At 65.0% G+C, this 56,742-nt stretch carries 57 protein-coding genes (2 of these 57 only partly in view); 29 read left to right on the top strand and 28 right to left on the bottom strand.

Features of this window, described 5'->3' with window-relative positions:
• Positions 1-618, top strand: the 3' portion of a protein-coding gene (locus tag U0025_RS14190) for an FtsX-like permease family protein (protein WP_004208065.1). Its footprint begins 1,887 nt before the window's first position; 618 of the gene's 2,505 nt are visible here — the last part of the coding sequence; its start codon lies off the left edge, out of view; the stop codon is at positions 616-618.
• A gap of 63 nt (positions 619-681) precedes the next feature.
• On the opposite strand, the gene U0025_RS14195 is transcribed toward U0025_RS14190, so the two are convergent.
• The gene (locus U0025_RS14195) at positions 682-1,125 is read right to left on the bottom strand and encodes a pseudoazurin (protein WP_004208066.1); all 444 of its coding nucleotides are present in this window, start codon (positions 1,123-1,125) and stop codon (positions 682-684) included.
• 88 nt (positions 1,126-1,213) lie between these two features.
• Positions 1,214-1,756, bottom strand: coding sequence for a rhodanese-like domain-containing protein (locus U0025_RS14200; protein ID WP_004208067.1), 543 nt, complete (start codon positions 1,754-1,756; stop codon positions 1,214-1,216).
• Positions 1,757-1,840: 84 nt separating this feature from the next.
• Here U0025_RS14200 and U0025_RS14205 point away from each other — a divergent pair, with 84 nt between their 5' ends.
• The gene (locus tag U0025_RS14205; protein ID WP_004208068.1) at positions 1,841-2,677 is read left to right on the top strand and encodes a quinoprotein dehydrogenase-associated SoxYZ-like carrier; all 837 of its coding nucleotides are present in this window, start codon (positions 1,841-1,843) and stop codon (positions 2,675-2,677) included.
• Positions 2,674-3,627 carry a quinoprotein relay system zinc metallohydrolase 1 gene (locus U0025_RS14210; RefSeq protein ID WP_004208069.1) on the top strand — a complete coding sequence of 318 codons (954 nt, stop codon included), beginning with the start codon at positions 2,674-2,676 and terminating at the stop codon, positions 3,625-3,627. Before U0025_RS14205 ends, U0025_RS14210 begins: the two co-directional genes overlap by 4 nt.
• Before the next feature lie 16 nt (positions 3,628-3,643).
• On the opposite strand, the gene U0025_RS14215 is transcribed toward U0025_RS14210, so the two are convergent.
• On the bottom strand, positions 3,644-4,579 hold the full coding sequence (locus U0025_RS14215) for a lactate/malate family dehydrogenase (protein ID WP_004208070.1): 936 nt from the start codon (positions 4,577-4,579) through the stop codon (positions 3,644-3,646).
• Positions 4,580-4,595: 16 nt separating this feature from the next.
• Complete coding sequence (locus tag U0025_RS14220) at positions 4,596-5,411, bottom strand: HpcH/HpaI aldolase/citrate lyase family protein (protein WP_004208071.1); 816 nt, start codon at positions 5,409-5,411, stop codon at positions 4,596-4,598.
• Positions 5,412-5,488: 77 nt separating this feature from the next.
• On the opposite strand from U0025_RS14220, the gene U0025_RS14225 reads away from it, so the two are divergent.
• Both U0025_RS14225 and U0025_RS14230 read left to right on the top strand, forming a co-directional pair.
• Positions 5,489-6,460 carry an SPFH domain-containing protein gene (locus U0025_RS14225; protein ID WP_004208072.1) on the top strand — a complete coding sequence of 324 codons (972 nt, stop codon included), beginning with the start codon at positions 5,489-5,491 and terminating at the stop codon, positions 6,458-6,460.
• Between the two features lie 424 nt (positions 6,461-6,884).
• The gene (locus U0025_RS14230) at positions 6,885-7,331 is read left to right on the top strand and encodes an NfeD family protein (protein ID WP_004208073.1); all 447 of its coding nucleotides are present in this window, start codon (positions 6,885-6,887) and stop codon (positions 7,329-7,331) included.
• Positions 7,332-7,418: 87 nt separating this feature from the next.
• Here U0025_RS14230 and U0025_RS14235 read toward each other — a convergent pair whose 3' ends face one another.
• Entirely contained in the window at positions 7,419-8,969 is a 1,551-nt protein-coding gene (locus tag U0025_RS14235; protein WP_157225190.1) for a hypothetical protein, read from the bottom strand.
• A 318-nt stretch (positions 8,970-9,287) separates the two neighbouring features.
• Here U0025_RS14235 and U0025_RS14240 point away from each other — a divergent pair, with 318 nt between their 5' ends.
• On the top strand, positions 9,288-9,782 hold the full coding sequence (locus U0025_RS14240; protein ID WP_004208075.1) for a hypothetical protein: 495 nt from the start codon (positions 9,288-9,290) through the stop codon (positions 9,780-9,782).
• 139 nt (positions 9,783-9,921) lie between these two features.
• On the top strand, positions 9,922-11,757 hold the full coding sequence (locus U0025_RS14245) for a DUF885 domain-containing protein (protein ID WP_004208076.1): 1,836 nt from the start codon (positions 9,922-9,924) through the stop codon (positions 11,755-11,757).
• Between the two features lie 247 nt (positions 11,758-12,004).
• Here the strand turns inward: U0025_RS14245 and U0025_RS14250 are convergent, their stop codons facing one another.
• The 3 genes from U0025_RS14250 to U0025_RS14260 all read right to left on the bottom strand — a co-directional run bounded on the left by U0025_RS14250 (position 12,005) and on the right by U0025_RS14260 (position 15,034).
• Positions 12,005-12,853, bottom strand: a complete 849-nt coding sequence (locus U0025_RS14250) for a ferredoxin--NADP reductase (RefSeq protein ID WP_004208077.1) — start codon at positions 12,851-12,853, stop codon at positions 12,005-12,007.
• A 136-nt stretch (positions 12,854-12,989) separates the two neighbouring features.
• On the bottom strand, positions 12,990-13,307 hold the full coding sequence (locus tag U0025_RS14255; protein WP_004208078.1) for a hypothetical protein: 318 nt from the start codon (positions 13,305-13,307) through the stop codon (positions 12,990-12,992).
• A gap of 125 nt (positions 13,308-13,432) precedes the next feature.
• A complete protein-coding gene (locus tag U0025_RS14260) occupies positions 13,433-15,034 on the bottom strand; it encodes a phosphoenolpyruvate carboxykinase (RefSeq protein WP_004208079.1) in 1,602 nt (533 codons plus the stop codon).
• A 284-nt stretch (positions 15,035-15,318) separates the two neighbouring features.
• On the opposite strand from U0025_RS14260, the gene U0025_RS14265 reads away from it, so the two are divergent.
• The 9 genes from U0025_RS14265 (at position 15,319) to U0025_RS14305 (ending at position 23,339) form a co-directional block, all read left to right on the top strand.
• Positions 15,319-16,023, top strand: a complete 705-nt coding sequence (locus U0025_RS14265; RefSeq protein WP_004208080.1) for a response regulator transcription factor — start codon at positions 15,319-15,321, stop codon at positions 16,021-16,023.
• On the top strand, positions 15,992-17,587 hold the full coding sequence (locus U0025_RS14270) for a HAMP domain-containing histidine kinase (protein WP_004208081.1): 1,596 nt from the start codon (positions 15,992-15,994) through the stop codon (positions 17,585-17,587). The genes U0025_RS14265 and U0025_RS14270 overlap by 32 nt, the downstream gene beginning before the upstream one ends.
• A gap of 117 nt (positions 17,588-17,704) precedes the next feature.
• Positions 17,705-18,139, top strand: coding sequence for an HPr kinase/phosphorylase (locus U0025_RS14275; protein ID WP_004208082.1), 435 nt, complete (start codon positions 17,705-17,707; stop codon positions 18,137-18,139).
• Positions 18,136-19,074, top strand: a complete 939-nt coding sequence (gene rapZ / locus U0025_RS14280; protein ID WP_004208083.1) for an RNase adapter RapZ — start codon at positions 18,136-18,138, stop codon at positions 19,072-19,074. Before U0025_RS14275 ends, rapZ begins: the two co-directional genes overlap by 4 nt.
• A 22-nt stretch (positions 19,075-19,096) precedes the next feature.
• The gene (locus tag U0025_RS14285) at positions 19,097-19,501 is read left to right on the top strand and encodes a PTS sugar transporter subunit IIA (RefSeq protein ID WP_004208084.1); all 405 of its coding nucleotides are present in this window, start codon (positions 19,097-19,099) and stop codon (positions 19,499-19,501) included.
• Complete coding sequence (locus U0025_RS14290) at positions 19,498-19,770, top strand: HPr family phosphocarrier protein (protein ID WP_004208085.1); 273 nt, start codon at positions 19,498-19,500, stop codon at positions 19,768-19,770. The genes U0025_RS14285 and U0025_RS14290 overlap by 4 nt, the downstream gene beginning before the upstream one ends.
• A gap of 137 nt (positions 19,771-19,907) precedes the next feature.
• The gene (locus tag U0025_RS14295; RefSeq protein WP_004208086.1) at positions 19,908-20,903 is read left to right on the top strand and encodes a sensor domain-containing diguanylate cyclase; all 996 of its coding nucleotides are present in this window, start codon (positions 19,908-19,910) and stop codon (positions 20,901-20,903) included.
• Positions 20,904-20,991: 88 nt separating this feature from the next.
• Positions 20,992-21,789 (top strand): TrmH family RNA methyltransferase, encoded by a 798-nt coding sequence (locus U0025_RS14300; RefSeq protein ID WP_004208087.1) that lies wholly within the window; start codon positions 20,992-20,994, stop codon positions 21,787-21,789.
• Between the two features lie 278 nt (positions 21,790-22,067).
• Complete coding sequence (locus tag U0025_RS14305) at positions 22,068-23,339, top strand: MFS transporter (RefSeq protein ID WP_004208088.1); 1,272 nt, start codon at positions 22,068-22,070, stop codon at positions 23,337-23,339.
• Between the two features lies 1 nt (position 23,340).
• On the opposite strand, the gene U0025_RS14310 is transcribed toward U0025_RS14305, so the two are convergent.
• The 12 genes from U0025_RS14310 to U0025_RS14365 form a co-directional block, all read right to left on the bottom strand.
• On the bottom strand, positions 23,341-23,856 hold the full coding sequence (locus tag U0025_RS14310; protein ID WP_004208089.1) for a GNAT family N-acetyltransferase: 516 nt from the start codon (positions 23,854-23,856) through the stop codon (positions 23,341-23,343).
• Positions 23,857-23,924: 68 nt separating this feature from the next.
• Complete coding sequence (locus U0025_RS14315) at positions 23,925-26,621, bottom strand: TonB-dependent receptor plug domain-containing protein (RefSeq protein WP_004208090.1); 2,697 nt, start codon at positions 26,619-26,621, stop codon at positions 23,925-23,927.
• A 326-nt stretch (positions 26,622-26,947) separates the two neighbouring features.
• Positions 26,948-27,316, bottom strand: a complete 369-nt coding sequence (gene rplS / locus U0025_RS14320) for a 50S ribosomal protein L19 (RefSeq protein ID WP_004208091.1) — start codon at positions 27,314-27,316, stop codon at positions 26,948-26,950.
• Between the two features lie 5 nt (positions 27,317-27,321).
• Complete coding sequence (trmD, locus tag U0025_RS14325; RefSeq protein ID WP_004208092.1) at positions 27,322-28,059, bottom strand: tRNA (guanosine(37)-N1)-methyltransferase TrmD; 738 nt, start codon at positions 28,057-28,059, stop codon at positions 27,322-27,324.
• On the bottom strand, positions 28,056-28,328 hold the full coding sequence (locus U0025_RS14330) for a hypothetical protein (RefSeq protein WP_004208093.1): 273 nt from the start codon (positions 28,326-28,328) through the stop codon (positions 28,056-28,058). Before U0025_RS14330 ends, trmD begins: the two co-directional genes overlap by 4 nt.
• A gap of 54 nt (positions 28,329-28,382) precedes the next feature.
• Positions 28,383-29,894, bottom strand: coding sequence for a serine hydrolase domain-containing protein (locus U0025_RS14335; protein ID WP_004208094.1), 1,512 nt, complete (start codon positions 29,892-29,894; stop codon positions 28,383-28,385).
• The gene (locus U0025_RS14340) at positions 29,891-30,316 is read right to left on the bottom strand and encodes a type II toxin-antitoxin system VapC family toxin (protein WP_004208095.1); all 426 of its coding nucleotides are present in this window, start codon (positions 30,314-30,316) and stop codon (positions 29,891-29,893) included. The genes U0025_RS14335 and U0025_RS14340 overlap by 4 nt, the downstream gene beginning before the upstream one ends.
• Positions 30,286-30,552, bottom strand: coding sequence for an antitoxin (locus tag U0025_RS14345; RefSeq protein ID WP_004208096.1), 267 nt, complete (start codon positions 30,550-30,552; stop codon positions 30,286-30,288). The genes U0025_RS14340 and U0025_RS14345 overlap by 31 nt, the downstream gene beginning before the upstream one ends.
• Before the next feature lie 31 nt (positions 30,553-30,583).
• Complete coding sequence (gene rimM / locus U0025_RS14350; protein ID WP_004208097.1) at positions 30,584-31,078, bottom strand: ribosome maturation factor RimM; 495 nt, start codon at positions 31,076-31,078, stop codon at positions 30,584-30,586.
• 5 nt (positions 31,079-31,083) lie between these two features.
• Entirely contained in the window at positions 31,084-31,524 is a 441-nt protein-coding gene (gene rpsP / locus U0025_RS14355; RefSeq protein ID WP_004208098.1) for a 30S ribosomal protein S16, read from the bottom strand.
• A gap of 41 nt (positions 31,525-31,565) precedes the next feature.
• Entirely contained in the window at positions 31,566-33,056 is a 1,491-nt protein-coding gene (gene ffh, locus U0025_RS14360; protein WP_037490422.1) for a signal recognition particle protein, read from the bottom strand.
• Between the two features lie 193 nt (positions 33,057-33,249).
• Positions 33,250-33,972, bottom strand: a complete 723-nt coding sequence (locus U0025_RS14365; RefSeq protein ID WP_004208101.1) for a hypothetical protein — start codon at positions 33,970-33,972, stop codon at positions 33,250-33,252.
• A gap of 149 nt (positions 33,973-34,121) precedes the next feature.
• Here U0025_RS14365 and U0025_RS14370 point away from each other — a divergent pair, with 149 nt between their 5' ends.
• A complete protein-coding gene (locus U0025_RS14370) occupies positions 34,122-35,519 on the top strand; it encodes an amino acid permease (protein WP_004208103.1) in 1,398 nt (465 codons plus the stop codon).
• A 225-nt stretch (positions 35,520-35,744) separates the two neighbouring features.
• On the opposite strand, the gene U0025_RS14375 is transcribed toward U0025_RS14370, so the two are convergent.
• From U0025_RS14375 to U0025_RS14385, 3 genes are read right to left on the bottom strand one after another with little or no spacing between them, the layout of a single operon-like run.
• Positions 35,745-37,271 carry a DHA2 family efflux MFS transporter permease subunit gene (locus tag U0025_RS14375; protein WP_004208105.1) on the bottom strand — a complete coding sequence of 509 codons (1,527 nt, stop codon included), beginning with the start codon at positions 37,269-37,271 and terminating at the stop codon, positions 35,745-35,747.
• 12 nt (positions 37,272-37,283) lie between these two features.
• On the bottom strand, positions 37,284-38,420 hold the full coding sequence (locus tag U0025_RS14380; RefSeq protein ID WP_004208106.1) for an EmrA/EmrK family multidrug efflux transporter periplasmic adaptor subunit: 1,137 nt from the start codon (positions 38,418-38,420) through the stop codon (positions 37,284-37,286).
• On the bottom strand, positions 38,413-39,927 hold the full coding sequence (locus tag U0025_RS14385; RefSeq protein ID WP_004208107.1) for an efflux transporter outer membrane subunit: 1,515 nt from the start codon (positions 39,925-39,927) through the stop codon (positions 38,413-38,415). The genes U0025_RS14380 and U0025_RS14385 overlap by 8 nt, the downstream gene beginning before the upstream one ends.
• A gap of 90 nt (positions 39,928-40,017) precedes the next feature.
• Between U0025_RS14385 and U0025_RS14390 the strand changes: the two genes are divergently transcribed.
• Both U0025_RS14390 and U0025_RS14395 read left to right on the top strand, forming a co-directional pair.
• Positions 40,018-40,671: a TetR/AcrR family transcriptional regulator gene (locus tag U0025_RS14390; RefSeq protein WP_004208108.1), complete on the top strand. Its 654-nt coding sequence runs from the start codon at positions 40,018-40,020 to the stop codon at positions 40,669-40,671.
• A 52-nt stretch (positions 40,672-40,723) separates the two neighbouring features.
• On the top strand, positions 40,724-41,347 hold the full coding sequence (locus U0025_RS14395; protein ID WP_004208109.1) for a response regulator transcription factor: 624 nt from the start codon (positions 40,724-40,726) through the stop codon (positions 41,345-41,347).
• On the opposite strand, the gene U0025_RS14400 is transcribed toward U0025_RS14395, so the two are convergent.
• The 4 genes from U0025_RS14400 to argH are packed head-to-tail and all read right to left on the bottom strand — an operon-like array spanning position 41,328 to position 45,016.
• Entirely contained in the window at positions 41,328-42,086 is a 759-nt protein-coding gene (locus U0025_RS14400; RefSeq protein WP_004208110.1) for a precorrin-2 dehydrogenase/sirohydrochlorin ferrochelatase family protein, read from the bottom strand. The two genes, U0025_RS14395 and U0025_RS14400, sit on opposite strands and share 20 nt — an antisense overlap.
• Positions 42,086-43,351 (bottom strand): diaminopimelate decarboxylase, encoded by a 1,266-nt coding sequence (gene lysA, locus U0025_RS14405; RefSeq protein WP_037491698.1) that lies wholly within the window; start codon positions 43,349-43,351, stop codon positions 42,086-42,088. The genes U0025_RS14400 and lysA overlap by 1 nt, the downstream gene beginning before the upstream one ends.
• 25 nt (positions 43,352-43,376) lie before the next feature.
• Positions 43,377-43,643, bottom strand: a complete 267-nt coding sequence (locus U0025_RS14410) for a hypothetical protein (RefSeq protein ID WP_004208112.1) — start codon at positions 43,641-43,643, stop codon at positions 43,377-43,379.
• A 5-nt stretch (positions 43,644-43,648) separates the two neighbouring features.
• Positions 43,649-45,016, bottom strand: a complete 1,368-nt coding sequence (gene argH, locus U0025_RS14415) for an argininosuccinate lyase (RefSeq protein WP_004208113.1) — start codon at positions 45,014-45,016, stop codon at positions 43,649-43,651.
• A 43-nt stretch (positions 45,017-45,059) separates the two neighbouring features.
• On the opposite strand from argH, the gene U0025_RS14420 reads away from it, so the two are divergent.
• From U0025_RS14420 to nadB, 9 genes are all read left to right on the top strand, one after another.
• Positions 45,060-45,662, top strand: a complete 603-nt coding sequence (locus U0025_RS14420) for a TlpA family protein disulfide reductase (protein WP_037490426.1) — start codon at positions 45,060-45,062, stop codon at positions 45,660-45,662.
• Positions 45,663-45,913: 251 nt separating this feature from the next.
• Positions 45,914-48,484: a TonB-dependent receptor plug domain-containing protein gene (locus U0025_RS14425; protein WP_004208115.1), complete on the top strand. Its 2,571-nt coding sequence runs from the start codon at positions 45,914-45,916 to the stop codon at positions 48,482-48,484.
• Positions 48,485-48,641: 157 nt separating this feature from the next.
• Positions 48,642-49,778 (top strand): aminotransferase class I/II-fold pyridoxal phosphate-dependent enzyme, encoded by a 1,137-nt coding sequence (locus U0025_RS14430; protein WP_004208116.1) that lies wholly within the window; start codon positions 48,642-48,644, stop codon positions 49,776-49,778.
• Positions 49,775-51,034 (top strand): aminotransferase class V-fold PLP-dependent enzyme, encoded by a 1,260-nt coding sequence (locus tag U0025_RS14435; RefSeq protein WP_004208118.1) that lies wholly within the window; start codon positions 49,775-49,777, stop codon positions 51,032-51,034. Before U0025_RS14430 ends, U0025_RS14435 begins: the two co-directional genes overlap by 4 nt.
• Before the next feature lie 19 nt (positions 51,035-51,053).
• Positions 51,054-51,479 carry a RidA family protein gene (locus tag U0025_RS14440; RefSeq protein WP_004208119.1) on the top strand — a complete coding sequence of 142 codons (426 nt, stop codon included), beginning with the start codon at positions 51,054-51,056 and terminating at the stop codon, positions 51,477-51,479.
• A gap of 84 nt (positions 51,480-51,563) precedes the next feature.
• Positions 51,564-51,851 carry a terminase small subunit gene (locus U0025_RS14445; protein ID WP_004208120.1) on the top strand — a complete coding sequence of 96 codons (288 nt, stop codon included), beginning with the start codon at positions 51,564-51,566 and terminating at the stop codon, positions 51,849-51,851.
• 217 nt (positions 51,852-52,068) lie between these two features.
• Entirely contained in the window at positions 52,069-52,998 is a 930-nt protein-coding gene (locus U0025_RS14450; protein ID WP_004208122.1) for an ABC transporter ATP-binding protein, read from the top strand.
• Between the two features lie 21 nt (positions 52,999-53,019).
• Positions 53,020-53,616 carry a hypothetical protein gene (locus U0025_RS14455; protein ID WP_004208123.1) on the top strand — a complete coding sequence of 199 codons (597 nt, stop codon included), beginning with the start codon at positions 53,020-53,022 and terminating at the stop codon, positions 53,614-53,616.
• Positions 53,616-55,235 carry an L-aspartate oxidase gene (nadB, locus tag U0025_RS14460; protein ID WP_004208124.1) on the top strand — a complete coding sequence of 540 codons (1,620 nt, stop codon included), beginning with the start codon at positions 53,616-53,618 and terminating at the stop codon, positions 55,233-55,235. Before U0025_RS14455 ends, nadB begins: the two co-directional genes overlap by 1 nt.
• A gap of 116 nt (positions 55,236-55,351) precedes the next feature.
• Here the strand turns inward: nadB and U0025_RS14465 are convergent, their stop codons facing one another.
• Positions 55,352-56,194, bottom strand: a complete 843-nt coding sequence (locus U0025_RS14465; protein ID WP_004208125.1) for an alpha/beta fold hydrolase — start codon at positions 56,192-56,194, stop codon at positions 55,352-55,354.
• Positions 56,195-56,349: 155 nt separating this feature from the next.
• On the opposite strand from U0025_RS14465, the gene U0025_RS14470 reads away from it, so the two are divergent.
• A protein-coding gene (locus U0025_RS14470) for a serine hydrolase (protein ID WP_004208126.1) crosses the window boundary here: on the top strand, positions 56,350-56,742 show its start. It continues 756 nt past the right edge of the window; 393 of the gene's 1,149 nt are visible here — the first part of the coding sequence; it begins with the start codon at positions 56,350-56,352; the stop codon falls past the right edge of the window.

Genomic DNA, 56,742 nt, shown 5'->3' on the forward strand with positions numbered 1-56,742 from the left:
ATCATCGGCGTCGTCCAGGATTCGCGCTTCCGCTCGATCCGCGATCCGATGGACCCGATCTTCTTCCTCTTCGATCGCGACAATCATAACGAAATGCTGATCCGCTATCATGGCAATCCGGCGACGATGCTGGCGCGGATCGAAAGCGTGTGGAAGCGGCTCGCTCCCGAAGTGCCCTTCACTGCCCGCTTCAGCGACGACATCGTGCGCGAAGTCTATCATGCCGAGGAAGCACGGGCCCAGGCCTTCGCCGCCTTCGCCCTGCTGGCGGTGATCGTCGGCTGCCTTGGCCTGTTCGGCCTGTCCGCCTTCACCGCGCAGCGCCGGACCAAGGAAATCGGCATCCGCAAGGTGCTGGGCGCCAGCACGGGGAAGATCGTGCAACTGCTGGTCTGGCAGTTCACCCGCCCGGTGCTGATCGCCAACCTCATCGCCTGGCCGATCGCCTGGTGGCTGATGCGCGACTGGCTCAACGGCTTCGACGCCCGGATCGCGCTGACGCCCCTGCCCTTCCTGCTGGCAGGCGGGCTGGCGCTGCTGATCGCGATCCTCACGATTGGCGCGCACAGCTTCCGCGTCGCGCGCACCAACCCGATCCACGCGCTGCGCTACGAATGACAGAAAACAGGCCGGCCATCCTGGCGGATGACCGGCCTGCCTGCTTGCGGGATTGGACCGCGCTTATTTCACCTGGGACAGCGCCGCATTCATCCGCTTGGCGGCGAAGGGCGGCAGCTTGGCCGCCTTGGCCGCCGTCACATCGGCCGCCGTCGGCTTGCCCACCTGCACCAGCGCGACCATGCCCATCGAATAATGGGGCATGCATTTGATGCCATACAGGCCTGGCTTGCTGACGGTCAGCACCGCCTCCTTGTTCATCGCCCCCTTCATCGGGGTCGCGCCGGCCGGCAACATGGTGGAGATGGTCTCGGCATTATGGCTGGGATCGGTCGGCTGGAAATGGATCACGTCGCCCGGCGCCGCCTTCACGAAGGACGGTTCGAACACCATCGCGCCATCGGCGCCCTTGTTCTTCATATGGACGGTGATGTCCTTGGCCGCGGCCGGCATCGCACTGGCCATGGCCAGGCCGCCGATGATCGCCAGCGCCGAACGATGAAGCATTTACTCTCTCCCGAAAATCAATGGTTTGAACTACCCCGTTAGCGTGCAACATGCCCAAAAACGGGGGCCAGACAATTGACCTTTGGTCCTATCGGCGCGCGGGTTGGACGGGCTCCAGGTCGCGGCCCAGATCGCGCCAGCCGTCCGTCCCCTCGGCCAGCCACCAGATATTGCGATAGCCCATCGCCCGCAGCCGTCGCGCCGCATTCCAGCCCATCCAGCAATCCGCGCGGCAGAAGGTGACGATCATCCGGTCGCGCTTCCCCCCGGTCAGCCGCGCAACCCCGCGCGCGAACCAGTCGGCAATATCCGGCATCGGCGCGCCCCGCCCGCTTTCGGGAAACCAGTGGGCGCCGGGGATGCTCTCATGCAGCTGCGCCAGTTGCCAGCGTCCGTCCGCCGCGCGATGGCCGCCCTCGGCCGGCAGCACATCGATCAGGATCATGTCGATATCCGGCCGCAGCCCGGCGATCGCGGCCGGCGCGATCCTGCCCACCCCCTCGGGCGGGCGATGCACCGGCCCACGATAATGGGCAATGCGATAGCCCTCCGCATCGAACAGCCCCGCCTCCTGCGCCAGCGCCACGCCCGGCATCAGCAGCAGCGCCATCAGCCCGATCCTCGCCCGCATCCCCATCCCTCCCAGGCCGCACGACCCAAGGTGCAATGGTAGCCGGTTTTTCCCGGCGCTAGGCATGGACTTTGGGAGAAGAGGATGAACAGGCGCAAGACCCTGACAGCCATGGCCATGTCCTGCCTGCTGGCGATCGGCGGCACAGCGCCTGCCCGCGCGCCCTATCCCGCCGATCCGCTGCACTCGCCCATGTGGACCGCCCATGCGCAGACCATCTTCGGTGACGATCCGGTCCGCTTCGATCCGCGCGTGAAGGTCAGCTATCCCGAAATCGCGGAAAACCAGCGCAGCTTCCCGGTCGCGCTCGACGCCCGCGGCCTCGGTCCGGACCTCGGCCCCGTCAGGCGCATGCTGATCCTCGCCGATCTCAATCCCATCCCGATCGCCATCGACTATCGGCCCGACGGCGCCGAACCTTATGTCGCCACCCGCATCAAGCTCGACCAGCGCACCCCGGTGCGCGGCGCGGTGCAACTGGCCGACGGCCAATGGCTGGTCAGCGGCGGCTGGGTCGATGCGGCGGGCGGCGGCTGCTCGGCCCCGCCGGTCAGCCGAGTGAAGGGCGACTGGGCCCAGCATCTGGGCGAAATGCGGGGCGAAGCCTGGCCGATGGCCGATGGCGCCAGCCGGCTGCGCGTCACCTTCCGCCATCCCATGGACACCGGCTTCGTCGCCAATATCCCGACCTATCATATCGAACAGATGCGCGTGACCGGCCCTGACGGCCAGCTGTTCGGTCAGATGGAGATATGGGCCGCCGTCGCCGAAGACCCCGCCATCACCCTGATGCCCCGCGCCCATCCCGGCGACACGCTCTCCATCGACGCGCGCGACACCAATGGCCGCGCCTATCTCGCCAAGGTGACCGTCGCCCGCCAGTCGCCCCTGCCCACCACCACCGGCGCGACCGGCCGATGATGCTCAACCGCCGACAGGCGCTGGCCGGCATGACCGGCGCCCTCCCGCTGCTGACCGGGGCCGCAACCGATGACTATCACATCGATCCGCAGCCGATCGCCGATGGCCTGTGGATGATCCATGGCGCCGATGAACCGATGCTCTTCGCCAATGGCGGCGCAATCGCCAATATTACGATCATCGCCACCCCGGCCGGCACGCTGCTGGTCGATGCCGGCCCGTCGATCCGCTATGGCCACATGCTCAGGAAAGTGGCGGAAACGCTGACCGGTCAGCCGGTCATACGGGTCTATGTCACCCATCTCCATCCCGACCATGGCATGGGCATCGCCGCCTTCGATCCCGCCATCGTCGCCGCCCTGCCCGGCACCATCGCCGACATGGAGCGGGACGGACGCGGCTTTTCCGATGCGCTCTATCGCCTGCTGGGCGACTGGATGCGCGGCACCGACCTCGCCCTGCCGGGCCGGCGGATCGACCAGCCGGCGGAGGATTTCGGCGGCCGCCGCCTGCAATTGCTGCCGCTCGCCGGCCACAGCAATGCCGATCTCGCCTTGTTGGACGAACGCACCGGCACGCTGATCGCGGGCGACCTGCTCTTCCTCGACCGCGCGCCCAGCACCCCGACCGCAAACCTTGGCCGCTGGCGCGAAAGCCTGGATGCGCTTGCCAAATTGCCGCACAAGGCGGCGATCCCCGGCCATGGCCCGTTCGATCCCGCCGGCACCCGCGCCATCGCCCAGACCCGCGACTGGCTCGACTGGCTCGATGCGACACTGCGAACCGCCGTGCAGTCCGGCCTCGACATGGTGGAGGCCGGCACCCTCCCCATCCCCGACCGCTTCGCCATCATGGCCGCCACCCGCTACGAACTGCAACGCAGCGTCGCTCACCTCTATCCCGCCCTGGAGGCGGAACTTCTGCCCAGGGTGGATCTGCCGGAGGGATGATATCGCCGGCGATTTTTCAATGGGATTCCAGCCCGTCCATGATGCCCTGCAACACCGCTGCCGACGCCTGCAGCGCCGCCCGTTCCTCCGCGTCCAGGTCCGGCGCCAGCACCCGGCTCACCCCCAGCGCCCCGATCACGCAGGGCAGGCTCAGATAGACGCCCGCCACGCCGCATTCGCCATGGGCCAGGGTCGACACCGGCAGCACCACCTGCTCGTCGCGCCGCACCGCCTCGCACAGCCGCACGATCGCCGTCGCCACGCCATAGCTTGTATGGCCCTTGCCATAGTTGATCGCATAGCCCGCCCGCATCGTCGCATGCGCCAGTTCGGCCCGGTCCAGCACCGCGCCACCGCGAAACTGGTCCAGCGTCACCCCGCCGATCCGCACGCCCGAAAAGACCGCCACCTCGCTGTCGCCATGCTCGCCCAGCACCTGCCCCTCGACCGACACCGGCGCCACCCCCAGCCGGTCGGCCAGCCGCCGGCGAAAGCGCGCACTGTTGAGCAGCGTCCCGGTGCCGATCACCTGTCCCACCGGCAGCCCCGACGCGCGCTGCGCCACCTGCGCCATCGCATCGACCGGGTTGGACGCGACGATCATCACCCCGGCAAAGCCTGCTTCCACCACCCGCCGCGCACAGTCCGCCACGATGGCGGCGCTGCGTCCGGCGACCGACAGCCGGCTTTCCTCGCCATGGGTGGTCGCCCCCGCCGTGATGACCACGATCGCCGCGTCGCCCGCATCCCGATAGTCGCCGCGCAGGACATGGGCCGGCCGCGCCAGCGCATTGGCGTCGGCAATGTCCAGCGCCTCGGCCTGCGCGCGCGGCCCGTCCGCGTCGATCAGCAATATCTGCGTGAACAGCCCGCGCAGCATCATCGCATAGGCGGCCGTGGCACCGACATGGCCGGTCCCGATGATCGCAACCTTGTCGAACCGTACCGCCATGCCTTGTCGCCTTTCGCTATTGCCCGACCGCCTCCGCCCGCGCCACCAGCGCCCGCGCCTCCTCGACATGCATCGCCTCGATCATCCGCCCCTCGAAGCGCTCGGCCCCGCCGGTCGCCGCCTCGATCAGCCGGCGCGCATCCGCCACCGCCTGCGCATCCGGGCCGAACGCCTGGTTCGCCACCGGCACCTGTCCGGGGTGGATCAGCGTCTTGCCGTCAAAGCCGAAGCCATGGCCCTCGGCGCATTCCGCCTCCAGCCCCACCTCGTCATCCAGCCGGTTGAACACACCGTCGAACACCGCGATCCCCGCCGCGCGCGCCGCCAGCACCACGCTCTGCAGCACATGGGCCAGCCCCGCCCGCCCGGCCGACGGCGGAATGCTCAGATCCTTGCGCAAATCATTGGTGCCCACGAACAGCGCCGCGCAACCCTCGCCCGCCGCGATTCCCGGCGCCGCCAGCACGCCCTTCGCGCTCTCGATCATCGCGATCACCGGCTTCTGCGCGACGGAATAGACATCCTTCACCTGCTTGGCATTCTCGACCTTGGGCAGCACCACATAGTCGACCGCGGTGCGCTTCAATGCCACCATCTCTGGCCCATGCGACGGCATCCCCTCGACATTGATCCGCACCGCCATCAGCCGCCCGCCAAAGCCCTCGCCCACGGCCTCCACCGCCGCGTCCAGCGCCGCCGCCTTGTCCGCGTCGGGCACCGCATCCTCCAGGTCCAATATCACCATGTCGCACGCCAGCGTGCGCGCCTTGGCCACCGCGCGCGGATTGGACGCGGGCAGGAACAGCAGGGATCGGGCGTGGCGCAACTGCATCTTATGTCTCTCCATCACTTTGCCTTTTCCCGTTAACGAATAGCCGCCATAGTGCGCTCCCACATTGGGGAGGACATATGGTGACGACCTTCGCACTCACGGTCACGTTTCTGGTGCTCTTCTACCTGGCGGTCAGCGTCAAGGTGGTGCGGCAGGGCTATCAATATACCATCGAGCGTTTCGGCCGCTTTACCGAGGTGGCGAAGCCCGGCCTCAATTTCTACCCCGCCTTCTTCTACGCCGTCGGCCGCAAGATCAACATGATGGAGCAGGTCGTCGACATTCCGGGGCAGGAAATCATCACCAAGGACAATGCCATGGTGTCGGTCGACGGCGTGGTCTTCTTCCAGGTGCTCGACGCCGCCAAGGCCGCCTATGAAGTGTCCGAACTCTATGTCGCCATCATGCAGCTCGCCACCACCAATTTGCGCACCGTGATGGGCTCGATGGACCTGGACGAGACCCTGTCGAAGCGCGACGAGATCAACGCCCGCCTCCTCTCCGTGGTCGATCATGCCACCAACGCCTGGGGCATCAAGATCACCCGCGTGGAACTCAAGGACATCCGCCCGCCCGCCGACATCGTCAACGCCATGGGCCGGCAGATGAAGGCCGAGCGCGAGAAGCGCGCCAACATATTGGAGGCCGAGGGCCTGAAAAGCAGCGAGATCCTGCGCGCCGAGGGCCAGAAACAGTCGCAGATCCTGGAAGCCGAAGGCCGCCGCGAAGCCGCCTTCCGCGATGCCGAGGCGCGCGAGCGCGAGGCGGAAGCCGAAGCCAAGGCGACCCAGATGGTGTCGGACGCGATCGCCGCCGGCAATCCGCAGGCGCTCAATTACTTCAGCGCCCAGAAATATACCGACGCGGTGCAGCAATTCGCCACCTCGCCCAATGCCAAGACCATTCTCTTCCCGGTCGAGGCGACCCAGCTGATCGGCACGCTCGGCGGCATCGGCCAGCTCGCCAAGGAAGCGCTGGGCGACACCCCCACCCCACCAGCGCCACCCGCCGCACCACGGCGGGGACCGTTCGGCCAGACCCAGGGCTGAGGCGCGTGGCGATGGCGCATCTGCGCAACCGGTCCGCTCTGTCAGGCCATAGCGACCAAGCCATCGCGGGCTACGCACCCATCCCGCGCGCCCAAACCACCCCCACCGCCCCGAACCGCCCACCGCCTCCGTTCGCTTCGAGCCAAGTCGAGAAGCCCGCAGCGCAACGCCTCCTCCCAAAACCGTTCGCCCTGAGCCTGTCGAAGCCTGTCCAAGGAAAAGGGCTTCGACAAGCTCAGCCCGAACGGATTGTGTTTGGCCCCACCCACCCCCGTCATTCCCGCGAAAGCGGGTCGAAGAGAGGCCCGCGCCTCTCTTCGACATCTCCCGCACTTTCCGCTATCCGCGACGCCAGAGCAATTGCGCCCCGCCGCCACCGAAACGACGCAAAAACACCCCACCCCACCAACCACAGGACCACCCCATGAACGACTGGCTCAGCATGCTCCAGGATCATTGGGCCTGGCTGGTCTTCGCCGCGCTGCTGGCGATTGCGGAGGTGCTGATCCCCGGCGTCTTCCTGATCTGGATCGCGATCGCCGCCGCCATCACCGGCCTCGCCGCGCTGGCGCTGCCGATCGGCATTCCGCTCCAGCTGCTGATCTTCGCCGCGCTCTGCGTCGTCTCGGTCTGGGCCGGGCGGCGCTGGTATGTGGACAATCCGGTGCCCTCGACCGACCCCAATCTCAACGACCGCACCGCCCGCCTGATCGGCGAACTGGTGACAGTCGTGGAGCCGATCCGCGGCGGCGAAGGCCGGGTCAAGGTCGGCGACAGCGTCTGGACCGCCCGCGGCCCGGACAGCGAAGCGGGCGCGCGGGTGCGCGTGACCGGCGCCGAGGGTGCGGTGCTGTGGGTGGAGGGGGTGTAGAGAGAAACGGCAATCCGCCATACCCGACGATCAGTGCCCTCTTGCATCCCCCTTATGGCCGTAAATCAACCTTTCTTAAGATCGTCCTCAACTGGCACCAGTTCGCCGATGTGAGGGCATGTCTGACACGATAATTTGTCCTGTCCGGTCATCGAAAGCGTAATAAATTCGTAGGCATCTTTCAGGCTGTCGCGTATTCCCACCGTTTTTCAAATGCCAATTTGCGGAAATTCTTCTTCCCTGAAAATCGAAGGTATATTCATCGGCGCCACATGGTGCATTTGTTATGCCATCGAACACAGGAATATTAGACAACTCTCCACCACCTTCTAAAAATCTGGTTCTAGCGTCATAAGCGAGCCATCGGATCGCTCTTCCAGCAACGTCAATGTCTTGAAACTCAGATTTCTTAGCTCCGTGCCTAGCGGCCGATGCTAATGTGAGCCGACCCGTAAAGGTGACATCACACCAATCTACAAATTCTTCCCATTTTGAAGGAATGGGTGCCTCGGCCACTTCTTTACCAACTTCAGAGAGCGAGGCCTCCAAAATCGCAATCCGCGCGGCTGAAGAATACAACTGCGTCTCTGCGATATCAGCTCGATCGCTTTCCTCCTCGGATAGCTGTAGGGCCTGATCAACTTGCCCCTGCAAATCGTCAATTTGCGAATTAAGAGCAGCAACCTGCGCCTCGAGGGTAATGACCCGTTCACCGTCATTTACACCTGTTGCAGCTTGCGCGACCTTCTGTTTCTGAACGGCAGCGCTTCGAACTGCAGCAAAAGAAACGATTTCATGCCCAAGCCTACTTCTGCGAAGACTATCGCGCGCAACACTTCGCTGCAATTCAGCCGCTGTTTCAGCAGGTGACCTTCTGACGTGATAACCGAGGATAAGTCGGTGACCTCGAGGATCGGTGTCGAGATCGAAACCTGGTTGGTAAACACGCACCCCCCCATGAAAAACTGTCAGTTCTTTTCCTAGGGTATCGCTCAAATGAAAACTGAGTGCAGCAGGGAGCGAAACGACATGTGCCAAACCACACAACGCCTTCCCAAGCGAATCCACATCAAGCATAGGTCTTGATGGATCACCTTCACGTTCATCACCCGTTGCGACAATAATTGGCAATTTACGCTTTGGACTGTTGAGCCAATCGAACAACATTTCCACATGGTCAATTTCGCTGACGTGATGTGCGGCAGTCCTTATTGGCACCGGTCCGTCGACAAGTCCACAGACATCCGCGATCTGAAGCACAGGCCCAGGAACCGCAGGTTCGATAACCAATTGGCGCTCAGAAGAATTAACAAGCAGGCGAAGACCAAGCGTTACGCTACCGCTCTGGCTAGCCCTACCAAGACTGATCTCGCTGGACCATATCCGACCGGCCACATTTTTATCGGGATCATCAGCTCTGAGTGACCAAATAACTCCGTCACCATTTTCTACGCAACTTGCCATAGTAGCTCGACCCGCCACCGGCAGTTCAAAATGCATTCCATTCCATGCTTCAGCTGGAAGAATGGAACCAGCACGTTTTCGGGCCCATTTTAGAATTTCACTACGAGCAGCATTCATAACATCAAAATTACTGTTATTAGATATTTCTGATACAACTCTGAGAATCTCTCTCACCAACAAATCTTGAATCAGCACCTCTCATATTCGTCATAAAATTTGAATATTGCTCTTCCATTCCAACAATTCTTCCGCGCATTACAACACCCCCTCAAAAGCATCTAAATCTAATCGACCAACCCACGAAAACCGACCCGTTCTCAGACACACATTTCATCTGAAGATTCAGCTATAAAATACATTTCATTCATCAGCAGCAAATATGTATGAAAAGGCTTTCCATTCTATCGACTTACGGAAATTTTTCGCCCGCACTGAAAGGTCGTATTTACCCACCCTGTCCTACACCTCCACCCGCATGATAGCCTCGCCGGCATGACCGACATGCCCCTTCTCCACTTCACCTCCGTCCCGATGCTGCGCCGGCGCGCGTCGGGATGGTCGCCGGCCGCGCAGCGGGCCTTTATCGACATGCTGGCGCGCTGTGGCGTGGTGGCGCAGGCGGCGCGCAGCGTCGGCTGTTCGCCGCGCTCGGCCTATCAGCTGCGGCAGAAACAGGGGGCGGAGAGTTTTGCCGCCGCCTGGGACTGGGCGCTGGAGATGGGGCTGGACGCCGCTCGCGCCCAGGCGATCGCGCTGACCCGCTGCGCGCAGGTCCGCCCCATCGTCCGGCGCGGCGTGGTGGTCGGCCATCGCCGCGCGCCCGACAATCGGGTGATGCTGGCGGCGATGCGCACCATCTGTGCCGAGCGCAGCGGTGCCCGCGCCGCCATGCCCCATCGCCAGCGCATCGCCCTGCGCGATCTGGTCGCGGAACTCTCGATCAGCGCGCCGGAGATCGACCTTGGCAGCATCGCCCGATTATTATGATCTGTCGCAGGTAGGAAATAAGATGTCGAAATGTGCGGGAAATATGCGAAGTTAAGAGAGCGATTTCCAATCCGGCGCCCCGCCGGATGACTCGGAAATCGCGCCAGCCGCGTGAATTCCTACGGAGACCCTTTTCGCCATGACGACCTCCCGCCGCGATTTCCTCGTCGCCGGCTCCTCCGCCCTCGCTCTGTCCGCGCTCCCCGTCCGCGCCCTGGCGCAGGCGACCACCGCAGACGCCCGCGCAGAAGCCCTGCTCGCCGGCATGGCCGAAGCGATGCTGGCCGATGCGCCCGAAACCGCGAGCGGCCTTGGCCTCGACACCGGCGCCCGCGTCCCGCTCAAAGCGCGCCTGGGCGACAAGAGCCCGGCCGGCCAGGCGCGGATCGCCGCCCATGTGAAGGATCGCCTGACCCAGCTGCGCGCCGTCGATCTCGACGCCCTGTCGCCCGCCACCCGCACCGATGTGGAGGTGGTGCGCGCCGCCCATGAACTGGCCGATGCCGGCTTCGCCTTCCCCTTTGGCGACATGGCGATGATGAACAGCAACTGGTCCTATCGCAACGCGCCCTATGCCGTTGCCCAGAATACCGGCGCCTTCATCGAGACGCCCGATTTCCTCGACGCCAATCACGCCATCGCCACCCCGGCCGACGCCGACGCCTATCTCGAACGCCTCAGCCAATATGCCGCCAATCTCGACGGCGAGACCGAGCGGTTCCGCCATGACGCCGGCATCGGCGTCGTCGCCCCCGCCTTCCTGCTCGACAAGACGCTGGGCCAGATGAAGGCGGTGCAGGGCCAGCCGATCGACCAGTGGGTGCCGGTCGCCTCGATCGCGCGCCGCACCAAAGACATGCAGGGCGATTATGCCGCCAAGGCGCAGCAGATCACCCGCACCGCCATCGCCCCCGCGCTCGCCCGCCAGGCCGCCGAACTCACCCGCCAGCGCGCCACCGCGACCATGGATGCGGGCGTGTGGAAACTGCCGCAGGGCGATGCCTATTATGGCTGGGCGCTGCAGGCCGGCACCACCACCACCATGTCGCCCGACGAAGTCCATGCGCTGGGCCAGGAACAGCTCAAAGCCCTCCAGTCGGAAATGGACCAGCTCCTGAAATCCCTCGGCATGACCAAGGGGACCGTGGGTGAACGGATGACGGCGATGGGCAAGGATCCCCGCTATCTCTTCCCCAATGATGACAAGGGTCGCCAGCAGATCCTCTCCTATATCGACGGGCGCCTCGCCGACATCCGCACCCGCCTGCCCCGCGCCTTCGCGACCCTGGTGCCCGCCAAGCTGGTAGTGAAGCGGGTGCCGGTGGAGATCGAGGCCGGGGCGCCGGGCGCCTATGCCGGCGCGGGCACGATCGACGGCAGCGTGCCGGGCAATTATTATATCAACCTGCGCGATACCAGCATCTGGCCGCGCTATTCGCTGCCGACGCTTTGCTATCATGAGGGGATTCCGGGCCATATCTGGCAGGGCGAATATACGTATAAACTCCCCCTGATCCGCTCCATGCTCGCCTTCAACGCCTATTCGGAGGGCTGGGCGCTCTATGCCGAGCAGCTGGGCGACGAGCTGGGCGCCTATGATGGCGATGTCGCCGGGCGGCTGGGCTATCTCCAGTCGATCGCCTATCGCTGCTGCCGCCTGGTGGTCGACACCGGCCTCCATGCCAAGCGCTGGACCCGCGACCAGGCGATCCACTGGTTCGCCACCACCAACGGCTCCACGGTCGAGGATGTGCAGGGCGAGGTCGACCGTTATTGCGCCTGGCCGGGCCAGGCCTGCGGCTACAAGGTCGGCCATGGCGAAATCGTCCGCCTGCGCGGAATGGCGCAACAGGCGCTGGGCGACAAGTTCGACTTCCGCCTGTTCAACGATGCCGTGGTCAAGGGCGGCGGCGTGCCGATGACCGTGCTGGCGAAAAATGTCGACGCCTATGTCGCCCAGAGGAAGGGCGCGTAACGGACACGTCCGTCAGTGGACATGACATCCTCCCCTGCAAGGGGAGGGGGACCGGCGAAGCCGGTGGAGGGGTGTCACGCTATCGATGGCATGACACCCCTCCGTCAGCACTTCGTGCTGCCACCTCCCCTTGCAGGGGAGGATGGAAGAGCAGCCGTCCTGCTGAACATCCACTGCGCCATCACAAAGAAAAAAAGGGCCGGAGGATCGCTCCCCCGGCCCTTCCCTATTCTCGCTGCCGCAGCGCTTAGCCTACGAACGCGCGCTCGATCACGAACTGCCCCGGCGCGGCGTTGGAGCCTTCGGTGAAGCCCTGCTCCTCGAAGAACGCCGCGAACTGCTTGATCATCTCCATGCTGCCGCACATCATGATCCGGTCGGTTTCGGGATCGAACTTGGCCGCGCCCGGAATCCCCTCGAACAGCTTGCCGCTCTCGACCAGCTTGTCGATGCGCTCATTGTTGGGGAATTCTTCCCGCGTCACGGTCGGCACATAATGGAACTGGCCGGCGGCCTGTTCCGACACCAGCGGGTCTTCGGCCCACTTGCCTTCCATCTCTTCGCGGAAGGCGAGGTCGCTGACGCGGCGCACCGAATGCACCACCACGACCTGCTCGTAGAACTCATACACGTCCGGGTCGCGCGGCAGGCTCAGGAACGGCGCCAGGCCGGTGCCGGTCGACAGCATGAACAGCCGCTTGCCCGGCAGCAGCGCGTCGGTCACCAGCGTGCCGGTCGGCTTGCGGCCGAGATAGATCTGGTCGCCCGGCTCGATCTTCTGCAGCTTGCTGGTCAGCGGACCGTCCTGCACCTTGATCGACAGGAATTCGATTTCCTCGTCCCAGGCCGGGCTGGCGATCGAGTAGGCGCGCAGCAGCGGCTTGCCATTGTCGCCCTTCAGGCCGATCATGATGAACTCGCCCGAACGGAAGCGGAAGCTTGCCGGGCGGGTGATGCGGAAGCTGAACAGATGCTCGTTCCAGTGCTTCACCGACAGCACGGTTTCCACGGAAAGCGCGCCGGTGGGTTCCAGAACCGGCTTTTCGATCGTCACGTCGGTCAAGACCTTATCCTTGCATTTCGTCGGCGCCGCCATGATCGGGCGGCGCTAGTTGCGGATCATTCGCAATAATGGTGTAGTCCGCAAATGGCCCCACCGCATCGCGAAGGCAAGGCCAAAAAAACTTGGGGGCAACCAAGGGCCGGCTTTGCCGGCCCGCGCCGCAACCTGTTCAGCCGAACAGCCCCTTGGCCAGGCCGCTCAGTTCATTGAGCGGATTGCCGTCGCCATCGCGGTCCAGGAAGCCGCCCAACTGGCCCAAAATCGCCTCCGGCCCGCCAAACTGGCCCAGCAACTGCTGCAGCGCATCGGCCGACACGCCATGCTCGGCCGCCGTCTCGGCCAGTGCCGACACGCTGGTCTCGCCGCTGCCGATCTTGGCGCCGATCTCGTTCAGCAGGCCCTGCATCTGTTCCGGCTCCAGCCCGACCTTCTGCGCGATCGCTTCCAGCCCGCCCAGATTGCCCATCAGATTGTCGAACATGCCCATGCTAATCTCCGCTGCCATGATAGGCGGACAGCATAGCACCGCCACGCCCGCGCCAAAAGCAAAAGAGCCGGAGCGTTCCCGCCCCGGCCCCTTCCCTACACTGCTGCGTCCGATCAGGCGCCCATTCAGGCCGCCGTCAGCGCCGCGCTGCGCACGCCATCGTCAACATGCTCCTCGAACTGGGCGAAATTGTCGACAAAGGCCTTCACCAGCGTCGCCGCGGTCGCGTCATAGCCGTCCTTGTCCGCCCACATCGCGCGCGGATCGAGGATCTGGCTGTCGACGCCATTGACCGCCACCGGCACCTCGAACCCGAAATTGGGATCGGTGCGGAATTCGGCGCTGTTCAGGCTGCCGTCGAGCGCGGCATTGAGCAGCGCGCGCGTCACCTTGATCGGCATGCGCTTGATCCCCGGCATGGTCGCCTTGCCACCGGCCCAGCCGGTATTAACCAGCCAGCAGGTGACGCCGCCCTTGTTGATCCGCTCTTTCAGCAGATTGCCGTAGACGCTGGGGTGGCGCGGCATGAAGGGGGCGCCGAAGCAGGTCGAGAAGGTGGCGGTCGGCTCGGTCACACCGATCTCGGTGCCCGCGACGCGCGCGGTGTAACCGGACAGGAAGTGATACATCGCCTGCTCCGGGGTCAGCCGCGCGATCGGCGGCAGAACGCCATAGGCGTCGGCGGTCAGGAAGATGATGTTCTTGGGCACCGGCCCCAGATTCTTCTCCGACGTGTTCGGGATGAAGTCGATCGGGTAGGAACCGCGGCTATTTTCCGCCAGCGAGTTGTCGTCCAGGTCGATCTCGCGGCTTTCCTCGTCGATCACGACATTTTCCAGCACCGTGCCGAACCGCTTGGTGGTGGCGAAGATCTCCGGCTCGGCCTCGGCCGACAGGTTGATCATCTTGGCATAGCAGCCGCCCTCGAAATTGAAGACCGCCTGGTCCGACCAGCCATGCTCGTCATCGCCGATCAGGGTGCGGCTGGCATCCGCCGACAGCGTCGTCTTGCCGGTGCCGCTCAGGCCGAAGAAGACCGCGGTGTCGCCGTTCGCGCCGATATTGGCCGAACAGTGCATCGGCATCACGCCCTTGGTCGGCAGCAGGTAGTTGAGGATGCCGAACACCGACTTCTTCATTTCGCCGGCATAGCGGGTGCCGCCGATCAGGATCAGCTTCTCGGTGAAGTTGACCGCGATCACCGTCTCGCTGCGGCAGCCATGGCGGGCCGGATCGGCGACGAAGGTCGGCAGATCGATGATGGTATATTCCGGCGCGAAATCGGCCAGCGCCTGCGCCTCGGGCCGCACCAGCAGCGTGCGGATGAACAGGTTATGCCAGGCGAACTCGTTGATGACGCGCACATTGACCCGATATTCGGGCTGCGACCCGCCATAGAGGTCGGCGACATAGAGCTTGTCCTTCTCGCCCAGCGCCTTGAAGAAATCCTCCTTCAGCGCGGCGAAATGTTCCGGCGTCATCGGCACATTGGTCTTGCCCCACCAGACGGTGTCCTGCGTCTCGGCATCCTGGACGATGAACTTGTCGCTGGCGCTCCGGCCAGTATGCTTGCCGGTCTTGACGACCAGCGGGCCGTCCTTGGCCAAAATGCCCTCGCCATTGGCAAGCGCGGCCTCGACCAGCGGCGCAGTGCCGAGGTTCCAATACTGGGTGGCATGGGTGGAGATGCCCTGGTCGACCAGGGTGATTGAGGATTTGGCCTGCACGCCTTAGCTCCTGATGTAAAAAGTCCCTTAGTCGCTTGTCTTTTTATGCGACCGGCCCGTCCGGGAGCGCCGCGATCCTTGTCGCGCGGACATCCTCCCCTTCAAGCCCTACCGGCATAGGGCTTTGCGCCACGGCCGTCAAATAGGGGCGAACCACAGCCCGTCCCGAAAAACGACGCACGGGTCGCAGCAACAATTGCAACGCCCCTTCCTTGCAGGCCCGGCGGCCATCGTCTAACGCTGGATGCCTTCACCCATTTTATCATGACGTTCCGGGACGCAGCATGACCGCAACCATCGCGCTGGTGGATGATGACAAGAATATCCTGACGTCGGTGTCGATCGCGCTGCAGACCGAAGGGTTCGTCACGCGCATCTACACCGACCCGGAAGCCGCGCTGAAGGCGCTGACCGACAATCCGGCCGATCTGGGCGTGTTCGACATCAAGATGCCGCAGATGGACGGGCTGGAACTGCTGCGCCGTCTGCGCGAAAAGAGCCAGATGCCGGTCATCTTCCTCACCTCCAAGGCGGACGAGCTGGACGAGGCGCTGGGTCTGGCCATGGGCGCGGACGATTATATCTCCAAGCCCTTCTCGCAGCGACTGCTGATCGCGCGCATCCGCGCCATCCTGCGCCGCGCGGAGATCAGCCGCACGCCCGAAGCCGCCGACGAGCCGCCATCCGATCCGATCGTGCGCGGCCGGCTGGAGATGGACCCGCCCCGCCACCGGGTGAAATGGGACGGCAAGGATGTGACGCTGACCGTCACGGAATTCCTGATCCTGGAAACCCTCGCTGCACGGCCCGGCGTGGTGAAGAACCGCAACCAGCTCATGGACGCCGCCTATCAGGACGACGTCTATGTCGACGACCGCACGATCGACAGCCATATCAAGCGGCTGCGTCGCAAATTCCGAGAGGTAGACCCTGACTTCAACGCAATCGACACGCTCTATGGCGCCGGATACCGCTTCTCCGAAGAATGAGGACGCGCCGCTCGCGGTGCGCTGGTCGGGGCGATTGAGCCTCACCCCGCGCATCCTGGCGGTCAATGTCTTCGCGCTCGCCCTGCTGGCGGGCGGCTTCTTCTATCTGGACAGCTATCGCACGCGGATCGTCGACGATCGGCTGGAACAGTCGGCGCGCGAGCTGAAGCTGCTCGCCATTGGCCTGGAAAACGCGCCTGCCGACCGGCAGAATGCGCTGATCGCCGCCTATGCGCGCCAGACCGGCGACCGGGTGCGCCGCTATGACGCGGCCGGCAATCTGATGGCCGACAGCTTCGCCATGGATGCGCCGCGCTATCGGCTGCGCCTGCCCTCGGAAGAGGAATGGCAGCGCCATGTCGCCCGCTTCCTCGACAAGGCGGTCGACCGCGTCGTCTCCGCCGATCGCCCGCCCAATTTCGAGGAACCCGCCGTCGATCGCGCCAGCGCCTGGCCCGAACTGGTGCTGGCCGCCAAGACGCGCCAGCCCCAGGCGATGAACCGCTATGCGCCCGACCGCACCTTCATGATCTCGGCCGCCGTCGCGGTGCGCGACGGCTCGGGCCTGCTCGCGACCGAAAATGCGCGCGATATCACCCGCATCGTCCGCGCCGAACGGCTGCGTCTGGGCATCGTGCTGGCCGCCGCCGTCCTCGCCTCCGTGCTGCTGTCGCTGTTCCTCGCCCGCACAATCGTCCAGCCGCTCCAGCGTCTGGCCCGTGCCGCCGTGCGCGTTCGCCTCGGCCGCGCGCGGGAGGTCACCGTGCCCCGCCTGCCCGAGCGGCGCGACGAGATCGGCATGCTCGCCCGCGCCCTGTCGGACATGAGCCATGCGCTGCGCCAGCGGATCGACGCGACCGACGCCTTCGCCGCCGACGTCAGCCATGAACTCAAGAACCCGATCGCCTCGCTCCGTTCCGCGCTCGATTCGCTCGAACGGGTGGACCGGCCGGACCTGCGCGATCAGTTGATGGCGATCGCGCAGGATGATGTCCGCCGGCTCGACCGGCTCGTCACCGACATTGCCGAAGCCTCCCGCATCGACGCCCAATTGTCCCGCACCCGGTTCGAGCCGATCGACCTTGGCCTGCTGATCGAGCGCATGGTGCTGGCGCGCGAGGCACGCGGCGTGCCGCGCGGCATCCGCCTCGCCTTCGCCCGCCCACGCAAGGAAGTCGCCGTCGTTCTGGGCGAGGAACAGCGGATCGTGCGCGTGCTCGACAATCTGATCGACAATGCCATTTCCTTCTCGCCCGACGACGGGCTGGTCCAGATCATCGCCACCGTCGCCGACAATGAAGTGCTGGTCAGCGTCGAGGATGAAGGCCCCGGCGTGCCGGAGGGCGAGCGCGAGCATGTCTTCCGCCGTTTCCACAGCGTCCGCCCGGAAGGCGAGGCGTTCGGCAAGCATTCGGGTCTCGGCCTCGCCATCGCCCGCTCGATCGTCGAGGGGCATCAGGGCAAGATCAGCATCGCCGACCGCGAGGACAGGCTGAGCGGCGCCCGCTTCATCGTCCGCCTGCCCATGGCCGTGGAACGCGACCCCGGCATAATGTCCGAATGAAAGCAATAAGCTGTTCATTCCTGCTGGCCACAATGTGCCGCTGCGATGTCGCGTGAATCGACGCAATTCGATTTCCAACGCGGCGAACTGGGGCTAGAAGCAGGAAGGCAGGGGAACATGGTGCGGGCACTTTCATCAGAGACGCTTCACGCAACGACCGTCGCGATCGAGGGACGCTCGGTGCTGCTCTATGGCGCCAGCGGCATGGGTAAGTCCGACCTCGCCCTGCGCCTGATCGATCGCGGTGCGACGCTGGTTTCCGACGATTATACCCTGCTCAAGCGGGTCGACGGCCGGCTGATCGCCACCGCCCCCGAAACCATCAGCGGCAAGATGGAAGTGCGCGGCATCGGCATCGTGCCCGTGCCCCATGTCGGTGATTCGCCGGTCGCGCTGATCGTCGATCTGGCCGAAACGGTCGAACGCATGCCGATGCACGCTGCCACCCGTACCATCGCCGGGGTCGAAATTCCGCTGGTCGCCGTCGTCGCGCATGAGGCGTCCGCCCCGATCAAGGTCGAACTCGCGCTCAAGGCCCTGGGCAAGACATGAGCGATAGCGCGCCCAAGACCATCCTGCTCGTCTCCGGCCTGTCGGGCGCCGGCAAGACCACGGCGCTCAAGACGCTGGAGGATATGGGCTGGGAAGTGGTGGACAATCTGCCGCTGGTGCTGCTCGATCGCCTGCTCGACACGCCCCTGCCCGCCGGTCATGGCGGCGAGGATGACCGGCCGCTGGCGCTCGGCATCGACGCACGCACCCGCGGCTTCGACGCCAATGCCATCGTCCAACGGATCAAGGCGCTGCGCGAACGCCATGGCCATGATATCGAGACATTGTTCCTCGACTGCTCGGGCGCCGAGCTGGAACGCCGCTACGCCGAAACCCGCCGCCGCCACCCGCTGGCGCAGGATCGCCCGGCCGCCGACGGCATCGCCCGCGAACGCGAACTGACCGAACCGCTGCGCCGCTGGTCGGCCCAGCTGATCGACACCACCAGCCTGTCGACCAATGCGCTGCAGCAGGAAATGCGCGCCCGCTTCGCCCGCGAACAGCTCTCCGACCCGGTGCTGACCATCCTCTCCTTCGGCTATTCGCGCGGCGTGCCGCGCAATGTCGACCTGATGTTCGACATGCGCTTCCTGCGTAACCCCTTCTGGGACGAGGATTTGCGTCCCAAGACTGGCCTCGACGCCGATGTCGCCGCCTATATCCAGGCCGACCCGGCCTATCAGGAGGCGCTGGGCAAGATCCAGGATCTGCTGACGACCCTGCTGCCGCGCTACGCCGAGGCCGGCAAAACCTATATTACCGTGGCTTTCGGCTGCACCGGCGGGCGCCATCGCTCGGTCCATGTCGCCGAACATGTCGCTAGATACTTGCAAGATGCGGGCTTTTCGCCCACCGTCTCGCACCGCAATATGGAATCAGCGCCCCAGGACAGTCTGGAGAAGCGCAGACCGGGAGGCCCGAAAGCAATATCATGACAAAGGTGGGCCGCGGAAGCAGATGATCGGACTCGTACTCGTCACCCATGGGTCGCTTGCGACGGAATTCGTCGTGGCCATGGAACATGTCGTGGGACCGCAACAGCAGATCGAAACGATCTGCATCGGGCCGGAAGATGACATGGAATTGCGCCGCGCGGACATCGCGGCGGCGGTCGCGCGCGTCAATGACGGCGCCGGCGTCATCCTGCTGACCGACCTGTTCGGCGGCACCCCGTCCAACCTCGCCATCTCGCTGCTCAAGGCCGGCGAGATCGAGGTGATCGCGGGCATCAACCTGCCCATGCTCATCCGCCTGGAAAGCGCCCGCAAGGTGATGGACGTGCGCGCCGCCGTCGCCGCTGCCCGCGAAGCAGGCCAGAAATATATCAGCGTCGCATCGGAATTGCTGGGCAGCACCTCATGAATGATATCAGCCGGGAAGTCAGGATCAGCAACAAGCGCGGCCTCCACGCCCGCGCCAGCGCGAAATTCGTGACCCTGGCCAGCGGCCTGCCCGCCCAGATCACCGTCAGCAAGGATGGCAGCGAAGTCACCGGCACATCGATCATGGGCCTGATGATGCTCGGCGCCGCCATGGGCGACAGCATCACCATCAGCGCTGCCGGCCCCGACGCGCATGACAGCCTGCACCAGCTCGTCGCCCTGGTCGAAGACAAGTTCGGCGAGGAATAGGCGCGACCAGCGGCCGCGTTGCCGCGACGGGTTCCCATCCCGACATTGACGTCACGGCCCCGCCGCCCCATCTTGCGACATAGGGCGACCGCTGATCGGGAGGCAGCATTCGCCACCGGTTCAAGTGGATAGGCGCCATGCTCGACACGAAATTGAACGACGAAGCCGCCCGCCTGGCCGCGCTCGGGCGCTATGAAATTCTCGACACCCCGCCCGAGCCCGCCTTTGATCGCATCACCCAGCTTGTCCGGTCGATCCTGGGCGTGCCGATGTCGGTCGTGTCGCTGATCGATGGCGATCGCCAATGGTTCAAGTCGCGCACCGGCATCGACGCGACCGAAACCCCGCGCGACATCGCCTTTTGCAACCACACCATCCGCGACCGCGTGCCGATGGTCGTCCCCGATGCCTGTTCCGACCAGCGGTTCAGCAGCAATCCGCTGGTCACCGGCGATCCCAACATCCGCAGCTATGCCGGCGTCCCGCTGGCGACGCCCGACGGCTATAATGTCGGCACCCTCTGCGCGATCGATACCGTGCCGCGCGAATTTGATCCCGGCCAGATCGCCATCCTCGAAAATCTCGGCGCGCTGGTGGTGGAGCAACTGGAACTGCGCCGCATCGCCGAGCGCGACCATCTGAGCGGCGCCCTCACCCGCCGCGCCTTCGTGGCGGAAATGGACAAGCATATCGCCCTCTTCCGCCGCTATGCGCGTCCGGCCAGCCTGTTGCTGTTCGACATCGATCATTTCAAGCGAGTCAATGACACCCATGGCCACCCCGCCGGCGATGTCGTGATCCGCGAGGTCGCCGCCTGTTGCGACCGGACCAAGCGCCCGAACGACATATTGGGCCGGCTTGGTGGGGAAGAGTTCGGCGTGCTGCTCCCCGAAAGCAACGCAGCGCAGGCCGGGGCTGCCGCCCAGCGTTTCTGCGATGCCATCGCCGCACTGGAAATCGCCCATATCCCGCCGCTGCGCGTCACCGCCAGCTTCGGCATTGCCGAGATCGGGCCCGACCGGATCAGCAGCGACGCCTGGCTCGCCGCCGCCGACATCGCCCTCTACGCGGCCAAGCATGGCGGCCGCAATCGCGTGGCCATCGCGAAAACGGACGCCGCCCAGCCCGACTGACACCGAAAGACTGTCCTTTTCTCCATTCCCTCGATAGAGAGGCCGCTTCGTCCGCACTGGTCGCGGACCAGAAGGCAGGACGCAGAACGTGGCACGCGAAATCACCGGTTTTTCCAATCCGCTGGTCAAGCGCGTGCGCTCGCTGCGGGAAAAGAAATATCGCAAGGCCGAAGGGCTGTTCCTGGCCGAAGGGCTGCGCATCCTGACCGAAGCGCGCGAGGAAGGCGTGCTGCCCGAAATGCTCTTCCATGCCGGCTCCACCCACCCGCTCGCGCTCGACCTGATCGACGCGATCGAGGCGGACGGCGGCGACGTGATCGAAACCACGCCCGACATCCTGTCCAAGATCAGCGGCAAGGATAATGCCCAGGCCGTGGTCGGCGTCTATCGCGACCGGCTGACTCCGCTGGAAAAGCTCGATCGCAACACCGCCGACATCTGGATCGTCGCCCAGTCGCTGCGCGATCCCGGCAATCTCGGCACCATATTGCGCACCGGCGACGCGGTCGGTGCCGGCGGCCTCATCCTGATCGACGATTGCGTCGATCCCTTCTCGGTCGAATCGGTGCGTGCCAGCATGGGCGCCCTGTTCACCCAGTCGATCACCCAGGCACGCTGGGGCGAATTCATGCACTGGCTGCGCCAGGGGCCGGGCGAACTGATCGGCACCAGCCTGAAAGCGACCCAGGATTATCAGGAACCCAATTATCAGAGCCCCAGCTTCCTGCTGGTCGGCAATGAGGCGCAGGGCCTGCCCGAAAGCTATGAGGCCGAATGCGACCAGCTGGTGAAGATGCCGATGCTGGGCAAGGCCGACAGCCTCAACGCCGCGGTCGCGACGGCGGTCATGGCCTATGAGCTGCTGAACCAGAAACGACGGAAATAGAGGCGAATGTCATCATCCTCCCCTGCAAGGGGAGGTGGCAGGGCGAAGCCCTGACGGAGGGGTGTCGCCCTATCGCGCGCGGCACCACCCCTCCACCATTTGCTAGAGCATTCTGCGAGTCGTCGGCTGGAACAGCCGACGACTCGCAGAATGCGGCAAACAAAAGGAAATTAGAGCATCCTCCGATTCAACCTAATTGGAGGATGCTCTAGGCAAATGGTCCCCCTCCCCTTGCAGGGGAGGATGGCGGCGCGAAGGGATTGAGAAGGATGGGGGCTATGACACAGACGAGCGGCATGGGCGCAATGTGGCTGCACAAGCGGGTGCTGGCAGCGAGCCTCATCGGCACGGCGGTCGAATTTTACGACTTCTACATCTATGCCACCGCCGCCAGCCTGATCTTCCCCTCGCTCTTCTTCCCGGCCTCCTCGCCCTCGGCGCAGTTGATGGCTTCCTATGGCAGCCTCGCTCTCGCCTTCCTCGCCCGACCGCTCGGCGCCGCCGTATTCGGCCATTATGGCGACCGCATCGGGCGCAAGGCGACGCTCGTCACCTCGCTGATGCTGATGGGCGGCTGCACATTGCTGATCGGCTTCCTGCCGACCTATCTCATGATCGGCTTCTGGGCGCCGCTGATCCTGTGCGTGCTGCGCTTCGGCCAGGGCTTTGGCCTGGGCGGCGAATGGGGCGGCGCGGCGCTGCTGGCGGTCGAGAATGCGCCTGAGGGCTGGCGCGCCCGCTTCGGCATGTTCCCGCAACTGGGCGCCCCGGTCGGCTTCATCGCCGCCAACGGCCTGTTCCTGCTGCTCGGCGCCTTCCTGACCGATGCGGAATTCTTCGCCTGGGGCTGGCGCCTGCCGTTCCTGGGCAGTTCGGTCCTCGTGATCCTGGGCCTCTGGGTCCGCCTCAAGCTCACCGAGACGCCCGAATTTGCCGCGGCGCAGCAGGAAGCACCGCCACCCGCCGTGCCGCTTGCCACCCTGCTCTCGACCCATCTGGGCGCGGCCATCGCCGGCACCTTCGCCTGCGCCGCCTGCTTCGCCGTCTATTATATCGCCACCGCCTTTGCGCTGGGCTATGGCACCACCGCGCTCAAGATCGACCGGGAAATCTTCCTCGCTATCCAGCTTGGCGCCATCATGTTCATGGCGCTCAGCATCGTGATCGCCGGCTGGTGGTCGGACAGGAGCAGCCCTACCCGCGTCCTCGCCTGGGGCTGTGCCGGCACGCTGGTCATGGGTATCGTCTTCGGCCCGCTGATCGGCACCGCCGCGCTGCTGCCGATCTTCGTCGCGCTCAGCTTCGCCCTGTTCGTGATGGGCTTCATCTACGGCCCGCTCGGCGCCTATCTGCCCGCCCTCTTCCCGACCCAGCTGCGCTATACCGGGGCGTCCTTCGCCTTCAACCTGGGCGGCATATTGGGCGGCGCGCTGGCGCCGATCGTCGCGACCTGGCTGATCGGCATGCAGGGCGTCGCGCTCGTCGGCCTCTATATGTCGGCCGCCGCGCTCATCAGCCTGGCTGGCCTGTGGTGGACCAGCCGCACCTGAATCAGATTGCCTTGCGCATCAGGATCATCGGCACGCCGCTATCCTCGAACGGGCGGACATCGATGAACCCGAAGCTGCGATAGAGCGGCACGCCGGCCATCGTCGCCGACAATTCCAGCGCGGCAAAGCCCTCCTGCCGGGCGGCGGCCTCACACAGCGCCAGGATGGTCGTGCCGACCCCTTTGCGGACATGGTCGGGATGGGTGTACATCGCCCGCACCTTCGCCGCCTCGGTCGCGGGATCGAGCATGCGGTCGTCGCGCCCGGCCGTGTGGTCGCCGCCATAGGCGGTCGCCCGGCGGCTCCATCCGCCACATCCGGCGATCGCGCCATCCGCCTCCACCACGAAATAGGTCCGGTCACCGATCAGCCGCCGGTCCAGCCCCATGAAGCCATGGCTGGCCTGCACCTGCGCAGCGGTCAGATAGGCCGACTGCAATTGCTCGATAGCCAGCGTCATCAGGGCGGACAAAGCGGGTTCGTCGGCGGCGGTCGCCAGGCGGTTGGTCAAGGACATGACCCCTCCTGCAACGAAATCGGCCGGCCCCGCAAGGGACCGGCCGACCGGATCATGACGATGCGGGATCAGAACTTGAATCCGACCTTCGCATACCAGAAGCCGCCGTTGAAGCCGAAGGGCGATACGTCGGGATAGATGTCACCGGTGAAGCGACCACCCGTCGACGCATAGACCGGCCCCAGCCCGCCAGCGCGATTATCATATTTGTCGGGATAGTTGCTGAACAGGTTCTGCGCGCCGGCACTCAGCGTGAAATTGTCATTGAGCTGATAGCTGACTTCCAGATCGAACACGAACTCGCTGCCAAAGCTCTGATTGACATAGCTTTCGCCGTTCGCACCGGTGCCGTCGTCATAGACCTTGTACTTGCCATACCAGTTCGCCCGACCGAGCACCGACAGCGCGCCGCTGGTCCAGTTCTCGGTCAGGATCACGCGCGTCTTGGGCAGCGTATTCTGCAACTGCATGATGCGCGTGTCGCTGATGATCGGCGACCCGGTATCGGGGTCCAGCCCGACACGGATGACCTTCGTCTTGTTGTAGTTGAAGGCCAGCGTCGTGTTGAACGTCCCCATGCTGTCGGTCGAGAAGCGATAGCTGCCGACCACGTCGACACCCTGGGTGCGGGTATCGAAGGCATTGGTCAGGAACTGCACCTCGTTCACCGTGGCATAGTTGGCCAGGCCCAGCGCCTGAAGCTCGGGCCGCTGATCGTCAGTGATCACCCGCGATCCAGTGGTGCCGATGCGGTCCTTCACCTTGATGTTGTAATAGTCGATCGTCAGCGACGCGCCGGGGGCCGGCGTGAACACCGTACCGGCCGAGAAGCTGACCGACTCTTCCGGCTTCAGCGGCACGGCGCCCAGATATTGTGCGACCGGGCTGGCGACCGGCAGCGTCATGAACTCGATCGCGTTGGGATTGCCCGGATTGAAGGTGGTCGCGATGCTGCTGGTGTTGGTCTGGCCCGGCGTCGGCGCACGGAAGCCGGTCGACAGTGTGCCGCGAACCGCGAACACATCCGGCACGATGGCATAGCGCGCCGACACCTTGCCCGTGGTCGAATTGCCGAAGTCGGACAGATGCTCGTAGCGGCCCGCAAAACCCAGCGAGAAGGCTTCGGTGATGTCGCCTTCCACGTCGATATAGAGGCCCTTGGAATTGCGGCTGCTCTCCCCCGCGATCGCCGGACCATAGCCGGGGAAGCCATTGGCGCCGACCGGCAGTGCGACCGAGAGCTGGCTGCCGTCCGCGTTCAGCACCGGCGTGCCATCCTGATGGAAGACCAGGTTCCCGGTATAGGGCCCGATCGCATAGGAGGCGGCGTCACCCAGGCCCAGTTCATAGGATTCCCGGAAATACTGCCCGCCAAAGGCGATCGTGATCGGGCTCGCCAGCCCGACTTCCCAGGGATAGCTGAAGTCCGCATTGAACAGCGTTTCGCGTTGTTCCAGCTTGCCGAGGTAGAATTCGGTCGGCGAGGTGATGCCCAGCGACGGGTTCATCGTGCCGTTCATCGTATATTTCAGCGTCGACTGGCCATAGCTGCCCGACAGGTCGTAGTTCAGGCCAAAGCCGAGCGTGCCCTTATAGCCGACGGTGCCCGAAATATCGTCGATCTTGCCGAAGAAGATCGGCGTGAAGCCGCCCGAATAGACGCAGCTCCAGTTCTGCACCAGCGGATCGGAGCAATCCGACACCTGCGTATAATCCCGCGTCGTGGGGTCATAGCCGTTGGGCGCATAGACATTGCCGCCCGCCGCGCCGGTCTGGATGCCCGGCGTCGTGTTGTCGAAATCGGTGAAATAGTCGTTGAAGATACCGTTCAGGCCGAAATTGGCGGAATTGACCGACTGGCGATAGTTGAAGCTCTCTTCCTGGAAGCTGTGGCCATAATTGCCAAAGAAGTAGATGCTGCTTTCGTCGCCCAGGTCGAACCCGCCATTCACGAAGAAGCGATAGGATTCCATCTTCGGATTGCCATAGCGCTGCGCCAGCTTGGGCACGCCGATGTCGGGCTGCTCCTGCGACAGTTCCAGCGCGCCGGGTCGGGTGACGCCGCGGCTGGTCTTGCCGGCGTTCACATATTCGCCGCTGATGTTGATGAAGCCATTGTCGCCCAGCTTGAAACCACCGTTCAGCGCGACCTGATAATCCTCGCCATCGCCGCGATAATATTGGCCATAGCGGGCATAGCCCGAAATGCCGTCGGTATCGTCGCGCAGCGCCATGTTGATGACGCCCGCGATCGCGTCGGAACCATATTGGGCCGAAGCGCCGTCGCGCAGCACTTCGACGCTGCGCACCGCAATCGCCGGAATCTGCGCAAGGTCGGCCGAATGGGCGCCAGCGGACTGGGCGTTCGCGCCGATCTGCACCAGCGCGGAACGGTGCATGCGCTTGCCGTTCACCATCACCAGCGTCTGGTCGGGCGCCAGCCCGCGCAGGTTGGGCGGCCGGACGAAGGAGGAGCCGTCACCAATGGCATAGCGCGCCACCGAAAAGGACGGGACCAGGTTCTGGATCACCTGGTTCATGTCGGCGACGCCCTGCTTCTGCAGTTCCTCGCCGGAATAGACATCGATCGGCGTCGGCGATTCGGCGACGGTACGGTCGGTACGCCGCGTGCCGGTGACGATGATCGTCTGGCCGGGCGTTTCCGCTGCGGCCGCCTGGGGCGCGACATCCTGCGCAAGAACAGGCATGGAATAGGACAGTGCAATGGCAATCGCACTGCATGAAAACAGACCCTGATACTTCATCAAAAAGCCCCCTATTTCTTTTTTTAGAGACCTTTCGACACCCCCCTCTTCTTGTTGCCGGATGAGATCGGAATGGACGCAGTTATCCGTTCCTGAAATCGGAAATTTCAGTGCGTTTCACTCAGTAACATCTGGAAATATCAGGCTGGCATAATTGCATCGACTGCGAAATGGCCCTTTGAGCGGCCGCAAAAATTTGTTCGCAAGCGCAATAATTCATGCCGTAAAACAGCGTGTCAAATCATTGTAACACAAAGAAAAAGGCGGCAGCCCCGGGGGCCACCGCCTGTTTCATTTTTACAACTGTCAAGGACAGTTTTGAAGGATCAACCTTCGGTGCGGGTATCGCGGCGCTCGGCGATACGAGCGCGCTTGCCGGTGCGGCCACGCAGATAATAGAGCTTGGCACGACGCACGACACCGCGACGAACGACGGTGATCGAATCGAGGTTGGGCGAGTAGAGCGGGAACACGCGCTCCACGCCTTCGCCGAACGAAATCTTACGAACGGTGAAGTTGCTGCCCATGCCCTTGTTGGAACGGGCAATGCAGACGCCTTCATAGTTCTGGACGCGGCTGCGCTCGCCTTCGACAACCTTCACGCCGACGCGCAGGGTGTCACCGGGACGGAAATCGGGGATTTCCTTCGCCAGGGCGGCAATGTTTTCGGCCTCGATCTGCTGGATCAAGTTCATGTAACTCAGTCCTTATTTTCGCGTTGCGCACCAGAGGGCGACTGGTCCCGAACACCGATATGGCGTTCCCAAAGGTCCGGCCGCCTTAGCCGTGTATCTGCCTCCGCCTGTTGTTTCCGCCAGGCGGCGATCTTCGCATGATCCCCCGATCGCAACACTTCGGGAATCCTGCGCCCCTCCCATTCGACCGGTCGGGTATAATGCGGATATTCGAGCAACCCCGTTTCAAAGGATTCCTCGACACCGCTGGAAGCGGCGCCCATTACACCGGGAAGCAGGCGGATGCAAGCATCCAGCAGCATCAGCGCGCCCATTTCCCCGCCGGACAGGATGATGTCGCCCATCGATATCTGCTCGATCGGCCGGGCGTCGAAAATCCGTTCGTCAAAGCCCTCGAACCGCCCGCACAGCAAGGTCACGCCGGGACCGTCCGCCAGCGCCCGGATCCGCGCCTGGGTGATCGGCTTGCCGCGCGGCGTCATCGCCAGGATCGGCAGGTCGGGCCGCTGCGCCAGCGCATGGTCGATACCGCGCGCCAATATGTCGGGCTTCAGCACCATGCCCGCGCCGCCCCCGGCCGGCGTGTCGTCGACGGTGCGATGCTTGTCGGTCGCAAAGCCGCGCATCTGGATCGGATCGCACGACCATTTCCCCTCGGCCAGCGCACGTCCGGCAAGCGACACGCCCAAAGGGCCCGGAAACATCTCGGGATAGAGGGTCAGGATCTGGGCCGCAAAGCTCATCGCCGGCGCGCCCGCAGCCGGGCAGCAGACAGGCCGCCAACCAGGCAGAGCGCGCCGCAGCCCATCATCACGAAGCCGATCATCCGCAGCATGTCGGCAAAGGGCCGTTCGGGATGCAGCATGCCCGGCAGCAGCACCAGCAGCGGCAGGGGACAGACCAGCCCGATCGCCACCAGCCCCTTCACCCAGAGCGGCCAGCCAAGGCCGAACAGCCGCCAGCCGCCAGCCAGCATCATCAGCAGATAGATTGCGGTCAAAATTTGCGCCATGGCTGCGCGCCTAGAGCATTTTCGCTGCAGGGGGAACTGTCGATCGCGCCGCGCTCAGGGCGCCTTGACCTCCAGCTTCAGTTCCTGGATTTCCGCGTCGGCGGTCGGTGCCAGCAACAGACTGCCCGCCACCCGCCCCTTCTCGCAGGTCCAGGTGAACTTGCCCGACAGATTGCCCGTCGCGCTCAGCGGTGCATCGACCGCGCAGTTACCGACCTCCCCCTTCAACGCCGCCAGGCGCTTGCCCCAATGCACCGCATCGGCGTCCATCAGGAAATTCATCGCCAGATTGTCGCGGGCGGCCACCACATCGCCCGACGCATAGATGCGCCCCGCCGCGGCATAGCCCTGCGCCAGCAGCGGACTGACCGGCACGTCCCGCGCAATCAGCGCCCCCGCCTTGTGCAACAGCATCGCCGCATCCCAGGCGGCACCCGCCCCGCCATTATAGGTGCGATTGGTGAAGACGAAGATGCCCACGCCATAATCCGGCATCAGCATCACATGGCTGCCATAGCCGGGATAGCCGCCGCCATGGGACAGGGTCAGCCCCAGGTCGCAATCCTGCGCGATCCGCATGGCAAAGCCATAGGCCGCCGCCTGGCGGCAGGCGGTCGCCCCGCTCTTGCCGTTGCGCTGGCCGACGCTCATGAAATTGCTGCCCTCCGCCAGCATCCGCACCGACGCCCGGCTGACCGGGCCGCTCTCCGCATCGTCGCGCGGCGGCCAGGCGGACAGCAAAAAGGCCACCCAGCGGGCATAGTCATTGGCACTGGTCTGCAGCCCGCCCATCGCGCCAAAGGCGCCGTCGGCCATGTCAGGTTCGCGCTTCCAGCGCCCATCTTCCCAGCGATAGCCGAGCGACCGCCGCGCAACCGGCCATTCGCTCAGCTGATAGCCGCTCGACGCCATGCCCAGCGGCGTCAACAGGCTTTGCTCGACATAGCGGCGATAGGGCATGCCCGAGACATTGGCGATGATCCGCCCCAGCAGCGCATAGCCGAAGTTGGAATATTCATAATGGGTCGCCGGCGCGCTGCTCATCGGCACGCCCTGCTCCAGCATCCGGGTGAAGTCCGCGTCGGGCAGCGGCGTCTGCCGGTCGCCCCACGGATTATCGTCGACAAAGCCCGCGCTGTGCGTCAGCAGGTCGCGGATGCGGATTCGCGGACTATCCTTGGTCGCATAGGTCCAGCCGCGCATTTCCGGCACATAAGCCTCGACCAGATCATCGAGCGAGAGCTTGCCCTTCTCCCGCAGCTTCAGGATCGACAGGGCGGTGAACGCCTTGGTCATGGATGCGATGCGGAACAGGCTGTCCGCCGTCACCGGCCGCTTCTGCACCAGATCCTGCGCGCCAAAGCCCTTCACATGGACCAGCCTGCCATCGGCGACGATGCCATAGACCAGGCCCGGCGCATGGCTATCGACCTGGAAATCGGCAAAGAGACGGTCGATCTCCGGGATGGCAGCGTCGATCTTCCTGGCATCGGCAGCAACCGCCGGCGCAGACAGGATGGACAGAAATCCCGACAGGGCCACCATGCGCACAGCCATGGTCATCATGCGCTCCAATCCTCCACTGTCAGGCCGGGAATATCCGCGAAATCCTTTTCGTTGCGCGTCACCAGCACCATGGCCGACGCCATCGCCTGCGCTCCGATCAACCGATCGAACCCCCGACTACGCACCCCCACCAGGCGCACCATCTCGGCATAGGTGTGCGCCGCCGCATCATCGAACGGCAAGATATTCAGCAGCGCCAGAAATGTATCGACGCGCCGCAGGTCGCCGACCGGATCGCTCGAGCCGCGATTGCCGACCCGCAATTCGGCAGCGGTGACAGCGGAAACCGACAGGCGATCGAACTCGGCCGCCATCCGCTCGGCCAGACGGGCGCTCCGTCCGAGCAGGAAATCGATGCAAATATTGGTGTCGAGCAGATAAGCGACCTGCGTCATGCCGCAGACGACGCCGGTCCGGTCCAATCGCGATCCCCCTGATCGATATCGCCGCGCCCTTCCGCCATGAAGCCCGCCGACATGCTGCCGAACAGGGACAAAAGGATGTCGCGCTGCTGACCCTGCTTCCAGAAGGAAAAACTGCCATCGGCATGCGGTATCATGACGACTTCCTCGCCGTCATTCAGCCCCAGGCTCTTGGGCAGCCGCAAGGCCAGGCTGTTGCCCGACTTGAAGACCTTGGCCCGATATTCTTCGCCCATGGAGAAGCTCCGTATATACGGAGCGTATATACTATTCGGTAAAAGCCGCGTCAATCACGGCACCGTCCTCGCTCAGCACCACCACATGCATCGGTGCCATGAAGCGCTTGCCGGGCTTGCCCTCGATCGACGGACGCTGCACCTCGATGATGTCACCGGCGCCGAAATTCTCGACCGCGATGATCTCGCCCAGCGTCTCGCCGGTGCTGCTGGTGCAGGGAAGGCCGACCAGGTCGGCATGATAATATTCGCCCTCGGGCAAGGCCGGCAGGGCGGAACGCGGGACGGTCAGCGCCGTGCCGCGCAGCGCTTCGGCCGCGCCGCGATCGCCGATCTCGGCAAAGCGGGCCACCGCGCCATTGGGGCCGGGGCGCACCGACTTCAACGTCAATGTGCGCCCTGCCGCATCGAAGCTCTTGTAGCTTTTCAGGGCCTCGGCCCCTTCGCCAAACAGCTTCAGACGGACTTCGCCCGCCACGCCATGGGCACCGATGATCGCGGCCAGGGTGACGGGCTTGTCGGTCAAGAGGATCAGCCCTCGGCCTGTTCGGCAGCAGCTTCCTCGGCGGGAGCAGCTTCTTCAGCGGCCGGAGCGGCGGCAGCGGCAGCGGCTTCGCGCGCAGCTTCTTCAGCCTCGGCAGCCTTGGCAGCGCGGTCTTCAGCGCGGTCCTTGGCCTTCTGGCCCGGCTCTGCCTTCTTCGGGTTGTTGCGGGCAGCGCGCTCCTTCACGCCGGCGGCGTCCAGGAAGCGGGCAACGCGGTCGGTCGCCTGGGCGCCGGCAGCAACCCAGTGCTTCGCACGCTCGACGTCGATGATGACGCGCTTTTCGTCGCCCTTGGGCAGAACGGGGTTGTAGCTGCCGATGCGCTCGATGAACTTGCCGTCACGCGGGGCGCGGCTGTCGGCCACGACGATGCGGTAATAGGGGCGCTTCTTGGAGCCGCCGCGCGACAGACGGATGGAGGTTGCCATGGAACTAGACCTTTCTATTCAAACCAAAATACGGAAATTGCTTATTTCTTCATGAAATTCTGAAAGCCGGGCGGAAGCTTGGGCATGTTGCCGCCCAGGCCACCAAGGCCACCCAGACCCGACAGGTCGGGCGGACCGCCCTGCCCATCCGCGCCGCCCGGTCCACCCAGGCCGCCCAATCCACCCATGCCACCGCCGGTGAACATCTTGGCCAGCCCCTTGAGGCCGCCCATCTTGCGGATCTTCTTCATCGCCGATTCCATTTCCTGATGCATTTTCAGGAGACGGTTGACGTCCTGCACGGTGCGGCCGGCGCCCTTGGCGATACGGATCTTGCGCTTGGCGTTGATCAGCGCGGGCTTCTCGCGCTCCTTGGGGGTCATCGACCCGATCATCGCGTCCAGATGCAGCAGCGTCTTGTCGTTGGCACCGCTATTGGCCATCGCCGCCTGCGCCTTCTTGAGGCCCGGCAGCATGCCGGCCAGCGCCCCCAGACCGCCCATGCGGCGCATCTGGTTGAGCTGGCTGCGCAGGTCGTTCATGTCGAACTGACCCTTGGCCATCTTCTTGGCCAGTTTGTCGGCTTCCTCGGCGTCGATCGTCTCGGCGGCCTTCTCGACCAGGCTGACGACGTCGCCCATGCCCAGGATGCGCTGGGCAACGCGGGCAGGATGGAAGGGCTCAAGCGCATCCAGCTTTTCACCGGTGCCGGCGAACTTGATCGGACGGCCGGTGACCGCGCGCATCGACAGCGCGGCGCCGCCACGGGCATCGCCGTCCATGCGGGTCAGCACGACACCGGTCAGCGGCACCTGCGCGGTAAAGCTGGTCGCCACGTTCACGGCGTCCTGGCCGGTCAGCGAGTCGACCACCAGCAGGATTTCCGCCGGATTGGCGACGTCGGCAACCGCCTTCATCTCGTCCATCAGCGCCTGGTCGACATGCAGTCGGCCGGCGGTGTCGAGCATGACGACGTCGAAGCCCTGCAGCTTGGCCGACTGCAGCGCGCGCTTGGCAATCTCGACCGGCTGCTGGCCGGCGACGATCGGCAGGGTCGCGACATCGATCTGGGTGCCAAGGACGGCAAGCTGTTCCTGCGCGGCCGGGCGCTGGACGTCGAGCGACGCCATCAGCACCTTCTTGCGCTCCTTGTCCTTCAGGCGCTTGGCGATCTTCGCGGTCGAGGTCGTCTTGCCCGACCCCTGCAGGCCGACCATCATGATGACGGCGGGCGGGGTCACGTCGATCAGCAGGTCGCTGGTTTCGGCGCCCAGCGTCTCGGTCAGCGTATCGGAGACGATCTTGACGACCATCTGGCCGGGCGTGATCGACCGCAGCACATCGCTGCCGACGGCCTTTTCGGTCGCCTGATCGACGAACTGGCGAACCACGGGCAGCGCCACGTCGGCTTCCAGCAGTGCGACTCGCACTTCGCGCATCGCGGCACGGACATCGTCCTCCGTAAGCGCACCGCGCCCACGCAGTTTGTCGAATACCCCACCGAGACGATCGCTTAGCGAATCGAACATCATCACCTCAATTCGGGCCAAGGCCCGGAAAATCCATGCACCACCCCAAAACGACAAAATCGCCGGCGGGCGAAAACTCGCCGGCCAGCGTCCATTCGATATCCCTCTTGGATATCCTGGAGTCGTCAGGGTTCCAGGACCAGAGTCCCGGATGCAGGGCGCCCCTTAAGCCAAAGCGGCCGCAAGCGCAAGTGCGCTATCCCGCAGCCAGCGCGGCAGCCGCCCCAGCGACGATCGCCGTGCGCCCCAGCAACTCGACCAGCAGCAATCGCCCGGCGATCACCGCCAGCCCCCAGCGATAGGCCGGATGCACCGCGCCGCGCAGCCCCGCATCGGCGCGCATGGCGATCCCGACATAGAGCAACTGCATCAGTGTCGCGCAGGCGCCGGCCCATGGCCCCAGCAGCGGCATCGGCAATATCCGGCCGAATGCCGGCTCCATCATCGCGATGGTCCCGCACAATATCAGCCGCTTGTGCCAGTCGCTCCGCTGCCGCAGCAGGATCGCCGCCAGCGTCAGCGCACCAAAGGCCAGCATGTCGAGCGGCCCCAGCACCAGGAATATGCCCGGCGGAAAGAAGGGCGGCACCCGCCCCATCTGGACCGCCAGGATCGACGTCGCGATACCCCAGGGGATCAGGAAACAGGCAAGCCCGGCCCCAACCCAGCCCAACTGGCGATGGAGATCGGTTCGCCGCTGCGCCACCAGCAGCGCCTGCGCCAGGAACAGCAGCGTCCATGCCAGCAGCGACAGCGCATGGACATGCACCCACCAGGGCACGGTCGCCACGTCGACATAGCCGCGCAGGGCAAAGCTGCCGAAGCCACCAATCACGGTGACGGCGACCAGCGCCGCCATGCCGGTAAAGATGCGCCGTTCCCGCGCCTGTCGCTCCACTGCACCGATTGCCGTCGCCATTGCGTCGACCTCCCGCTCTTTGGCAACAATAGCGCAGCGACCACGCCCAATATTGTAAGAAGTCGCCACGTTCAGGCTCGGCGCTTGCGCCCGCCCGTCGTTTGCGCCAGCAAACCCGCCACAGACCGCATAACAGGGGGAGCTTTTCTATGAGTTGGACACGTCGCAAGCCGATGGAGGCGATGACGCCCCAGGGAGGCGGCCACAGCATGGCGCGCACCCTGTCCTGGCCGCATCTGCTGGCGCTGGGCGTCGGCGCGATCGTCGGCACCGGCATCCTCACCCTGATCGGCGTCGGCGCCGATCGCGCCGGCCCCGCCGTCCTCATCTCCTTCGCCATTGCCGGCGCGATCTGCGCCTGCGCCGCGCTCGCCTATGCCGAACTGTCGACGATGATGCCGGCGGCGGGCAGCGCCTACAGCTACTCCTACGTCGTGCTGGGCGAAGGCATTGCCTGGATCGTGGGGTGGAGCCTGATCCTCGAATATTCGCTGGTCGTCTCGACCGTGGCGGTCGGCTGGTCGGGCTATGCCGCCCCGCTCCTCACCCCGCTCGGCTTTCCCGAGGCACTGACCAAGGGGCCGGAGCTTGGCGGCCTCATCAACATCCCCGCCATCTTCATCATCGGCGTTGTCGCCGCCCTGCTGATGTTCGGCACGCGCGAAAGCGCCCGGCTCAACACGCTGCTGGTGCTGATCAAGATCGCGACCTTGAGCCTGTTCGTCTGGGTCGCCCTGCCCGCCTTCGACGCCCAGCATCTTGAACCCTTCATGCCCTTCGGCTTTGCCAAGCATATGGGGCCTGACGGCATCGAGCGCGGCGTGATGGCCGCCGCCGCCATCATCTTCTTCGCCTTCTACGGCTTCGACGCGATCTCGACCGCGGCGGAGGAAGCCAAGAATCCGGACCGGGACCTCGCCATCGGCATCGTCGGCTCGCTGATCGTCTGCACCCTCATCTACGTGCTGGTTGCCGCCGCCGCAGTGGGCGCCATGCCCTTTACCCGCTTTGCCGACAGCCCGGAGCCGCTCGCCCTCATCCTGCGCGAAATGGGCCAGGGGTCGATCGCCCGGATCGTCGCGATCGCCGCCGTCATTGCGCTACCCACCGTGCTGCTGGGCTTCCTCTACGGCCAGAGCCGCATCTTTCTGGTGATGGCGCGCGACGGCTTCCTGCCGCAATCGCTCGCCCGCATCTCGAAGCGCGGCACCCCTGCCCGCATCACCGCCGTCACCGCCGTGCTGGTCGCGGTCATCGCCGGCGTGCTGCCGATCGACCAGATCGCCGCGCTCGCCAATGCCGGCACGCTGATCGCCTTCACCGCAGTGGGCGCCTGCCTGCTGATCCTGCGCCGCCGCGCGCCGGACCTCAAGCGCCCCTTCCGCACCCCGGCAGCGACGCTGGTGGGCCTGGGCGCCGTGCTCGGCTGCGCCTATCTGTTCCTCAGCCTGCCGATGAAGACCATCTATGCCTGCCTGATCTGGAACGCGATCGGCCTCGCCGTCTATTTCCTCTACGGCCAGAAGCGCGCCTCAGCCGCCCGCTGAGAGACTGTTTGAGAAAGCCGGTACCAGCCCGCCCCCCCGCCCAACCGCCCGACAGGATGACACTGGATCGGGTGGTTGGGCGGGGGAGTGGGCTGGTACCGTGACGAAAAATCGCTCTTTCGCGATTTTTCAAACAGACTCTGAAGCATCGGCGTACGAAAATGAAAAAGCCTCCCGTCGCGACAGCAACGGGAGGCTTTTTCTTTGCCTCGAACAGGGCAGCGCTCAGTGCGCCGCCGACGTATCCACCGGCCCGCTGGGCTTGGGCGCCAACCAGACGATCACCGCCGCCGCAAACAGCACCAACGCGGAGATGAAGAAGACATAGTCGACCGAAATGGCGATCGCCTCCTGCTCCACCAGATTGGATATGGTCTGGCGGATCTGCTCGGTCGTCATCCCCATGCCCGACAGCGCGCGCTGCGCATCGTCGGGCTGCAAGGCGCCGGCCAGTTCGTTGCGCGACACGCGCTGGCTGTCGCTCCACCCGGTCAGCACCAGCGAGGTCGCGATCGCGATCGCCATGGTCCGCAGGAAATTCTGCAGCCCGGCCGCCGACGCCGTCTCGCTCGGCGGCACCGACCCCAGGGTCAGCGTCGTCAGCGGGATCATGAAGAAGGGCATGGCAAAGCCCTGCACGAACTGCGGCAGCGCCAGCCCGAAAAAGTCGATGCCGCTGGTCCAGTGCGCCCGCCACAAGGTCATGCAGCCCAGCCAGAAGACCGCGCCCGAAATCATGATGCGCGGATCGACCTTGCCGGTAAAGCGGGCCGCGAAGGGCGCGCTCATCACCGCCGCCATCGCCGTGAAGGCGGTGACGATGCCCGACCAGGTCGCGGTATAGCCCATCGACATCTGCAGCCATTGCGGGATGACCACGATGCTGGAGAAATAGGCGCCGAAGGCCAAAGCCAGCGTGAAGACGCCCGATGAGAAGCCGATATGCCGGAACACCCGCAGGTCGACGATCGGATGCTCCTCGGTCAGTTCCCAGATGATGAAGACTATGAAGCCGATGCCGGCCAGGATGGCGAGCGTCAGGATCAGCGGGTCGGAGAACCAGTCATGGTCGCGGCCGATATCCAGCATGACCTGCAGACAGCCGATCCAGAAGATCAGCAGACACAGGCCGATCTTGTCGATCGGCTGGTGCGCCGTATCGGTCTCCACCGGCCGCAGCATCGCCATCGCCGCGAACACGCACAGCGCCGCGATCGGCAGATTGATGAAGAAGATCCAGTGCCAGCTCCAATTGTCACTGATATAGCCGCCGACGATCGGCCCCATGGCCGGCCCCAGCAGCGTCGTCATCGCCCACAGGCCCATGGCGCGCGGCCGCATTTCCGGCGGGAATATGCGCAGCAACAGGGTCTGCGACATCGGCATGATCGGCCCACCACAGATGCCCTGACCCAGGCGCGCGGCGACGATCATGCCCAGCGTGGTCGACAGGCCGCACATCATCGAGAAGAAGCCGAAGCCGATCATCGCCCAGATGAAGGTCCGCACCACGCCGAAACGCAGCGCCAGCCAGCCGGTCAGCGGCACGCAGATCGCCTCCGCCACCGCATAGGATGTGATGATCCAGGTGCCCTGGTCGCCGGAGATGCCCAGATTACCGGCGATATGCGGCACCGAGACATTGGCGATGGTCAGGTCGAGCACGACCATGAAGTTGCTCAGCGCCAGCACCAGCCCGGCAAGCGTGCGGGTGCGTGGCGAGAGCAGATTGAAGGTTTCGGGACCGCTCACGCGCTCGCTCCCTTACTTGCCGGCCAGATCGATCTCGACTTCGGTGGACAAGCCCACGCGCAGCGGATGCTCTGCCAGTTCCTTGGGGTCGAGCGCGATGCGCACCGGCAGGCGCTGGACCACCTTGATCCAGTTGCCGGTCGCGTTCTGCGCCGGGATCAGCGACAGCGACGAACCGGTGCCACCGGAGAAGCCCACGACCTTGCCATGATAGACGACATCGCCGCCATAGATGTCGGCCACGACCGTGGCGGGCATGCCCACCTTCACATGGCGCAGCTGGCGCTCCTTGAAATTGGCGTCGACATAGACCTGCGACAGCGGGACGATGTTCATGATCGGGCTGCCCTGCGCCACGCGCTGGCCAATCTGGACCGCACGCTTGGTCACCACGCCATCAACGGGCGCGCGGATGATCGTGCGCTCCAGGTCCAGCTTGGCATTGTCCAGCTTCGCCTTGGCGATCATCACCGCGGGATCACTTTCCTCGGTCGAACCGCGGATCAGCGCGTCATTGGCGGCCAGCTGGCCGGTGGCGGCATTGCGGGTCGCCTGCGCGGTCTCGACACCGGCGCGGGCCAGGTCCAGCGCCGCCTTGGCAGCGGCATAGGATTTGCGCGCCGCGGTGACTTCGTCACCCGAAACCGCGCCGCCCGCAACCAGCGCCTCGCGACGCTGCAGGTCGATGCGGGCCTTGTCGAAATCGGCCTGCGCGGTCGCCAGCTGGGCACGGGCCTGGACGATGTCGGCACCACGCGCCTCGACCTGCGCCGACAGCGAACCGCTGGTCGCGCTGGTCTGGCGGAAGCGGCGACGGGCATCGGCCAGATCGGCCTCGGCCTGCTGCAGCGCGATCTGCGCATCGGTCGGGTCCAGCTTCACCAATATGTCGCCGCGCTTCACCGTCTGGGTGTCGGTGACATTGACCTCGATCGCCTGCGCCGACAGCAGGGGCGTCACCTGGGCGACCTCCGCATTCACATAGGCATTGTCGGTGCTGACATGGTTGCGGCCGATCAGGACATACCAGGCCGCCCACAGGACACCGACCACCAGCACGGCGATCGCCAGACGGGTCAGCCAGGTCTTGCGGGCATTGCCGCGCTGCTCGGCCAGTTCGGGGGAAGTTTCGGTGGCGGCATCAGCCATTGGGTCGATCCTTGGACTGAGCGTCGCTCGCGGCAAAGCCGCCGCCGAGCGCGCGAATGAGGGCAATATCGAGAGAGAAGGCGCTCGCTTCCAGCTGCGCGACGGACTGACGCGCCGCGAGCAGCTGGTCTTCGACGTTCAGCACGTCGAGATAGGTGGAAAGCCCGCCCTTGTAGCGCTGCTGGGCAACGCCATAGGCATCCTGCGACGCGGCCAGCGCCGCCTTGGCGTCGGTCAGCCGCTGGTCCAGCGTCCGGCGGCTGGTCACGGCGTCGGCGACGTCCTGATAGGCGCCCAGCACCGTCTTGTCATAGCTGGCGACCGCTTCGTCATAGGTCGCGCGCGCGCCGCGATACTGGCCGCGCAACTGCCCGCCATGGAAGATCGGCAGGCTGATCGCCGGACCGGCGCTGCCGAACAGCGAATCCTTCTTGAACAGATTGTCCGCGAAGGACGTCGAACCACCCGAAGCACCGGTGCCGGTGAACAGCGTCTCATATCCCAGCGACTGGACGCCGATCAGGGCGCTCAGGCTCACCGCCGGGTAGAAGGATGCCCGCGCCACCTTGATCCGGCTGGCGGCGGCCTGCGTCCGGGCCAGCGCGGCGGCGACGTCGGGACGACGCGCCACCAGATTGGTGGTGACGTCCGCCGGCAAACCCAGCGGCGCGAGCTGGCCGATCTGCGGCCGGGTCATCGCCAGGCCGCGGTCCGGCCCGGCACCGATCAGCGCGGCGATCTGATGCTGGCGCAGCTCGATCGCCACGCGGGCGGCGGCCAGTTGCGCCTTGGCCGAGGACACGGTGGCGTCGGCCTGGCGCACGCTGCCGCGCGTTTCCAGGCCATTCTGCCGCCGATCGGCGACCAGCTTCTGGCTGGCCGTGCGGATTTCCAGCGTGCGCTCCTGGATTTCCGCCTCGTCATAGAGGCGGGCCAGGTCGGCATAGGCATCGGCGATCGCGGTGGTCAGCGCCAGGCGTGCCTGTTGCGCGTCGATCTCGGCCGCGCGGGCCTCCGACGTGGCGGCCGCCAGCGACGCCCGGTTCTTGCCCCACAGGTCGATGTCCAGACCAAAGTCCAGCCCGACCTTGCCGGTGCCCAGCCAGCCCTGCGGCACGAAATCCTTGGGCATGCCCATATTATAGCTCTGCTTGGTCACGCCGGCATTGGCCGTGGCGTCAACCGTGGGCAGCAGCGCCGCGCCCGATTGCTGGGCCATCGCCGTCGCCTGGCGGAAGCGCGCCAGCGCCACCGCCATGTCGGGCGAATTGCGCAGCCCCTCCTCGATCAGCGATGTCAGCTGCGGATCGCCATAGGCGCTCCACCAATTCTCGCTGGGCCAGGCAACCGTGTCGGCGCTCAGGCTACGCCCGGCCTCCACGCTCTGCGGTGTGCGAATCTCGGGCTTGTCGCCCAGATCGGGTATTGAAGCACAGCCGGCCAGAAGCAGCGCTGTCACTGCAATACCGCCGGTGCGAATGGAAAAACTGATGCGACTCACGGACATATCCAAACCGTACCATCCAGTATGAAAATCGCCTTTGCCCCGCCGTACCACCCTTGTCAATATAAATAGCGTACTCTATGGTACACTTATATGACATGCCCGGAAAAAGCTTTAGCCCCCAGTCGTCGGGAGGCCCGCCGCCTCGACCGGCGCCAGACGATATTGGAGGTGGCTGCCCGGCATTTTCTCGAAAATGGCTATGCCGCGACCAGCATGTCCGCCATCGCCGCCATATTGGGCGGGTCGAAGGGCACGTTGTGGAATCATTTCCCGTCCAAGGAGGAATTGTTTCGCGCGGTTCTCGAAAATGCGACCGGCACCTATCGCGCGCGGCTTTCGGAAATATTGGACCCCGGTGGCGACCTCGCCTCGACGCTGCATCGCACCGCGCTCAGCCTGCTCAAAAAGGTGACATCGCCCGAAGCGATCGCCCTGCACCGACTGATCGCGTCGGAAGGTGGCCGTTTCCCGGAAATGAGCCGTATCTTCTATGAAATGGCGCCCAGCCATACCCGGATGCTGCTCGCCCGTTTCCTCGAAGGGGCGATGGACCGCGGCCAGTTGCGCCGCGACGACCCCGACAAGGCCGCCCGCGTGCTGATGCGCCTGACGACATCGGGCTGCCATGAATTGCTGCTGCTCAGCCAGATCGAACGGGTCACGCCGCAACAGATGGAAAGCGACGCCGCCTTCGCCGTCGACATCTTCCTGCGCGCCTATGGCGCCGATACCATGACGCGTTAACCATTTCTTTGCCGCCAGCTTCTATCCTGCCGATCGCAGGAGTTGCTATCCAATGCCGTTTTTCAAGCGCAAGCCCCTTCATCAGATCATCGCGGAACAGCCGGAAAGCGGGGCCACAGCCTCGCGTCGGCTGCGCGTACTGCTGATCGACGAGAATGCGACCGCCCGCGCCGTCATCGCCCGCCGCCTGTCGCGGCTTAACTATGACGTGGTGCTGGCCGAAAATGGCTTCATCGCCCTCAACCTGCTGGTCACGCGTCCGGTCGACCTGATCCTGATCGACATGGACCTGTTGATGCTGCCCGCCGTGACGACGATGAAGCGCATCCGCGCCACCGCCCTCGCCCCCCATGCCTGCATCGTCATGCTGACCGGTCGCATCGACAGCCAGTCCGCCGTCGAAGTGCTGGAGGCCGGCGCCGACGACCATATCGTCAAGCCGTTCGATTTCGACCTGCTCGATGCGCGGCTGCGCCATCTGTGCGCCCGCGCCGAACGGCTCGGCATGCTCAGCCGGCACAATGCCGAACTCGACGCCCGCATCGCCCGCCGCGCCGTGGAACTGGGCGAAACCCGCGATGCCCTGCAGGAAATGCAGCTCGACCGCGCCCGCCTCGTCTCCTCGATCCAGGCCTTGCAGGATGAAGTCGCCCGCCTCAGCGCGCGGCAGAACTGAGCCACAGACTGAGGCCGGTTTCAAGCCGTTCGGGCGGACCATCCGCCGCGATCCGCTCGGCATCCGCCCGCGCCCGGTCCAATATCGCCGGCGCCACCGACGCATCATGATAGACCCGGTCCGCCAGCGCCAGCATCCGCGCATCGCGCACGCTCAGGTCGTCGGGATCGGCCGACGTCAGCCGGACAAGATATAGCTCGCTATTGTCCGCCTCCGGATTTTCCGCCAGCCAGACGTCGACATCCGGATCGAAACCCAGCGGATCGATCGCCCCGCCCGGCGCCAGCGCCTTGCCGATCGCCTGCCGCCGCGCGCCCGTATCGGGCCACAGGTCGCGCAACCGCCCCCGCGCCGCAAACAGCGCCCGCGCCAGATCGCCCAGCCCGCTCGGCAACAGCGCCTCGATCCGCTGCCGCAGCGCCGCCGCCAGCCCCGCCGACGCCCCACCCGTGCCGATCGCGATCAGCACCGGGTCGCGATCGACGATCGCCGGCAGGGTGAAATCGCACAGGTCCGGCTTGTCGGTCGCATTGACCAGCACGCCGCGCGCGCGCAGTCGCGCCACGACCGCCGCGTCGCCATCCGACACGATCGCGACCCGCGCATCCGCATCATCCTCGCCGACGATGCGCGCGCCGGCGCGCTCCAGCAGCCGGCGCTTGGCATCGGCCGCCTCGCCCTGTCCGGTCAGGATGACCGCCCGCCCCTCCAGCCGCAGAAAGACGGGCAGGCTGTGCATCAGCCAGCCACCCAGTCGGGGATATGGTCGCCCGCGATCAGTGCCTCGATCGGCGGACGCGCGCGGACCACGGCCCATTTGTCGCCCCACACCAGCACCTCGGGGGTCAGCGATCGGCTGTTATAGGTGCCCGCCATGGTTGCACCATAGGCGCCGGCCGTCATGAAGGTCAGCAGGTCACCGGCCGCCACCACATCCATGTCGCGGCCCATGGCAAAGGTATCGCCGGTTTCGCACACCGGCCCGACCACGTTCGACGCGATCCGGTTGCCGTCCGGCGCCACCGCGCGGATATCGTGCCATGCGTCATAGAGGCTGGGGCGCATCAGGTCGTTCATCGCCGCATCGACGATCACGAACGGCGCCTGTGCGCCCTGCTTGACGCGGATCACCTTCGACAGCAGCACACCGGCATTGCCCACGATCACCCGGCCCGGCTCGAACATCAGCCGCGCATCCCAGCCCTGCGTCACCCGCGTCACCATCGCGCCATAATCGGCCGGACTCGGCGGCAGCGGCTGCGACGGGTCGTAGGGCACGCCCAGGCCGCCACCCAGATCGGCGGTGCGGATGTCATGACCGGCCGCGCGCAACTGCGCGATCAGCGCGCCAACCTTGACGAACGCCGCCTCCAGCGGTGCCAGGTCGGTCAGCTGGCTGCCGATATGCACGGCGACGCCCTGGACATCGAGGCCCGGCAGGTCGCGCGCGGCGGCATAGCTTTCCAGCGCCCGGTCATAGGGGATGCCGAACTTGTTTTCCGACTTGCCGGTCGAAATCTTGGCATGGGTGCCGGCGTCGACATCAGGGTTGATGCGATAGGCGACCGGCGCCTTCCGACCCATCGACTCCGCAACCTGCGACAGCATTTCCGCTTCCGGTTCGCTTTCCAGGTTGAACTGGAAAATGCCCAGCTCCAGCGCCAGCTTCATTTCCTCGGCGGTCTTGCCGACGCCCGAAAAGACGATGCGATCGGCCGGAATGCCCGCGGCCACGGCGCGCTGCAATTCGCCGCCGGACACCACGTCCGCGCCCAGCCCCAGCTTCGCCAGCGTCGCCAGCACGGCGGCGTTGGGATTGGCCTTCACGGCAAAGGCGATCAGCGGATTGTCGAGCTGGGACAGCCCTTCGCGGAACACGCCGACATGGCGTTCCAGCGTCGCGGTCGAATAGACATAGACCGGGGTGCCGACCTGCTGCGCAATTTCCGTCATCGGCACCTGCTCCACATGCATGGTGCCGTCTACATAATCGAAATGGTCCAAGGTCTGATCCTTGCGGGAATAGGGACTATTGTTGCGGCCGGCTTTCCGGCGGCAGGTCGAACTCGTCATTGCCGCGCTGGCGCGACTGGGTCAGCAGTTCGACATTACGTTCCGGGCGGGCCTGGGTGCCCGGATCCATCATGTCGGCGGCGGTCGGCGCGGTCGCCGCCCCCACCGGCACGGCGGGCAATTTCTGCCCCGCCACGGGTTTGAGCGATTCACGGCCACCACAGGAGGCCAGCGCCAGCGCCATTGCCCCGATCATCAGCCCGTTGCGGACATGCCGTGCCATCTGCCTCACTCCTGTGTCGCGCGCGCCGCGGCGATCCGCGCGCGCACCTGATCGGGCGCCGTGCCGCCATGGCTCTTGCGGCTGGCGACCGACGCATCGACCGTCAATACCGCATAGATGCGATCGTCGATACGCGCATCAATGGCCTTGAGCGTTTCGAGCGGCAGGTCGGCCAGCTGCACGCCGGCTTCCTCCGCCGCCGCCACCGCACGACCGGTGATATGATGCGCCTCGCGGAAGGGAATGTCGCCCTCGCGCACCAGCCAGTCGGCCAGGTCCGTCGCGGTGGCAAAGCCGCTTTCGGCCAGCCCCCGCATCCGGTCGGTGCGGAACGTCACCGTCTCGATCATGCCGGTCATCGCGGCGATCGACAGGCCCAGCAGGTCATGCGCCTCGAACACCGGCGGCTTGTCGTCCTGCATGTCCTTGGAATAGGCGAGCGGCAGGCCCTTCATCGTCACGCACAGCGCATTCATGCAGCCCATGATGCGGCCGGCATGGCCGCGCACCAGTTCGGCCGCGTCCGGATTGCGCTTCTGCGGCATGATCGAGCTGCCGGTCGAATAGGCGTCGGGCAGCTTGACGAAGCCGAAGGGCTGGCTCGCCCAGATGATGAATTCCTCGGCCAGGCGCGACAGGTGCAGCGACGCCTGGGTCGCGGCCATCAGATAGTCGAGCGCGAAGTCGCGGTCCGACACGCTGTCCAGGCTGTTGTCGGTCGGCTTGGCAAAGCCCAGCGCCGCCGCCGTGGCATGGCGATCGATCGGGAAGCCGGTGCCGGCCAGCGCGGCGGCGCCCAGCGGGCATTCGTCCAGCCGCACGCGCGCATCGGCAAAGCGGCTGCGGTCACGCCGCACCATTTCATAATAGGCCATCAGATGATGGCCCAGCGTCACCGGCTGCGCCGACTGGAGATGGGTGAAGCCCGGCATCACCGCATCGACATGTTCCTCGGCGCGGGCGAGCAGCGCCTGCTGCAACCCGGCCAGGCCCGCCATCACCTCATCCATGGCGTCGCGGACCCACAGGCGGAAATCGGTCGCCACCTGGTCGTTGCGGCTGCGCGCGGTGTGCAGGCGTCCGGCGGCCGGGCCGATCAGTTCGGCCAGCCGCGACTCCGTGACCATGTGGATATCTTCCAGGTCCAGATTGACCGGAACGCCATTGGCTTCATATTCCTCCGCGATCCGGTTCAGCCCCTCGGTGATCGCCTGCGCATCCTCGCCATCGACGATGCCCTGCTTGGCCAGCATCGCGACATGCGCCTTGGACCCGGCGATATCCTGTTTCCACAAGCGCTTGTCGAAGGGGATGGAGGCATTTATCTCACGCATGATCGATGCCGGGCCGGCCGCGAACCGGCCACCCCACATGCTGTTGGAGCCTGCTTCCATGATATCGTCCTTGCGCTCGGTAATGACACTGCTCCTGCTGGCTGGGCTGGCGGCATGCGATAGGCAATCCCCGCCCGCGGGGCAAGCCAATGCGAGCGCCAGCGGCGAGGTGACAGGCGACGAGGTGCAACCCGCTGCCGGCGGCAGCGCCAAGGGCGAATTCAACTACACGATCGACCGCAGCAAGGCGGGCACGCCCGCGCCAGTCTTCGCGTTCGAAAATCCGCAGGGCGGCACGGCGACGCTGCAGGACTTTGCCGGCCGGCCGCTGCTGGTCAATCTCTGGGCGACCTGGTGCGCCCCCTGCGTCGCGGAGATGCCGACGCTCGATGCCCTCGCCGCGCAAAGTGACAGCGAAGGTGACAGGAGCCTGGCGGTATTGACGATCTCGCAGGACGTGCAGGGCCAGGCCGCGATCAAGCCCTTCTTCGCCAAGCACAAGCTCCCCCACCTCAAGGGCTGGACCGATCCGGAGAACAAGCTGGGCCTCGGCTATGCCACCGGCGTCCTGCCGACCACCGTCCTCTATGATGCCAAGGGCAAGGAAGTCGCCCGCGTCGTCGGCGCGATGGACTGGACCGGCGCAGAGGCCCGCAAGCTCATCGCTATGGCCAAGGGCGAATGAGGCACAAGTAAATCAACAACGAACAATAACCAAAAATCCGCCATGCCAATTGATTGCAAAATTCACATGAAAAATGCAAAATTGAACATTGCGACATTGATGCAACAAAAAATATGCTACAGAGTTCAGTCGCTGAAATATGCGTGAAATATGTCACTTTTACTTAAATTTTGTGCGGCGCAATAGAGGATAGTCCGCAGATCGTTCGTCCCTCCGAGTGTCAAGATAATGACAATATCAGGGGGCATAGAATGAAGAGACTTTCCGCGCTCAAGCTTTCTCTCGTGATTGCGACATCCTGGTCGGCCTGCGCCATGGCGCAGGAAGCACCGCAGGAACCGCAGGCCGATGAAGGTGCAGCCATCATCGTTACCGGCACCCGTGCCGTCGGCATGTCGGCCGCCGAAGCTGCCGCACCCGTTCAGGTGCTCAGCGAAGAAGCCATCGCCCATGTCGGTCAGCCGAACCTCAACCAGGCGCTGACCCAGATCGTTCCCAGCTTCACCGCCCAGACCCAGGGCACCGACATGTCGAGCTTCTCGCTGTCGGCCCGTCTGCGCGGCCTGAGCCCCAACCACACGCTGCTGCTGGTCAATGGCAAGCGTCGCCACGGCTCGGCCATTCTTCAGGTCGCCACCGGCCCGTTCGGCGGTTCCGCCGCGCCCAGCCTCGACCTCATTCCGCCTGATGCTGTCGAACGCATCGAAATCCTGCAGGAAGGCGCCGCCGCCGTTTACGGTACCGACGCGATCGCCGGCGTCATCAACCTGATCCTGAAGGACGATACCGAAGGCGGCAGCTTCAAGATCACCGGCGGCCAGAATTACGACAGCGAAGGCGAAACCTTCTCGGTCTCGGGCAATGTCGGCTTCAAGCTGGGCGAGGATGGCTATTTCAACCTCAGCGGTTTCCACCGTCGTCAGGACTATACCACCACCGGCACCGGCCAGGTTCAGGTGACGCAGCTCGACGGTTCGCTGCAGCCCAACGCTCCCGCACAATGGTCGAACCTGACCGGCGACGCGCTGGCGGGTATCAACGGCGGCCAGCCCAAGACCTATCTGACCGAATTCTTCTACAATATGGGCTATGATTTCGGCGGCGTCGAACTCTACAGCTTCGGTAACTATGCCCGCCGCATCGGCTATGCTAAGCAGGGTTATCGCCACCCCAAGCGCGTCTGCTACGAAAGCGGCAATCTGGGCGGCAGCGTCACCACGGCGGCTTATGATCCCAGCATCTGCTATGGCAATACCGGCGTCGTCGGCATGGTGCCGCTGCAGCATGTGACCGAGGACGAATATAGCTTCACCGTCGGCGCCAAGGGCGAATTTGGCGGCGGCTGGAACTATGACCTGTCGACCACCTATGGCCATGACAAGAACGAGATCTGGACCGAAAATTCGGCCCATCGCGAAGTCTGGCAGGAAACCTATGCCCAGTATCTGAACGGTTCGGGCGTCCTGCCCAACACGCCGGACTCGGCCTATGACGGCGGCTTCCGCCTGAGCCAGACCACGGTCACGGCCGACATCCGCAAGGAATTCGATCTTGGCCTGGCCGATCCGCTGACCTTCGCCTTCGGTGGCGAATATCGCCGCGACACCTACACCATCGTCGCGGGCGACTATTATTCCACCTACAAGACCGGCGTTCAGTCCTTCCCGGGCTACAAGGAAAGCGACGCGGGCGACTGGAACCGCAGTGCCAAGGCCGGCTACATCAACGTCATCGTCAACCCGGTCGAAAAATGGACCGTCGACCTTGCCGGCCGTTACGAAGATTATTCGGATTTCGGCGACACGCTGATCGGCAAGGCCACCACCCGCTTCGACTTCAGCGATGCGGTCGCCATCCGCGGCACCGTCAGCACCGGCTTCCGTGCGCCGACGCTGGCCGAACAGCATTACTCGACCGTGGCCGTCGGCCCGACCAGCGCCGTCGCGGTGCTGCCGGCCGGTTCGCCTGCGGCGACCCTGCTGGGCTTCTCCGCGCTGAAGCCGGAAAAGTCGACCAACTTCTCGGGCGGCTTCGTCTTCCGTCCGATCCCCAAGCTCGCGGTCACGCTTGATGGCTATCTCATCAAGATCAAGGATCGCATTGCCCTGACCGCGGCCCGTTATGCCGTCCAGGGCGGCGTTGCGACGGCGGAAGCCCCGGCAATCATCTCGGCACTGCAGGCAGCTGGCGTGGTGTTTGACGCGGCGCTGCCGAACATCGGTGCGCAGAGCTTCACCAACGGCATCGACACCCGCACCTGGGGCATCGACTTCTCGGCCGCCTATCCGGTGGCTCTGGACTTCGGCAGCCTGAACCTGTCGGTTTCGGCCAACTACAACAAGACGAAGATCACCAAGAACAAGATTCCGACGGTCTTCAGCAATATCTCTGAAAGCTATGTCGAAGACGCTTCGCCCGACTATAAGGTCGTGCTGGGCGCCCTGTTCAAGAGCGGTGCCTTCACGGTCAACCTGCGCGAGACCTTCTATGGCAAGACCAGCGTGTTGGTGCAGCCGGGCGTGTCGAACGCTTCGCTGATCGCCGCCGGCCTGCCGACCATCTATGAAGCGAAGGTCAAGCCGACCGGCATCACCGATCTGGAAGTCAGCTATGCGTTCAACGACGCCATGACCTTCTCGCTCGGCGCGAACAACCTGTTCGACAAGATCCCGGAAACGCCGGCCCTGCTGAAGGGCGTGACGATCCCGGCGGGCACCTCGCCCTATATCAACGGGTCGACCACCTATAACAGCCCCTATGGCTTTGGCCCCTACGGCACCTCGGGCGGCTATTATTACGCGCGTATCGACTTCAAGTTCTGATAGGCTAGAACACAAGGGCCGGTCTCCCAGGAGACCGGCCCTTTTGCTTTGTTAGCGTTCTGAAGCCGGTCGGCACGACCGGGGGCTCGCAGAACGCGGCAACAATAATAGGGATGTGGATCGATGCCTCGATCCCCATCAGGGGGAAGCGAAAACCATGACCGACCGTCCGGACACTCTCAGCCGTCGCATGCTGATGCGCGGCGCCATGGGCGCGGCGGCAATAGCCGGCGCGGCACCCGCCCTCGCCCAGCGCGACCGCAAGGTGGCGATGAGTGATGATCCCAAGGCCATGGTCGCCACGCTGACCGACGGCATCTTCATCAACAGCAACGAAAACCCGCTCGGCCCCGCCCCCGCCGCGCTGCAGGCGCTGTCCGGGCTCGATCCGCTCGCCGGCCGCTATGGCATGGCCTTCGCCTCGAAGCTGGAAAGCCTGTTCGCCCGCCAGAACGGCCTGTCGCCCGACCAGGTCCAGGTCCATCCCGGCTCCTTCATGCCATTGCGCTCGGTCGCGCTGACCTACTCGTCGAAAACCCGCCCGATCGCCTATTTCGAGCCGACCTTCGACCAGGGGTTCCTGGGCAAGGGCAACCAGCCGGTCACCCGCACCGTCGCCCTGCCGCTGGCCGGCGACTTCACCGCCGATGTCCGCAAGCTGCTCGCCGCCGCGCCGGACGCCGGCGTCTATTATCTCTGCAATCCCAACAACCCGACCGGCCTGCCGATCCCGCGCGCCGACATCGAATGGCTGCTCGCCAACAAGCCGGCCGGTTCCGTGCTGCTCGTCGACGAGGCCTATATCCACTATAGCGATGCGCAGAGCTGCCTCGATCTGGTCGCGAAGGGCGCGGACGTGCTGGTCACCCGCACCTTCTCGAAGATCTACGGTCTGGCCGGCCTGCGCTGCGGCCTGATCGCCGGGCGCAAGGATCTGCTCGACGGCATGGCCGACTATGGCGTCAACATCACGCCAATGCCCGCCGTGGTCGCGGCCGAGGCCAGCCTGCTCGATCCCACGCTGCTGCCCCAGCGCAAGGCCTATAACAAAGCGGTGCGCGACGATCTCTTTGCCTGGCTCGACGCGCGCGGCCTCAAATATCTGCCGTCGCAGACCAGCTTCGCGATGATCCATGTCGGTCGCCCCGGCGCCGATGTCACCGCCGCGCTGGCGAAGGAAAAGATCTTCATCGGCGGCCCGCGCAAGCATATGGACGACTGGGTCCGCGTCTCCTTCGGCACGCCGGCGGAGATGCAGGCGTTCAAGACCGCGCTCGCCCGGATCATGGCATGAGCCTCAGCCGGCGCCAGGCGCTGGGGGCAGCGCTCGCCGTGCCGATCGCCGCGCAGGCCGCCCGCGCCGTCGCCGCGCCGCCATCGCTCCCCGACAAGGCCAGCTTCGCCGCCACCCCGCTCGCCTATCTCGACAGCGCCTCCACCCATCCGCTGAGCCTCGGCGCCAAAGCCGCCGCCGACGCCTATCTCGCCGGCCGCACGCTCGATCCGGTCGCCGCCGCGCGCAAGCCGGTCGATCGCGCCGCGCTGATCGCGAAATTCGCTGCATTGATGGGCGCCGATGCGGACGAGATCACCTGGGTCCAGTCCACCACCATGGGCGAACAGGCGGTGCTGCGCGCGCTCGGCTTGCCAAAGGAGGGCGGCCGCGTCGTCACCGACACGCTCCATTTCTACGCCGCCTTCCCCATGTATCAGGAGATGGCGAAACAGGGCGTCGACGTCGCCTGGGTCCAGGCGCGCGAGGGCCGCATCGCCCCCGAGGACATGGCCCGCGCCATCACGCCGGGAACGAAGCTGGTCAGCGTCTCGGCCGTCTCCACCTATAACGGCTTCCAGCATGATCTGAAGGCGATCAGCGCGATGGCGCACAAGGTCGGCGCGCTCGTCTATGCCGACATCATCCATGCCGCCGGCGCGGTGCCGATCGACCTGCATGACAGCGGCGTCGATTTCGCCGCCTGCGCCACCTATAAATGGCTGATGGGCGATTTTGGCCTGGGTTTCCTCTATGTCCGGCGCGGCGTCGCGGATCGGCTGCCCCGCACCGAATATGGCTATTATGGCTTTGCCGCGCCCGGTGCGCCGCCCGGCATCGGCCTGTCCCCGCCGCAAACCCATGTCTTCCCGCTCGATCCGCCCGGCGATGCGCCGACCAGCTATGTCGCCCGCCCCGGCGCGCTCGGCCATTTCGGCACCGGCACCTATGCCCAGGCGATCAGCGCCATGCTCGATCATTCGATCAGCTATATCTCGACCCTCACCGTCCCGGCGATCCAGGCCCATGCCCAGACGCTGATCGGCCAGCTGCGCGACGAGCTGCCGCGCAAGGGCTATCGCCTCATCACCCCGCCGGGCACGACCAGCCCGCTGCTGAGCTGCGTCCTGCCCAATGCGAAGGGCCTGCTCACCGATCCGCTGGCGCGGGCACAGGTCCGCCTGTCCGTCCACGACAATTATTTCCGCATCTCGCCATCGGTGTTCAACGATGACAGGGATGTCGAACGGCTGATCGCCGCCCTGCCCCGCGTCTGATCCTTTTCGGAGCCCTATGATGAAAAAGCTGCTCGCCCCCGCCCTTCTGGCCAGCCTCATGATCGCCGCCCCCGCCGCCGCGCAGAAGCCGCTGCCGGCCAAGCTGCCCTTCTCGCCCGCGATCCGGGTCGGCGACATGCTCTACATGTCGGGCCAGATCGGCCAGGTGCCCGACGGCATGGACCCGCACAAGGAAGGGTTCGACGCCGCCGTCCGCAACGCGATGGATTCGATCGGCAAGATATTGAAGGATAATGGCCTCGACTTCGGCCATGTCGTCAAATGCACGGTGATGCTGGACGACATGGCCGACTGGCCGCGCTTCAACACCACCTATGTCAGCTATTTCGAGGGCAAGCGCCTGCCCACCCGCAGCGCCTTCGGCGCCGACGGCCTGGCACTCGGCGCCCCGCTCGAAGTGGAATGCCTGGCCTCGTTCAAATAGGCCAGCCGGGCCTCGCCTGGACCTTCACGGACAGGCGAACCTCCCACCTTTCCTACACGCGCTTTTCCTGATCTATCCTGTCGGATGGACCAGCCCATCCCCAATCCGCCCATCCCCGCACCCCGGCGCGCGCGCCGCCAATGGACGCCCGATCGCCAGCGCCGCTTTCTCGCCGCGCTGCTCGAAACCGGCAATATCAGCCATGCCGCGCAGATGGTCGGCATGTCCCGCTCCAGCGCGCACCGGCTGCGCGATCGCCTGGCCGGCACCGGCTTCGATCGCAGCTGGGCCAGCGCACTGGCGCTCCATGCCGCCCGCCGGGCCGATCCGCTCGCGCCGATCCGCCCGCATAAAGGCCCGATCGGCCGATAAATGTCGCGTCCCTGTCGTCTGGCTGTCGCGTCGCTGTCGCTTCGGTGTCGCTTCGGCGTGACCCCAGTGTCGCTTCCGTGTCGCGTCACCGGCGCGTTACAGGCGCGTTTCCGCCGAAATCGCCCGGAAATCGCGACGCACGACACTGTGAACTTTCAACTGTCGCGTCGTTTCGCCCCCTTCCCTTCCCCCGCTTCGATCCCCATAGAGATCAGCCATGACCGACCAGCCTGCGCAAGCCGCCATCGAGATCCGCGACCTGACCAAGGTCTATAAGGGCGGCAAGCGCGCGCTCGACGGGATCAACCTCACCATCCCGCGCGGCCAGATCTATGGCCTGCTCGGCCCCAATGGCGCCGGCAAGTCGACCACGATCAACATCCTCGCCGGCCTCGTCAACAAGACCAGCGGCTCCGCCAGCATCTGGGGCTTCGACATCGACGCCAATCCCCGCAATGCGAAGAACAGCATCGGCATCGTGCCGCAGGAGATTGTCTTCGATCCCTTCTTCACCCCGTTCGAGACACTGGAGAACCAGGCCGGCTATTATGGCGTGCCCAAGGACAGACGCCGCTCGATGGAGTTGCTGCGCGCGGTCCATCTGGAGGACAAGGCCAATGCCTATGCCCGCACTTTGTCGGGCGGCATGAAGCGCCGGCTGCTGGTGGCCAAGGCGATGGTCCATTCGCCGCCGATCCTGGTGCTGGACGAACCCACCGCCGGCGTCGACGTGCAACTGCGCCAGCAGCTCTGGGCCTATGTGAAGGAACTGAACGCCATGGGGGTGACGATCGTCCTCACCACCCATTATCTCGAAGAGGCCGAGGAGTTGTGCGACCGCATCGGCATCATCAACCATGGCCGGGTCATCACCGACAAACCCACCCGCGAGCTGATCGCGATGGCGCAGGAAAAGGTGGTGCAGGTCACCGTCGACCGCGACATCACCGCCCCGCCGAGCGACCCCAGCTTCGAGAAGGTCGAACTGACCGACGAGCGCACCCTCACCATCACCTATATGAAGAACCGCGCCAATGCCGGCCAGGTGCTGAGCGCGGTGCAGGCCGGCGGCCTCGCCATCGTCGACGTCGTCACCCGCGACCCCGACCTGGAGGATGTCTTCCTCAACCTGACGGCGGCGGCGTAGATAATAAGGGGGGAAGGAACCGTGGGCTTCAAGATTTCATGGCTGGCATTTGAAGCGCTCGACAAGGCCACTCTGCTCGATGCGCTTGGCTTTCATGATACCGGTGCATCGGACGAAGCGAACGAAGCGCCCTTTTCCGCAGCCCAACTGCCAAACGGATGGAGCATCATCTGGTCGAATGACTTTGGCTGGATAGAGACGCAATCTGTCAAACTGCCCTTCCCGACCAAGAGGACAATCGCCTGCCAGTTGCATGAAGGCCTGATGTTCAGCGCCGCCCATGGTGCCAAAGATGGGATTGAAATGTGGAGCCTGTCGCATGATGCGCAGACAGACCTGCACAATCTATCCATGACTGGCGATCTGCCAGCCACGTTTCCGGCAATCCGAGATCGCCTGTTCGAGGAACAGAAGGCAGAAGATGCAGGCAGTGCAGAAGTCGATTTCATATTCGACATCCCCATCGAACTGGCGCAGAGCGTCACGGGCTTTCGCCATGATTTATGGGAAATGGATGGCCGTCGCCCCAACTGGAGCGTCATCGAACCAAAATCACCCCCACGCCCTCAGCACAGCTTCTTTAAGTGGCCCTTCAAGCGGAAGGGAGAGAGTAGATAATGCCCACCATCACCCATGACGTCGTCATCATCGGTTCCGGCGCGGCCGGGCTGACAGCCGCCATCAACCTCGCGCAGGACCGCAAGGTGGTGGTGCTGGCCAAGGGCGCGCTGGATGGCGGATCGACCAACTGGGCGCAGGGCGGCATCGCCGCGGTACTCGATGCGGGTGACAGTTTTGCGGCCCATGTCCATGACACGATGGTCGCGGGCGCCGGCCTCAACGATCAGGACACGGTCGAGTTCGTCGTCTCCGAAGCCCCCGCCGCGATCGAGCGGCTGGCGGAACTGGGCGTGCCCTTCAATCCCAATGAAGAGGGGGATGGCGACGAGTTCGGCGAACGCTGGCACCTGACCCGCGAGGGCGGGCACAGCCATCGCCGCATCGTCCATGTCGACGACGCCACCGGCCATGCCGTTCAGGTCGCGCTGCTCAAGGCCGCGCGCGCCAATCCCAACATCACCCTGATGGAGGATATGGTCGCGGTCGACCTCATCACCTCGCGCCATGGCGAGCGCTATTCGGGCGACGGCCATGTCTGGGGCGTCTATGCCTTCAACAAGCAGACCGGCCATGTCGACGCGATCCTCGGCCGCGCGACCATCCTGTGCACCGGCGGCGCGGGCCGCACCTATCTCTTCTCCACCGCGCCGCGTGGCGCGACCGGCGACGGCATCGCCATGGCATGGCGCGCCGGCTGCCGCGTGTCGAACATGGAGATGAACCAGTTCCACCCCACCTGCCTCTATAATCTGGAGGTCAAGAATTTCCTGATTACCGAGGCGGTGCGGGGCGAAGGCGGCCACCTGAAACTCCCCCCCGGCGTGCCGGGCGGCGGCGAGCGTTTCATGCCCCGCTTCGATCCCCGCGCCGAACTGGCGCCGCGCGACGTGGTCGCCCGCGCCATCGACCATGAGATCAAGCGGCTGGGCCTCGACTATGTCCATCTCGACATCAGCCACAAGCCGCCCGAGTTCGTGAAGCAGCATTTCCCGACCATCTATGCCCGGCTGCTCGATCTCGACATCGACATCACCAGGGAGCCGATCCCGGTCGTCCCGGCGCAGCATTATACCTGCGGCGGCGTCATCATCGACCTGGACGGCCGCACCGACCTGCCCGGCCTCTATGCCGCTGGCGAAGTGACCGAAAGCGGCCTGCACGGCGCCAATCGCCTCGCCTCCAACTCGCTGCTCGAATGTTTCGTCTTCGGCGAGGCGGCGGCCAAGCATATCCGCGCCCATTGGGACGAACTGCCCGCCCCGCCGCCGATCCGGCCGTGGGACGAGAGCCGCGTCACCAACAGCGACGAGGAAGTCATCGTCCAGCATAACTGGAAGGAAATCCGCCGCTTCATGTGGGACTATGTCGGCATCGTCCGCACCACCAAGCGGCTGGAGCGCGCCCAGCATCGCATCGACCTGCTGTCGAAGGAAGTCGATGAATATTACGGTAATTTCCGCGTGACGCCGGACCTGATCGAGCTGCGCAACCTGCTCGAAGTCGCCCGGCTGGTGGTCCGCTCGGCGCTCCATCGCAAGGAAAGCCGCGGCCTGCACTACACGCTCGACTATCCCGAAACGCTGGCGCAAGCCGTCGACACGGTGCTGGCGCCCTGACCCAAAAAAGAGGCGCGGCCGGGCAGCCGCGCCTTTGAAGGGAGGAGGAGCAAACGCCAGGGGCGTCGTCTCGCCGACCAAATTAGCGCCGATGCAGACCGGCGCTTTGATCGAGGTCAAACGCCCTTGAGGAAATTGCCCAGCGCCGCGTTGAACCGGGTCGGCTGGTCGGCCATCACGACATGGCCGCTCGGCCCGATCGGCAGCAGCTTCGCGTCCTTCTTGGCCGCATAGGCAGCCCGGAAGCGCCGGGTGATCTCGACCGACTGGGCCTGGTCCGTGCCGACGGCATAGACCACCGACATCGGCACCCCGATCCGGCCGAGCTGCGGGCCAAGGTCGGTATTGGCCAGGTCGCGCAGCGCGGTGGCGATCACCTCCGGATTGCTGCCCTCCGCCCCCGGCGCCTGCGCGACGATCTGGGCGAGGTAGCGGCGCCCGGCCGCCGTGCCGGTGAAATATTGGCTGAGCTGGTCGGCCAGATAGCCCATGCCATTGGCGGTGCCGCCGACCATCGCCGCCCCGGCGGGCAGCATGTCGACCACCATCACCCGGCTGGCGAGGCCCCTGAGGCCCTGCATCATCGCCAGCGTGCCGCCCATGCTGTGCCCGACCACCGCCGGTCGCCGCAGTCCCGCGGCGGCAATATAGCGGGCAATCTCGTCCGCCACCGGCTGCACCACCGGCCCGCTGCCATTGGCGTCGGCAGCCAGCCCCGCAAAGCCGCGGACATGGACCAGATGCCAGCGATAGCCCGGCATCTGCCCCGTCACGCCGTTCCAGATGCCCGGACCACTGGCAAGGCCGGGGATCAGCAGCACGTCCCGGCCACTGCCGCGCACCGTCACCATGATCCGGCGCGAGGCAAAATCCGCCGCCAGTGCCGGCATCGCCCATCCCGCTGCAAGCGCGCCCGCGCCGCAGAGCAGGCTGCGTCGATCCATCAGTCCATCCGTCATCCGCTCCCTATTGCCGCCCCGCCGCTGAACCGCAACTGAGCGCCGTTCCGCCGTTCAGACTCCTTACATCGCAATTGTGGAATCATTCGTCGCATCGTCCTTGCCTACAATGCGGGTCGCCGCGCCTTGTAACGGCTTGAAGTGCGGGGTTAGTGATGAGTTCGAATGATAGCAGGCGCGTCTCGTCGCGCCTTGTGCTTGCGGTGGTTGCCTTGTCCGCCTGCGTCGGCGCGCCCCCCCAGCCGGGTGCCCAGGCCAGCAGCGCGCGACCGAATAATCCGCCGCGCCAGACGGTGCAGCCCACGACCAACACATGGCCGATCAAGCAGGTCGCCAATCCCCCCGCCCCGTTCAAGGATATCGACCAGCGCGAGCAGCCTTCGCCCGCACTCGTCAGCGTGATCCAGAATCTGGGCCAGAGCTTTCGGGGCAAGGTCGGCATCGCGGTGCGCCGGGTCGGGGCGGACTGGACCGTCGCCTATAATGGCAATGCCCTGTTCCCGCAGCAGAGCGTGTCGAAGCTGTGGGTATCGATGACCTTCCTCGAT

The sequence above is a fragment of the Sphingobium yanoikuyae genome (assembly GCF_034424525.1).
Taxonomy (GTDB): domain Bacteria; phylum Pseudomonadota; class Alphaproteobacteria; order Sphingomonadales; family Sphingomonadaceae; genus Sphingobium; species Sphingobium yanoikuyae.

Coding starts and splice junctions, on each gene's coding strand:
- U0025_RS14250 (WP_004208077.1), bottom strand. CDS start 12,853: ATGGCGGCGCCGACGAAATGCAAGGATAAGGTCTTGACCGACGTGACG.
- U0025_RS14270 (WP_004208081.1), top strand. CDS start 15,992: ATGGCGCCGGATACCGCTTCTCCGAAGAATGAGGACGCGCCGCTCGCG.
- U0025_RS14445 (WP_004208120.1), top strand. CDS start 51,564: ATGGACCAGCCCATCCCCAATCCGCCCATCCCCGCACCCCGGCGCGCG.
- U0025_RS14210 (WP_004208069.1), top strand. CDS start 2,674: ATGATGCTCAACCGCCGACAGGCGCTGGCCGGCATGACCGGCGCCCTC.
- rapZ (WP_004208083.1), top strand. CDS start 18,136: ATGAGCGATAGCGCGCCCAAGACCATCCTGCTCGTCTCCGGCCTGTCG.
- U0025_RS14255 (WP_004208078.1), bottom strand. CDS start 13,307: ATGGGCATGTTCGACAATCTGATGGGCAATCTGGGCGGGCTGGAAGCG.
- U0025_RS14205 (WP_004208068.1), top strand. CDS start 1,841: ATGAACAGGCGCAAGACCCTGACAGCCATGGCCATGTCCTGCCTGCTG.
- nadB (WP_004208124.1), top strand. CDS start 53,616: ATGCCCACCATCACCCATGACGTCGTCATCATCGGTTCCGGCGCGGCC.
- U0025_RS14395 (WP_004208109.1), top strand. CDS start 40,724: ATGCCGTTTTTCAAGCGCAAGCCCCTTCATCAGATCATCGCGGAACAG.
- U0025_RS14440 (WP_004208119.1), top strand. CDS start 51,054: ATGAAAAAGCTGCTCGCCCCCGCCCTTCTGGCCAGCCTCATGATCGCC.
- U0025_RS14385 (WP_004208107.1), bottom strand. CDS start 39,927: ATGTCCGTGAGTCGCATCAGTTTTTCCATTCGCACCGGCGGTATTGCA.
- U0025_RS14330 (WP_004208093.1), bottom strand. CDS start 28,328: ATGGCGCAAATTTTGACCGCAATCTATCTGCTGATGATGCTGGCTGGC.
- U0025_RS14420 (WP_037490426.1), top strand. CDS start 45,060: ATGACACTGCTCCTGCTGGCTGGGCTGGCGGCATGCGATAGGCAATCC.
- U0025_RS14195 (WP_004208066.1), bottom strand. CDS start 1,125: ATGCTTCATCGTTCGGCGCTGGCGATCATCGGCGGCCTGGCCATGGCC.
- U0025_RS14245 (WP_004208076.1), top strand. CDS start 9,922: ATGACGACCTCCCGCCGCGATTTCCTCGTCGCCGGCTCCTCCGCCCTC.
- U0025_RS14305 (WP_004208088.1), top strand. CDS start 22,068: ATGACACAGACGAGCGGCATGGGCGCAATGTGGCTGCACAAGCGGGTG.
- U0025_RS14265 (WP_004208080.1), top strand. CDS start 15,319: ATGACCGCAACCATCGCGCTGGTGGATGATGACAAGAATATCCTGACG.
- U0025_RS14450 (WP_004208122.1), top strand. CDS start 52,069: ATGACCGACCAGCCTGCGCAAGCCGCCATCGAGATCCGCGACCTGACC.
- U0025_RS14225 (WP_004208072.1), top strand. CDS start 5,489: ATGGTGACGACCTTCGCACTCACGGTCACGTTTCTGGTGCTCTTCTAC.
- U0025_RS14230 (WP_004208073.1), top strand. CDS start 6,885: ATGAACGACTGGCTCAGCATGCTCCAGGATCATTGGGCCTGGCTGGTC.
- trmD (WP_004208092.1), bottom strand. CDS start 28,059: ATGAGCTTTGCGGCCCAGATCCTGACCCTCTATCCCGAGATGTTTCCG.
- rpsP (WP_004208098.1), bottom strand. CDS start 31,524: ATGGCAACCTCCATCCGTCTGTCGCGCGGCGGCTCCAAGAAGCGCCCC.
- U0025_RS14275 (WP_004208082.1), top strand. CDS start 17,705: ATGGTGCGGGCACTTTCATCAGAGACGCTTCACGCAACGACCGTCGCG.
- U0025_RS14410 (WP_004208112.1), bottom strand. CDS start 43,643: ATGGCACGGCATGTCCGCAACGGGCTGATGATCGGGGCAATGGCGCTG.
- U0025_RS14345 (WP_004208096.1), bottom strand. CDS start 30,552: ATGGGCGAAGAATATCGGGCCAAGGTCTTCAAGTCGGGCAACAGCCTG.
- U0025_RS14310 (WP_004208089.1), bottom strand. CDS start 23,856: ATGTCCTTGACCAACCGCCTGGCGACCGCCGCCGACGAACCCGCTTTG.
- U0025_RS14215 (WP_004208070.1), bottom strand. CDS start 4,579: ATGGCGGTACGGTTCGACAAGGTTGCGATCATCGGGACCGGCCATGTC.
- U0025_RS14370 (WP_004208103.1), top strand. CDS start 34,122: ATGAGTTGGACACGTCGCAAGCCGATGGAGGCGATGACGCCCCAGGGA.
- rplS (WP_004208091.1), bottom strand. CDS start 27,316: ATGAACTTGATCCAGCAGATCGAGGCCGAAAACATTGCCGCCCTGGCG.
- U0025_RS14285 (WP_004208084.1), top strand. CDS start 19,097: ATGATCGGACTCGTACTCGTCACCCATGGGTCGCTTGCGACGGAATTC.
- U0025_RS14430 (WP_004208116.1), top strand. CDS start 48,642: ATGACCGACCGTCCGGACACTCTCAGCCGTCGCATGCTGATGCGCGGC.
- U0025_RS14290 (WP_004208085.1), top strand. CDS start 19,498: ATGAATGATATCAGCCGGGAAGTCAGGATCAGCAACAAGCGCGGCCTC.
- U0025_RS14425 (WP_004208115.1), top strand. CDS start 45,914: ATGAAGAGACTTTCCGCGCTCAAGCTTTCTCTCGTGATTGCGACATCC.
- U0025_RS14380 (WP_004208106.1), bottom strand. CDS start 38,420: ATGGCTGATGCCGCCACCGAAACTTCCCCCGAACTGGCCGAGCAGCGC.
- U0025_RS14315 (WP_004208090.1), bottom strand. CDS start 26,621: ATGAAGTATCAGGGTCTGTTTTCATGCAGTGCGATTGCCATTGCACTG.
- ffh (WP_037490422.1), bottom strand. CDS start 33,056: ATGATGTTCGATTCGCTAAGCGATCGTCTCGGTGGGGTATTCGACAAA.
- U0025_RS14200 (WP_004208067.1), bottom strand. CDS start 1,756: ATGCGGGCGAGGATCGGGCTGATGGCGCTGCTGCTGATGCCGGGCGTG.
- U0025_RS14365 (WP_004208101.1), bottom strand. CDS start 33,972: ATGGCGACGGCAATCGGTGCAGTGGAGCGACAGGCGCGGGAACGGCGC.
- U0025_RS14435 (WP_004208118.1), top strand. CDS start 49,775: ATGAGCCTCAGCCGGCGCCAGGCGCTGGGGGCAGCGCTCGCCGTGCCG.
- U0025_RS14240 (WP_004208075.1), top strand. CDS start 9,288: ATGACCGACATGCCCCTTCTCCACTTCACCTCCGTCCCGATGCTGCGC.
- U0025_RS14390 (WP_004208108.1), top strand. CDS start 40,018: ATGACATGCCCGGAAAAAGCTTTAGCCCCCAGTCGTCGGGAGGCCCGC.
- argH (WP_004208113.1), bottom strand. CDS start 45,016: ATGTGGGGTGGCCGGTTCGCGGCCGGCCCGGCATCGATCATGCGTGAG.
- U0025_RS14465 (WP_004208125.1), bottom strand. CDS start 56,194: ATGACGGATGGACTGATGGATCGACGCAGCCTGCTCTGCGGCGCGGGC.
- U0025_RS14400 (WP_004208110.1), bottom strand. CDS start 42,086: ATGCACAGCCTGCCCGTCTTTCTGCGGCTGGAGGGGCGGGCGGTCATC.
- U0025_RS14220 (WP_004208071.1), bottom strand. CDS start 5,411: ATGCAGTTGCGCCACGCCCGATCCCTGCTGTTCCTGCCCGCGTCCAAT.
- U0025_RS14295 (WP_004208086.1), top strand. CDS start 19,908: ATGCTCGACACGAAATTGAACGACGAAGCCGCCCGCCTGGCCGCGCTC.
- U0025_RS14335 (WP_004208094.1), bottom strand. CDS start 29,894: ATGATGACCATGGCTGTGCGCATGGTGGCCCTGTCGGGATTTCTGTCC.